General features: G+C 46.4%; 59 protein-coding genes and 2 pseudogenes (1 of these 61 running past the window's edge). 10 read left to right on the top strand and 51 right to left on the bottom strand.

Annotated elements, in window-relative coordinates:
* The 35 genes from J7E85_RS25670 to J7E85_RS25505 form a co-directional block, all read right to left on the bottom strand.
* On the bottom strand, positions 1–471 hold the beginning of the coding sequence (locus J7E85_RS25670) for a DUF4855 domain-containing protein (protein ID WP_215162838.1). 2,430 nt of this gene lie to the left of the window's left edge; 471 of the gene's 2,901 nt are visible here — the first part of the coding sequence; its start codon is at positions 469–471; the stop codon falls past the left edge of the window.
* Positions 472–661: 190 nt separating this feature from the next.
* On the bottom strand, positions 662–2,212 hold the full coding sequence (locus tag J7E85_RS25665; RefSeq protein WP_215162837.1) for an extracellular solute-binding protein: 1,551 nt from the start codon (positions 2,210–2,212) through the stop codon (positions 662–664).
* 108 nt (positions 2,213–2,320) lie between these two features.
* Complete coding sequence (locus J7E85_RS25660; protein WP_215162836.1) at positions 2,321–3,187, bottom strand: carbohydrate ABC transporter permease; 867 nt, start codon at positions 3,185–3,187, stop codon at positions 2,321–2,323.
* Between the two features lie 73 nt (positions 3,188–3,260).
* A complete protein-coding gene (locus J7E85_RS25655; protein ID WP_215162835.1) occupies positions 3,261–4,196 on the bottom strand; it encodes an ABC transporter permease in 936 nt (311 codons plus the stop codon).
* Positions 4,156–4,281 carry a hypothetical protein gene (locus J7E85_RS34675; RefSeq protein ID WP_285228851.1) on the bottom strand — a complete coding sequence of 42 codons (126 nt, stop codon included), beginning with the start codon at positions 4,279–4,281 and terminating at the stop codon, positions 4,156–4,158. Before J7E85_RS34675 ends, J7E85_RS25655 begins: the two co-directional genes overlap by 41 nt.
* A gap of 111 nt (positions 4,282–4,392) precedes the next feature.
* Entirely contained in the window at positions 4,393–6,600 is a 2,208-nt protein-coding gene (locus tag J7E85_RS25650; RefSeq protein WP_251036045.1) for an AraC family transcriptional regulator, read from the bottom strand.
* Between the two features lie 386 nt (positions 6,601–6,986).
* Positions 6,987–8,018, bottom strand: coding sequence for an SPFH domain-containing protein (locus tag J7E85_RS25645; protein ID WP_215162834.1), 1,032 nt, complete (start codon positions 8,016–8,018; stop codon positions 6,987–6,989).
* A 21-nt stretch (positions 8,019–8,039) separates the two neighbouring features.
* Positions 8,040–8,828 (bottom strand): TPM domain-containing protein, encoded by a 789-nt coding sequence (locus J7E85_RS25640; RefSeq protein WP_215162833.1) that lies wholly within the window; start codon positions 8,826–8,828, stop codon positions 8,040–8,042.
* Positions 8,825–9,856, bottom strand: coding sequence for a TFIIB-type zinc ribbon-containing protein (locus tag J7E85_RS25635; protein WP_215162832.1), 1,032 nt, complete (start codon positions 9,854–9,856; stop codon positions 8,825–8,827). Before J7E85_RS25635 ends, J7E85_RS25640 begins: the two co-directional genes overlap by 4 nt.
* A 27-nt stretch (positions 9,857–9,883) precedes the next feature.
* Positions 9,884–10,588 (bottom strand): PspA/IM30 family protein, encoded by a 705-nt coding sequence (locus J7E85_RS25630; RefSeq protein WP_215162845.1) that lies wholly within the window; start codon positions 10,586–10,588, stop codon positions 9,884–9,886.
* 157 nt (positions 10,589–10,745) lie between these two features.
* Positions 10,746–11,204 (bottom strand): Hsp20/alpha crystallin family protein, encoded by a 459-nt coding sequence (locus J7E85_RS25625; RefSeq protein WP_215162831.1) that lies wholly within the window; start codon positions 11,202–11,204, stop codon positions 10,746–10,748.
* A gap of 265 nt (positions 11,205–11,469) precedes the next feature.
* Positions 11,470–11,718 (bottom strand): helix-turn-helix domain-containing protein, encoded by a 249-nt coding sequence (locus J7E85_RS25620; RefSeq protein WP_076322547.1) that lies wholly within the window; start codon positions 11,716–11,718, stop codon positions 11,470–11,472.
* A gap of 66 nt (positions 11,719–11,784) precedes the next feature.
* Positions 11,785–12,027, bottom strand: a complete 243-nt coding sequence (locus tag J7E85_RS25615; protein WP_215162830.1) for a cold-shock protein — start codon at positions 12,025–12,027, stop codon at positions 11,785–11,787.
* 100 nt (positions 12,028–12,127) lie between these two features.
* On the bottom strand, positions 12,128–12,328 hold the full coding sequence (locus tag J7E85_RS25610; RefSeq protein ID WP_006207692.1) for a cold-shock protein: 201 nt from the start codon (positions 12,326–12,328) through the stop codon (positions 12,128–12,130).
* Between the two features lie 403 nt (positions 12,329–12,731).
* Entirely contained in the window at positions 12,732–14,537 is a 1,806-nt protein-coding gene (locus tag J7E85_RS25605; protein WP_215162829.1) for an ABC transporter ATP-binding protein, read from the bottom strand.
* Complete coding sequence (locus J7E85_RS25600) at positions 14,534–15,037, bottom strand: lasso peptide biosynthesis B2 protein (RefSeq protein ID WP_215162828.1); 504 nt, start codon at positions 15,035–15,037, stop codon at positions 14,534–14,536. The genes J7E85_RS25605 and J7E85_RS25600 overlap by 4 nt, the downstream gene beginning before the upstream one ends.
* Positions 15,038–15,039: 2 nt before the next feature.
* Positions 15,040–15,330 (bottom strand): lasso peptide biosynthesis PqqD family chaperone, encoded by a 291-nt coding sequence (locus tag J7E85_RS25595; RefSeq protein WP_071219237.1) that lies wholly within the window; start codon positions 15,328–15,330, stop codon positions 15,040–15,042.
* Between the two features lie 113 nt (positions 15,331–15,443).
* The gene (locus J7E85_RS25590; RefSeq protein ID WP_215162827.1) at positions 15,444–16,643 is read right to left on the bottom strand and encodes a nucleotidyltransferase domain-containing protein; all 1,200 of its coding nucleotides are present in this window, start codon (positions 16,641–16,643) and stop codon (positions 15,444–15,446) included.
* Positions 16,640–17,977 (bottom strand): UDP-glucose dehydrogenase family protein, encoded by a 1,338-nt coding sequence (locus tag J7E85_RS25585; RefSeq protein ID WP_215162826.1) that lies wholly within the window; start codon positions 17,975–17,977, stop codon positions 16,640–16,642. Before J7E85_RS25585 ends, J7E85_RS25590 begins: the two co-directional genes overlap by 4 nt.
* A 37-nt stretch (positions 17,978–18,014) precedes the next feature.
* A complete protein-coding gene (locus J7E85_RS25580; protein WP_215162825.1) occupies positions 18,015–19,394 on the bottom strand; it encodes a sugar phosphate nucleotidyltransferase in 1,380 nt (459 codons plus the stop codon).
* 2 nt (positions 19,395–19,396) lie between these two features.
* On the bottom strand, positions 19,397–20,536 hold the full coding sequence (locus J7E85_RS25575; RefSeq protein ID WP_215162824.1) for a glycosyltransferase: 1,140 nt from the start codon (positions 20,534–20,536) through the stop codon (positions 19,397–19,399).
* Entirely contained in the window at positions 20,536–21,732 is a 1,197-nt protein-coding gene (locus J7E85_RS25570) for a glycosyltransferase family 4 protein (RefSeq protein ID WP_215162823.1), read from the bottom strand. Before J7E85_RS25570 ends, J7E85_RS25575 begins: the two co-directional genes overlap by 1 nt.
* Positions 21,729–22,916, bottom strand: a complete 1,188-nt coding sequence (locus J7E85_RS25565; protein WP_215162822.1) for a glycosyltransferase family 4 protein — start codon at positions 22,914–22,916, stop codon at positions 21,729–21,731. The genes J7E85_RS25570 and J7E85_RS25565 overlap by 4 nt, the downstream gene beginning before the upstream one ends.
* A gap of 77 nt (positions 22,917–22,993) precedes the next feature.
* Positions 22,994–24,115: a glycosyltransferase family 4 protein gene (locus J7E85_RS34945; protein ID WP_215162821.1), complete on the bottom strand. Its 1,122-nt coding sequence runs from the start codon at positions 24,113–24,115 to the stop codon at positions 22,994–22,996.
* 28 nt (positions 24,116–24,143) lie between these two features.
* Positions 24,144–25,241 carry a glycosyltransferase family 4 protein gene (locus J7E85_RS25555; protein WP_215162820.1) on the bottom strand — a complete coding sequence of 366 codons (1,098 nt, stop codon included), beginning with the start codon at positions 25,239–25,241 and terminating at the stop codon, positions 24,144–24,146.
* Between the two features lie 30 nt (positions 25,242–25,271).
* Positions 25,272–26,597: a lipopolysaccharide biosynthesis protein gene (locus J7E85_RS25550; protein WP_215162819.1), complete on the bottom strand. Its 1,326-nt coding sequence runs from the start codon at positions 26,595–26,597 to the stop codon at positions 25,272–25,274.
* Positions 26,598–26,629: 32 nt separating this feature from the next.
* Positions 26,630–27,781, bottom strand: coding sequence for a glycosyltransferase family 4 protein (locus J7E85_RS25545; protein ID WP_215162818.1), 1,152 nt, complete (start codon positions 27,779–27,781; stop codon positions 26,630–26,632).
* Entirely contained in the window at positions 27,778–28,563 is a 786-nt protein-coding gene (locus J7E85_RS25540; RefSeq protein ID WP_215162817.1) for an SGNH/GDSL hydrolase family protein, read from the bottom strand. Before J7E85_RS25540 ends, J7E85_RS25545 begins: the two co-directional genes overlap by 4 nt.
* Position 28,564: 1 nt before the next feature.
* Positions 28,565–29,989: an O-antigen ligase family protein gene (locus J7E85_RS25535; RefSeq protein ID WP_215162816.1), complete on the bottom strand. Its 1,425-nt coding sequence runs from the start codon at positions 29,987–29,989 to the stop codon at positions 28,565–28,567.
* Complete coding sequence (locus J7E85_RS25530) at positions 29,968–30,894, bottom strand: glycosyltransferase family 2 protein (RefSeq protein WP_251036043.1); 927 nt, start codon at positions 30,892–30,894, stop codon at positions 29,968–29,970. Before J7E85_RS25530 ends, J7E85_RS25535 begins: the two co-directional genes overlap by 22 nt.
* Positions 30,895–30,914: 20 nt before the next feature.
* Positions 30,915–31,613 (bottom strand): sugar transferase, encoded by a 699-nt coding sequence (locus tag J7E85_RS25525; RefSeq protein WP_215162815.1) that lies wholly within the window; start codon positions 31,611–31,613, stop codon positions 30,915–30,917.
* 7 nt (positions 31,614–31,620) lie between these two features.
* Entirely contained in the window at positions 31,621–32,520 is a 900-nt protein-coding gene (gene galU / locus J7E85_RS25520) for a UTP--glucose-1-phosphate uridylyltransferase GalU (RefSeq protein ID WP_430204366.1), read from the bottom strand.
* A 292-nt stretch (positions 32,521–32,812) separates the two neighbouring features.
* Positions 32,813–33,454: a CpsD/CapB family tyrosine-protein kinase gene (locus J7E85_RS25515; RefSeq protein ID WP_215162814.1), complete on the bottom strand. Its 642-nt coding sequence runs from the start codon at positions 33,452–33,454 to the stop codon at positions 32,813–32,815.
* Positions 33,435–34,187, bottom strand: coding sequence for a YveK family protein (locus J7E85_RS25510; RefSeq protein ID WP_215162813.1), 753 nt, complete (start codon positions 34,185–34,187; stop codon positions 33,435–33,437). Before J7E85_RS25510 ends, J7E85_RS25515 begins: the two co-directional genes overlap by 20 nt.
* A gap of 357 nt (positions 34,188–34,544) precedes the next feature.
* The gene (locus J7E85_RS25505) at positions 34,545–36,512 is read right to left on the bottom strand and encodes a glycoside hydrolase family 55 protein (protein WP_215162812.1); all 1,968 of its coding nucleotides are present in this window, start codon (positions 36,510–36,512) and stop codon (positions 34,545–34,547) included.
* Positions 36,513–36,754: 242 nt separating this feature from the next.
* Between J7E85_RS25505 and J7E85_RS25500 the strand changes: the two genes are divergently transcribed.
* The 7 genes from J7E85_RS25500 (at position 36,755) to J7E85_RS25470 (ending at position 42,041) form a co-directional block, all read left to right on the top strand.
* Positions 36,755–37,225 (top strand): VanZ family protein, encoded by a 471-nt coding sequence (locus tag J7E85_RS25500; RefSeq protein ID WP_215162811.1) that lies wholly within the window; start codon positions 36,755–36,757, stop codon positions 37,223–37,225.
* 84 nt (positions 37,226–37,309) lie between these two features.
* Positions 37,310–39,259, top strand: coding sequence for an asparagine synthase-related protein (locus J7E85_RS25495; RefSeq protein ID WP_215162810.1), 1,950 nt, complete (start codon positions 37,310–37,312; stop codon positions 39,257–39,259).
* A gap of 16 nt (positions 39,260–39,275) precedes the next feature.
* Positions 39,276–39,401 carry a paeninodin family lasso peptide gene (locus tag J7E85_RS25490; RefSeq protein ID WP_114149298.1) on the top strand — a complete coding sequence of 42 codons (126 nt, stop codon included), beginning with the start codon at positions 39,276–39,278 and terminating at the stop codon, positions 39,399–39,401.
* 102 nt (positions 39,402–39,503) lie between these two features.
* Positions 39,504–40,427: an aldolase gene (locus J7E85_RS25485; protein ID WP_215162809.1), complete on the top strand. Its 924-nt coding sequence runs from the start codon at positions 39,504–39,506 to the stop codon at positions 40,425–40,427.
* A gap of 269 nt (positions 40,428–40,696) precedes the next feature.
* Positions 40,697–41,371 (top strand): Crp/Fnr family transcriptional regulator, encoded by a 675-nt coding sequence (locus J7E85_RS25480; protein ID WP_215162808.1) that lies wholly within the window; start codon positions 40,697–40,699, stop codon positions 41,369–41,371.
* A gap of 68 nt (positions 41,372–41,439) precedes the next feature.
* Complete coding sequence (locus J7E85_RS25475) at positions 41,440–41,655, top strand: YgaP family membrane protein (protein WP_215162807.1); 216 nt, start codon at positions 41,440–41,442, stop codon at positions 41,653–41,655.
* Positions 41,652–42,041 (top strand): carboxymuconolactone decarboxylase family protein, encoded by a 390-nt coding sequence (locus tag J7E85_RS25470; protein ID WP_215162806.1) that lies wholly within the window; start codon positions 41,652–41,654, stop codon positions 42,039–42,041. Before J7E85_RS25475 ends, J7E85_RS25470 begins: the two co-directional genes overlap by 4 nt.
* Positions 42,042–42,149: 108 nt before the next feature.
* On the opposite strand, the gene J7E85_RS25465 is transcribed toward J7E85_RS25470, so the two are convergent.
* The 4 genes from J7E85_RS25465 to J7E85_RS25450 form a co-directional block, all read right to left on the bottom strand.
* A complete protein-coding gene (locus tag J7E85_RS25465) occupies positions 42,150–42,371 on the bottom strand; it encodes a dephospho-CoA kinase (protein WP_251036042.1) in 222 nt (73 codons plus the stop codon).
* Positions 42,364–42,561, bottom strand: a complete 198-nt coding sequence (locus J7E85_RS25460) for a hypothetical protein (protein ID WP_215162805.1) — start codon at positions 42,559–42,561, stop codon at positions 42,364–42,366. Before J7E85_RS25460 ends, J7E85_RS25465 begins: the two co-directional genes overlap by 8 nt.
* 259 nt (positions 42,562–42,820) lie before the next feature.
* Complete coding sequence (locus J7E85_RS25455) at positions 42,821–43,042, bottom strand: hypothetical protein (RefSeq protein ID WP_215162804.1); 222 nt, start codon at positions 43,040–43,042, stop codon at positions 42,821–42,823.
* Between the two features lie 87 nt (positions 43,043–43,129).
* The gene (locus tag J7E85_RS25450; RefSeq protein WP_215162803.1) at positions 43,130–45,916 is read right to left on the bottom strand and encodes a glycoside hydrolase family 3 C-terminal domain-containing protein; all 2,787 of its coding nucleotides are present in this window, start codon (positions 45,914–45,916) and stop codon (positions 43,130–43,132) included.
* Positions 45,917–46,680: 764 nt separating this feature from the next.
* On the opposite strand from J7E85_RS25450, the gene J7E85_RS25445 reads away from it, so the two are divergent.
* Positions 46,681–46,857: a hypothetical protein gene (locus tag J7E85_RS25445; RefSeq protein ID WP_215162802.1), complete on the top strand. Its 177-nt coding sequence runs from the start codon at positions 46,681–46,683 to the stop codon at positions 46,855–46,857.
* A gap of 186 nt (positions 46,858–47,043) precedes the next feature.
* On the opposite strand, the gene J7E85_RS25440 is transcribed toward J7E85_RS25445, so the two are convergent.
* Together J7E85_RS25440 and J7E85_RS25435 are read right to left on the bottom strand one after the other, a co-directional pair.
* Positions 47,044–47,466, bottom strand: coding sequence for a DUF1259 domain-containing protein (locus J7E85_RS25440; RefSeq protein WP_215162801.1), 423 nt, complete (start codon positions 47,464–47,466; stop codon positions 47,044–47,046).
* Between the two features lie 54 nt (positions 47,467–47,520).
* Positions 47,521–47,940: a DUF1259 domain-containing protein gene (locus J7E85_RS25435; RefSeq protein WP_215162800.1), complete on the bottom strand. Its 420-nt coding sequence runs from the start codon at positions 47,938–47,940 to the stop codon at positions 47,521–47,523.
* A 305-nt stretch (positions 47,941–48,245) separates the two neighbouring features.
* Between J7E85_RS25435 and J7E85_RS25430 the strand changes: the two genes are divergently transcribed.
* Entirely contained in the window at positions 48,246–48,476 is a 231-nt protein-coding gene (locus J7E85_RS25430) for a ribbon-helix-helix domain-containing protein (protein WP_215162799.1), read from the top strand.
* Between the two features lie 27 nt (positions 48,477–48,503).
* Positions 48,504–49,328 (top strand): alpha/beta fold hydrolase, encoded by an 825-nt coding sequence (locus J7E85_RS25425; RefSeq protein ID WP_215162798.1) that lies wholly within the window; start codon positions 48,504–48,506, stop codon positions 49,326–49,328.
* 597 nt (positions 49,329–49,925) lie between these two features.
* Here the strand turns inward: J7E85_RS25425 and J7E85_RS25420 are convergent.
* The 10 genes and pseudogenes from J7E85_RS25420 to J7E85_RS34935 all read right to left on the bottom strand — a co-directional run.
* Positions 49,926–50,236 (bottom strand): annotated as a pseudogene (locus tag J7E85_RS25420) (uracil-DNA glycosylase family protein); the annotation flags it as partial.
* 147 nt (positions 50,237–50,383) lie between these two features.
* The gene (locus tag J7E85_RS25415; protein ID WP_215162797.1) at positions 50,384–51,268 is read right to left on the bottom strand and encodes a glycoside hydrolase family 43 protein; all 885 of its coding nucleotides are present in this window, start codon (positions 51,266–51,268) and stop codon (positions 50,384–50,386) included.
* A gap of 87 nt (positions 51,269–51,355) precedes the next feature.
* Positions 51,356–51,400: a hypothetical protein gene (locus J7E85_RS34940; protein ID WP_353049560.1), complete on the bottom strand. Its 45-nt coding sequence runs from the start codon at positions 51,398–51,400 to the stop codon at positions 51,356–51,358.
* 15 nt (positions 51,401–51,415) lie between these two features.
* A complete protein-coding gene (locus tag J7E85_RS25410; RefSeq protein ID WP_215162796.1) occupies positions 51,416–51,583 on the bottom strand; it encodes a glycoside hydrolase family 127 protein in 168 nt (55 codons plus the stop codon).
* An 18-nt stretch (positions 51,584–51,601) separates the two neighbouring features.
* Positions 51,602–52,855 (bottom strand): mechanosensitive ion channel family protein, encoded by a 1,254-nt coding sequence (locus J7E85_RS25405; RefSeq protein ID WP_215162795.1) that lies wholly within the window; start codon positions 52,853–52,855, stop codon positions 51,602–51,604.
* A gap of 247 nt (positions 52,856–53,102) precedes the next feature.
* Positions 53,103–53,912: a hypothetical protein gene (locus J7E85_RS25400; RefSeq protein ID WP_215162794.1), complete on the bottom strand. Its 810-nt coding sequence runs from the start codon at positions 53,910–53,912 to the stop codon at positions 53,103–53,105.
* Between the two features lie 24 nt (positions 53,913–53,936).
* A complete protein-coding gene (locus tag J7E85_RS25395; protein ID WP_215162793.1) occupies positions 53,937–54,410 on the bottom strand; it encodes a DUF5381 family protein in 474 nt (157 codons plus the stop codon).
* A gap of 20 nt (positions 54,411–54,430) precedes the next feature.
* Positions 54,431–55,462: a WXG100 family type VII secretion target gene (locus tag J7E85_RS25390; protein WP_215162792.1), complete on the bottom strand. Its 1,032-nt coding sequence runs from the start codon at positions 55,460–55,462 to the stop codon at positions 54,431–54,433.
* Between the two features lie 418 nt (positions 55,463–55,880).
* Positions 55,881–57,137 carry a DUF438 domain-containing protein gene (locus J7E85_RS25385; protein ID WP_215162791.1) on the bottom strand — a complete coding sequence of 419 codons (1,257 nt, stop codon included), beginning with the start codon at positions 57,135–57,137 and terminating at the stop codon, positions 55,881–55,883.
* A gap of 410 nt (positions 57,138–57,547) precedes the next feature.
* A pseudogene (locus J7E85_RS34935) lies at positions 57,548–57,671 on the bottom strand (group II intron maturase-specific domain-containing protein); the annotation flags it as partial.

The following is a 57,671-nucleotide window of genomic DNA, read 5'->3' as shown; positions in this document are numbered from 1 at the left end:
GGTTATCTTCCCGACCGACTTTTCCTCCCCCAGATCAAATACGATTTCGCGCGTTTTTCCGCGCAGATGTCCTACCCATGCCGGGTCGTTCATATCCAATGCGCCGTATTTTCCGTCCGTAAGCTTGTATCCGTCATCGGGATGCGAAGCTTCCGGAGCTTCAGACCATTCATACGGGAGGCCGGCCGCAAGATTGCGGAATTGCGTCTCCTCTACTTCCGAAGATGCTGCCGCTTGATTCGCATCTATTGCTTTTGGTGCCTGTTCCGCTACCGGTTCACCAGCATCCGTCGGTTGATCTAGTTCGACCTGTGGAATACCTGTATTATTTCCTGCTTCCATCTGGTCTGCATCTACCGCTTGCAGGTCCGTCACATCCGGAACAAGCGATTTCGCCTGCACCGCAGAGACCGGAGCCATTAGTAATACGGCTGCCATTAATCCGGATATCCAGTTTTTATTCAAATTCATCAAGGCCAGCTCCTTTTCTTTATTCTCGAGTACAGAAATATCAAAAACCTTTAAACTCTTATTTCTGTTCCGGGTGAACGCTAAATGTTGATCCCCCCTTTCGCGAAATCTGGTATAAGTAAGCAGCAGAGCGTATAAGATCGGCTTCCTCCGAAAGAGGAAGCCGTCACCGCCGTGTCCTAATTCTGGTCTATTTCGCCTTCGCCGCCAGGAACTCGTCAATTTGCTTTTGCAGCTCCTGCTGAATCTTTTGGAGGGCGGGTCCGGCTTCCGCTTCGAATTTCTTCAATGTGTCCTCCGGATCGATGACCCCGTTAAACAGCGCCGTGTAGTATTGCCCATCGACTGTATTGTACTGGCTGATTTCGTTTTGCACCGGGGTACTGTCAAATTCGAAGCCAGCCAAAATATCGGTGGTGAACATGTCGGCATCGCGAAGCACGGCATCCATTTCATCATTCTGCGGATCGCCACCCACAACACTGCGCTCATCGACCGGATTCCATAGCCAGACATAGCCGAATGCAGAGTAGCCGGATGTATCCAGGTTTTTCATTTTGTCCTCTCCTACCGCTTCCCAATGCTTCCCTTCGATTCCGTAAGAGAGCAGGTCGTAGTTTTCCTTCTCATTCGCCCAGTTCAGGAACATAATCGCCCGCTCCTTGTTTTTGCTTACCTTCGGAACAGCCAGGAAATTCCACTGCTTAAAATTGGTGAAATTCGCGCCTTTTTCCGGGTTAAAGAAGGTGACCGTTTCCAGCTCGCCGTCCGGTACATTGTTCTTAAACGTGTTCTTGAGGGAATCGCCGATGCCGAACGCGCCGTTTGTCACGATTGCTACTTTGCCTGCCGAGATCGGCTGGTGAAAATCTTTCGTCGTCAAAATGTCCTTGAAAATCAGTCCGTCCTTAAACCATTGGTGCGTGTTCGCAAGCCACGTTCCGATCGGCTCCCGATCCTCCAGCAAATTGTATACTTTGCCGTCATTGTTCTTGTAGTAGAGCATCAAGCTGTTACCCAGTGCGTGGGTCGGCCTGACATGGGTTTCGTAATCGTTCAGCGCATGGTGGGCGACGAATGAATAAGTGGATGAGCCTGCGGTCATCGAGATGATGCCTTTTTCCTGCTCCTTCACCTTGTAGGCAAATGCGATCAGTTCATCATACGTCTTGATCGGCGGTACGCCGAGCTTCTCGCGAATGTCTTTGCGCACCATGTAGGAATTGCCAGACATGTAGCTGACGCCGAGCGGAACGGCCATAATTTTGCCGCCGTATTTGTTGTAGTCCCACATTTGCTGCGGCCGTTTCTCCAGCACCGTTTGGCCGTACTGGGCCAACAGGTCGTCCAGCGGCTCATAGAATCCGTTTGCGATCATCTGGTTGATGTGCAGCCATGGCGCATCGAAGATGAGATCGATGTTTTCGCCGGAAGCAAGCGTCACCTGCGTCTTTTGCGCCAGATCCGACCAGGGCACGAACACGATGTCGAGCTTGACATTGATCGTATCCTTCATCCGCTTTTCTGCTTCGGCAATGACCAAATCCATATCCGGCGGCCGGTCGCCGGGAATCATGATTTTCAGCGTCACCTCCTTAAGTTTGGTGTCACCGCTGGCGCTGTCGCCGGTATGGCCTGACGGTCCGGGCGTTTTCCCTTCCCCTTCGTTCTTGCCCGAACAACCTGCAATCGCGAAGAGCGCGATCAGTAATACGAGTGCGATGGGCAATAGTTTTTTCATTGAGCATTCCCCCTGTTTCAAATATAGAGAAAATAGGCGGATGGGCCGGTTCGAAGACCGCAGCGCTCGAAAGCTCGAACCGGCCAAACACGCTTCCCGCTTGCCGTTCTACCCTTTTACCGATCCAAGTGTCAAACCTTTAATAAAGAAGCGCTGTATGAAGGGATAGACGAACACGATCGGGCCGATGGTAATGCAGACGATCGCCAGCTGCATGCCATAGGTCGGCACGACAACGTTGTACTGCGTCTGGCTCCCGCTCACATAAGCCATAACATTCAAATTGGACATAAGCTGGCGTATCATCATCTGCAGCGGCAGCATCTTGTAATTGTCGATAAACAGCAATGACAAGTACCAGTCGTTCCAATATTGCAGCGCGTAGAACAGGCTCACTGTGGCGATAACAGGCAGCGAAATCGGCCAGATGATGCGAAAGAAAATATAGATATCATTGGCGCCGTCCACAGTCGCAGCTTCATTCAATTCATACGGTAGCGTCCGGTAGTAGGAGACAAGAATGAAGGCATAGAACGGGTTAAGCAGATAGGGCAAAATGAGCGCCCAAACCGAGTCTTTCAGATGCAGCCAGTTGGCAATCAGCATGTAGAAGCCGACCAGCCCTGCACCGAACAACATCGTCAGGAAGGTCAAAAACGATAAAATATTGCGGTACTTCACTTTCCGGTGGCTCAGCGTGTACGCATAGGCAGCTGTCAAGAGGACGCCCAGCGCCGTGCCGGCGAGCGTCACGATAATCGTAATGCCGTAGCTTAGAAACACCTGCTTGCCGGAGAGCAGAAATTTGTACGCATGGAGGCTGAATTTGCTCGGAAGCAACTGGTACCCCGCCGTCTGCAGAAGCGATTCATCAGCGAACGAGTTGATGAACACAATCCAGAACGGAATGAAGCAAAACAGCGCAAACGCGCCCAGCACCGCGTACATCAGAATAAGAAACAACCGTTCTCTCATGTCGATCACACCTTAAATTGTCCGGCGAAAATGGCTCATGGTGCCGGGCCATTGCCCGTTTCGCCGTACCTTTTTAGAATAGTTTTGAATCTGCGTCCACCTTGCGCGCGATCGCATTGAAAATCAGAATCGTGACGAGCCCCATACAGGACTGGTACATGATGACGGCAGAGGACATGCTGAAATTACCCAGCTGCCTCAGCGCACGAAACGCATACGTATCGATGACATCTGTCGTCGGAAAGAGTACGCCGTTATCTCCGATAATTGCGTAAATCATGCCGAAATCGCCGTAGAAAATACGGCCAATGCCAAGCAGCGCCAATACCATCACGGTCGGCCGCATCAACGGCAGCGTTATGTAGAGCATCTGTTGCATCCGGCCCGCACCTTCAATTCGGGCGCTCTCGTAATATTCCGCGGAGATGCCCGTAATGACGGCCAAAAAAATAATGGAATTATATCCGGCAATCTTCCAGGCGCTAATCACGGTTAAGATATACGGCCATACGCCCGGCGTCAAATACCAGTCCACTCCTTCGTAGCCAAGGACGGCAAGCGCGCGGTTAATCAGCCCCTCCGATGTGCTGAATAGCGTCAACGCCATCATGCTGACGACAAGCCATGAAATAAAATACGGTAAAAAAATAAACGATTGCGTGATTCGCTTGAACAGCCTGTTTCGGACTTCGTTCAAAAAGATCGCCAGCACGACCGCGCTACCGAGGCCGGATACGAGAAATAGCGCATTCAGGAAAACGGTATTCAGTGTCACCCGCATCCAGTCCTTCCCATTGAAGAAAAACTCGAAGTTTTTAAATCCGACCCATTCGCTCCCCCATAAACCATCCGATAGCCGGTAATTCTGGAAGGCGAGCAGATGCCCCAGCATGGGCATATACGCGAATACGACCAGAAACGCAATGCCGGGCAGCGCAAGCAAGTACAAATACCGGTTCCGCGACAGCTCACGCACAAACGGCCAGCCGAACCTTCTCCGTCGCTCCAAAAAACGTTCCTCCTTTCTTGTGCAGCTTGCAGGATTCGAACGGAGCCATCGTAGCATTCACGGCTGCGGCTTGCCTAGTTCTCATTGGCCGGATTCGGTTCTCGTGTGACTAATCGCGAGCGTTCAGCCGGTTGTTATTGGTCTGGCGAGTTCTCAATCGCCGCCCGCCCCGCCTGCTAATTGGCAGAGTTCCCGGCTATCTGCCGGTCGTCCGCTCCAGCTGCTCGCTCGCCTTGCTGTCGCGGTATTGGCTTGGCGTCATGCCGGTTGCTTTTTTGAATGCGGTGAAAAAGTGGCTTTTCGTCTGAAAACCGGACTGCTCTGCAATCTCGGTGATCTGCATGCTGGTCTGCTCCAGCAGCTCCTTAACCTTCCCGAGCCGCTCGTTCAAGATGAAATTCGATAGAGGCATGCCATATTGTTCGTGAAACAGCTGCCGGACGTATTTGGCCGACAAAGCGATATGGTCAGCGATATCGTCTACCGACAGCATCGGGTCATGGGTATGATAGCGGACATACTCGATGATTTCCCCAATCAGCTTTTCCTTGCGATTGAATCCCTTTTGGTCGCTAAGCTGCCGGATAATCCGCCCAGTCTCTTCCTTCAGCCATTCGCGGACCTCGGTAAGCGTGGCGAACTGCCTCAAGTGGCGCTCAATCCCTTCAACACTCTGAATAGACATCATTTTGCTGAACGACTTGACGATCGCAAACAGAAGCAGCTTCAGTTGGAATTGGCACTCGGTATACTTCATCGTCTGCAGGCGCGTGAACACCTCCTCCAGCATGGCCAGCACCTTCTCCTCTTTGCCGCTGCGAATCGTCTGGATCAAGCTTTCATGCACGGCGGAGTCGATCGGCGCTTGTAAATCGGCATACCGCTCAAAGTCTTGTTCAACGTAGATTTTGTCATCACCACTGACAAACTTGAATAATGTCAGCTCGTTCATATCGTCGTATACTTTGCGTAAATCATCATGCACGCGCCGCGCTGAGCTTTCGGCGATCGTCACGTCCAGCTTTACGTGACGGGTGACTTGACGACTAAGCTCCTTCAACTCTTTGGTCAACCCGGGATCAGGGAGGGAGCTGGCTGTGCCAACCAGCACGACCAGATGGTCGGTCCCAAAATCGACCACCTCGATCGGCCGTTCAGGTGTACCCAGCAGCTCCTCTGCGATATTGCCGATTGCATACTTGAGCAGCTTGCGAGAGACGAAATCGTACCGCTCGGATATCTCATAATAGGAGTCGATCTTGATAACAGCCAATCGAAGCCACTCATAGTCAAGCAGGCACGACTCGCGGACAATCGCCGCTCTGGCGCCGTCAGTCAGCCTGCCCTGCAGCAGCCATTGCCGCAAATATTCGGTCTTGATCAGCGGATAATGATCGCGAAGCATAACGACGCCCTGCTCGATGACGCCGTAATCGTTCTCCCCCTTCACGCCCAGCTTCCGCTGCAGTTGATCCGCCAGCCGGCGGAATGGCCCGACGAAACGGCGCGAATTCCAATAGGCGACCAGAAGCAGCGCGATGAGCAGCAGCAGCGAGCAGGCGATGATGACGGTTTTGAACGCCCCTGCCTTTTCGCGAAATTGCTTCATTTCAGTAACAGATATAATGGTCCACTCCGACGATTCCATTCGGGCATAGTTGACGAACGCTGCCCCTCCCGCTCTGTTCAACTCGAATGAACCTTCCTTCAGTCCCGGTTGGATGTTATCGATGGTCTCCTCGAGCGGCTCATCCTGTTCTCCCAGAATTAATCTTCCCCGATCATCCACGATAGAAAGCAGCGTATCCGCTCTTCCATCGCTTGAGATCAAATGCTTCTGAAGCTCCTTCTTGTCGAACAGGACAACAAGATACCCATCGCGGTTTTTCTGGACAGGAGTCGAAGGAAGCTGAAGCGCCAAATACGAGTTGTTTCCTATCTGGTGATCAAAATAGCGGAGGAAGGTCCCGGGAGTGCGCTCAATTCGCTGCAGCATCGGCTGATCGGCAAATTCCTCGAACGGAAGCAACCCAACTTTGGAGTCGATCACCTCACGTTTGCGAAAGCTGAATAAGTAAGCGGTTTCAATATAAGGTTCGTTAGATAAATATTTAGTCAATACCCCCATCGCGTTGGCATTCTGCAGCAGATCGTCGGCGGAAGCATACATCCAGTTTTGCAAGGTACGGTCTTCGTACATGGTCAGACTGTACCATTTCAGCTTGGCTAGGATGTACTCGACACGCTCCGCCATTTCGTCGATGCGGTCCTGATTAAACGTCCCCATCTGGGAATAAGCGTAGTGCGAAAATCGGTTGGCCAGAAACAACGAGAGCGGTATGATGGTGATTGCAAAAAAGATGCCGCTTATCACAAATATGCGCCAGGATGTCGATCTGAACATAGTATTCCCCTGTCTCCCTTCTTCTTTATGAGTTCTCTTTTGACCGATATGCCCTATCATAATGCACCCCTTTCCCATTTGCCTAGTTCTCATTTGTCCGTCAAGTTCTATTTCTGCGGCATGCTGCAAAGTGGAATATATTCATACGGCTGTTCTTCATCCCAGCCGGAGCCAATTTCCTCTGCAGAAAGGTAGATACATATCTAGATAACGGATACAGCGTACATAGCAGAACAGCACCCTCCGCTTTATGAGCGAGGGGTGCTGTCTTGATGGTCAATTCACATTCATATAGAAGAAACCGACCATTTGCATCATTTTAACCGTGACATCTAACTTTATGTTCATCCCAATATTGCGCATTTATAAATGCTGCTCGCCGCAACTCAACCCAGCTTCTGCCCACAATTCGGACAGAAGTTCGCCCCTTCATTCTTTGCGCCACAGTTCGGGCAGAAATTGGGCTTCTTGCTTCCTTCAGAAGGGGATGCAGCCGCCGGGGCAGATGGCTCCTTCGCAGCCGGAGGCTGTTGGCTTTGATTCGAATTGTTTTGGTTCTGGTTCTGATTCTGGTTCTGATTCATATTTTTCATCATTTCATTAGCCATGTTCATCCCCATCATCATGCCGGCCATATCCGAAGCCGCACCGCCGCCTTGCACCTTGCCGGATGCAATCCCATCCGTCATGCTGACCTGCTGGTATTTCTGCAGATTACCGATCATTTCATGGGAAGCCGTCTTGGTGATCATATCCTGAATTTCCTTCGGATAGTTGAAGCTCATCACCTGGAAGCCGGTGATCGTTATTCCGTTGTCCATCACTTCCATGTCCAGGTCTTCTCGAATCCCTCTCGCGATATCGGAGGCGTTCGCCTGCAGATTAAACATGTCCTTGCCTTCGCGACTGATCCATTTCATCAACAATTGATCGAGCACCGAAGTGATCCGGATCTTGACGTCGTCCACAAGATAGCTCTCTTTCATCCCGGCGATTCTGTCGATCAGCGTCACATAATCATTCACTTTAAAATTGAACGTGCCGTTGGCACGGATCGGCATACCGCCCGGAAGCTGCGGCGTCGGAATGAGGACTGGATTCTGCGTCCCCCATCTGACTGTGAATTCCTTCGTGTTTACGAACAGTACTTCCACGCGCATGCCACTGTTAAAGCCAAATTTAAATCCCTTTAAAGTAGAAAGGAACGGAATGATATCCGAATCGATGTTATATACGCCTTCATCCTCAAAAATCCCCTCGATCTTGCCGTTATTGACAAAAATCGCGTCCTGACCGGAGCGGATGACCAGCTTACTTCCTTTTTTAATCTCCCGGTTGCTCCATTTCCAGAAAATCATATCGTCCCTAAACTCTTCCCATTCCACGACATTAGAGAATTGGTTCTTGAAAAATCCCATCGATGTTATTCATCCCTTCCCTTAAAATTTCCCGCTGCTGCTGCTATGCGAATGGCCGCCACTGCTGACGCCGCCACCGCCTCCGCCGCCTGAGCCGCTGCTCGTGTTGCGCTCGATCTTCTGCTTCGTTACCGTTGTTCTGACATAACGGTCCTGCTGGTTCAATATCCCCGATGTGCTGGTATCCTCATAGGTGTGAGAATTGACCGTCACCCGTCCGCCAGAACGGTAAGCCATGACACCCACGGCGATAGCGCCGATGGCAGCGGCAGATCCCAGTTGAAACCAAAGATTAAACAGAATATTATCCGGGTTCATGTCGGGCTCAAAGCCCATATACCGATGAGCGGTTTTGATATATTTTTCAAAAGCCTGCTTATAATTGCCTCTGGACAAGTCCGGAGTAATCTTGTTTTGTATCTTTAACAGCCTTCCGGAATCGAGATACTTCTCGGCCTTATAATAACCTTCCAAATGAACATCGTGGGTATCCAATACTATGGTCAAAATGACGGTATTACCGTGCCGCCTGTCATACCCGGGTGCATACTCATCGTAAAAATTTTCCGTCCATGTCTCATAATCGTCATTCTCGACACGGCCAACCGTAAGGATCATAAAGTCCGTCTCACGTTCAGCACCATACTCATTAGCCATGGCATTCAATTCATCGCGTTCTTCCGGACTGAGCAGATTGGCTTCATCAAAGATCAATGGCTTATCATCTGCAGCTTTGACCATCAAGGCCGGAACCATCAGGTATGCAACCAAGAGGAACAGAACAGCACCTAATACATATCGTCTTCTCACAGGAAACCTCCCCCCATCGCCCAGGAGATCATCTTCAATGACAGTAAGGAGACGCCCGAAATGCCTGCAAACCACGCAGCCACTTTCGCTTTGCTGATTGGCGGCTTGCCGACCACTTTCCCCGTCTGGCCGTTCATCGCAAAGGTATGCTCCGATTTATTGTAATCATAGTGCACCATCCATACCGGAAGGAGGACATAATCCGCCTGTTTTAAGGTAGTATCGATCTGCTTGTTGGTATAATTTACGGTTGTGTATCCTGACACCGCTGACGAAATATACGAATCAATGTAGGAGCTGATCTTATCTTTGGCACGCGGAAGAAGCTGCTTCTCATTATGGCTGTATTTTTCGGCAATGTACCCGGCGAGATAAGGCGTCTTGAATTCCTTCAGCTGCTGATAGGGGAAAGGCTCCAGCTTATCCATCAGCTCATCGTTCATTTTCTCCGAAGCATCGATCGGCACCTTCACATAGTTCAAGCGAATCTTCCGGTAGATATCGAAATGCTGGGTCTCCGTGTACTGGTAATCTCCTTGCGTGTAGGTTCTCACCTTGGTGCCGTGGCCATGAACTTCAACCCGATTATGTAACTCATATAGCCAAAAGGGTACATATATCCCGGTAATTTCCTTGATCCGGTTCGCTGTCATAAAACCGCTTGGTGTCAGGAGGCCATTTCTGCACCATTTCTTGAAAGCCTTCATCGCTTCTTCCTTGGTAATCGAAAAAGGGATGACCATAACCGGAGCCAGATCGCCGCTCAGTCGGTCGCTGAGTACAACGGCGGATCCGCAGAAGCTGCAGGTCGTGGCGCTGGTCTCCGGCTCGGTCACGATGACGGCCCCGCAGCTGTTGCAGTGATACTCCTTCACTTCGTTCTCGACGAAAACCTGCTTTTTCAGCGGGTCGGGAATTTCCTCGATATTATCTTTTCTTCCGCAGCTCAGGCAAGACAACATTCCTGTATCGCCGTCAAAAACCATGCTGCTGCCACAGTTCGGACATTTGTATTCGATAACCGGCATTTCCTCACCTCGATAACAATGAAATAGTTATTCCTTCTTTTTCAGCTTTTCTTTGATTGCTTCCAGTTCATCCTGGGCAGGGGGAGTCTCCAATGGAGCAGCTCCGTCCTTCCCCATATTCTTCTCCAATTCAGCCATCAGATCGTCCAGATCGTCTTCCTTCGCTCCGGCGCGAAGCTCGGCCAGGGCCAGCGCTTCATCCAAGGCACGGTTTGCCTTCTCTTCCATCGTGTTGAATGCCGCATTCGCACCGCCCGAGGATGCGTGGCCGGCGTTTACATCCTGCTGGGCTTTGGCAGCTGCCATTTTCCCTTTCAACTCGGCATAGCGACCTTCCAGTTGGCTCATGTCCGACACCAGCTTATCCTGCATTTGTTTCATCCTGACGGCGTTTGCCGAAGCCGACTCGTATCCTGCCTGCAGTTCGTTCAGCTTATGGGCTAGCGCTGCTTTTCTCTCCAGGAACTTGAGAGCATCGTCCTCATTTCCGGCCTCCACGGCCTTCTCTGCATATCGATGCAGCTTCTTGATCTCAGCACAACACTCATCAAGGGCCCGCTTCGCTCTTCGCTCATCCGAGAGCACGGAAGCCGTCTCCGCTTTCACCTGACCCAAGTCCGTATTCAAGCTACGCATATAAGTGTCAACTGTTTTCTCCGGATCTTCCGTCCGATCCAACAGTGCGTTCACATTCACCTTCATAACATCCTTAAACCTCGATAAGATTCCCACCATGAGTTCCCCCCTCAAAAAGTTTACATTTAACCTATAATACCCTATAGACCGTTAAAAGGTTTCAAATGCCAAAATTCGATGGAATATATGTAAAAATATGACTAATACTACACAAAAAAATCCCCCCGACCATATAGATCGGAGGGTACGTTTATTAGATATCATCCCGAATCTGGATGCGTTTCTTACCAGAGTCCGGCTGTTTCGGTATTTCAAGCTTGAGGACCCCATCCTTCAGGGAAGCGGCAATTTGGTCCTCCGCTATATTCTGAACGTAGAATCTGCGCACATACTCGCCATAACGACGTTTCTTCCGGACGATTTGCTGCTTCGTATCCTCCACGCTGTTATCTTCCTTGCGAACGGCTTTGATCGTTAAGTAAGGGTCAGCGTAGCTGATTTCGATGTCGTCTTTTTGAAAACCTGGAAGCTCCGCCTCAACTAGATAAGCGCGCTCCGTCTCTTTAACGTCTGTTTTGAAAGACATCATCGAACCTTTGAACGGTGCAAACACCTCATCTTGAAACGCATCGTTAAAGATATCGTGAAATGACTTCACCAATTGCCCGAAGGCATCCTCTCTGCGCTTTCCAAATGGCATCAAATCAAACATCATAGATTTCCCCTTTCTTATTTGACCTTGTTTGACCTTACGCCTTTATTATATGCCTTGCACGCATAAATGCCAAAACCGATTATAAAGAAAACAGGACTAAAATAACGTATTTTCAGCCGATTTTTCGCATGAATTGGTTTCGATCTTTCGATTTGACCTTTTTTGACCTTCAGACTGTTTCGTTTCCGTGCTTCCCAATAAAACTATGTTCACGCGAAATTTAGCACGATAAAAAAGACACCCGAATGGGTGCCCGTTTCAGTTATATATTGGGGTGAGTAGACCTACCGTTTTTCACAATATGATCGATTTCACTCTTCAACAAAAGGTATCGATGCACGCTTCTCATGATCGGAACTTTGGTCAGCTTATTCTGATCGACATATCTTTTCATTTGATCTTTGGACAGACCTAACAATTGACCTGCCTCAGAAACGGTTAATACTTCTTCATTACTGGTTGCATTAAACGTTTTTTTCACCTTTAAATTCCAATCTTCGAATACCTGCATGAGATCTCAACCTTTCTTTAACGCAACGACTAAACAAAATGGTTAAGGAGCCGTAAGAGCAGCCCCTTACGATTTGGTGTCCTTGCGCTGATTCTTACGGTAAAGCTTGATTTGCTGATCCGACGAAACAAGGATCGGCAGGACTTTATTGCTGCTGATCATGGACGACGCGCACTGTGAACAAACGGGAACTTCCTTGAACGAAAAGCTATCTCGAATCCAACCGTTACACCCTTCCTTCGTACAAGACCAGATCGCAGTCATCTCTTCCGGCAGATTTTCCAGTGGTTTATTCCAAGAATAAGACAATGAACTTCCCCCTTAGCTACATTTTTAACGCCTTCATGCTGTTTTGAGCTCTATTATAAAAAAAACCCCAAACGGTACGTTTGGGGATCTTTTCACGAATCTACAGTTTTACAACGTTCTCAGCTTGTTGACCGCGGTTGCCTTGGACTACGTTAAATTCAACACGTTGTCCTTCATCAAGCGACTTGAAGCCGTCACCTGTGATTGCACTAAAGTGTACGAATACATCTTCGCCACCTTCAACCTCGATGAAACCAAAGCCTTTTTCTGCGTTAAACCATTTCACTGTTCCTGTTTGCATAGAAACACCTCCTAAATTTATATGATTTTCTCATTTTTGGTTAAAAAACAAAAAATTCACATATTGCACAAGGTTCCTGATCAAAATAATAACCCTCTGCAATATGTGAATCTCAGGTCAAAATCCCAATGAACTTATTATACCCCAACCGTTCCAAAATAGCAAACGTATTATTTCTTGGATACGATTCATAAAAAGACATGGGTAACCGGAATGTAAACAAATGGCCGCTAAAGGGGATGGTGATAAGGAGGCCGGTTATAAGCATAACCTGCGCTAGCTAAAGAAATGCTTCCGCAAAAAAACGGCCATTTCCCGGCAGAATACCGGGAAATGGCCGAAGGTTGCAGCTTTAAACAACACGTCTTACGTATACACCAGTGTTATGCGATCCAATCAGGGGTTACATCTGAGCACCTGTCTGATAACTCAGCAGCTGCCGGAAAGTTCCTTTGTGATCCTGGGACAGCTGCTGATAACCCCCCTGCTGGATAACCCGTCCTTGCTCCATCACTATGACCTGATCCGCATGGCGAATGGTGGACAGTCGGTGGGCGATCACGATGATCGTCATGCTCCCTTTCAGCTGTTCCAACGCTTCCTGTATCCGCTGCTCGTTCTCACTGTCGAGCGCGCTTGTCGCTTCGTCCAACACCAGAATCGAAGGCTTTTTCAAGATAGCTCTGGCCAGCACAATCCGCTGACGTTCTCCCCCGGACAGGCGGATACCGCGGTCACCAATGACGGTGTCGAGGCCTAACGGAAGCCCGTGTACGAATTCGTCGGAGGCTGAAAACCTCAGCGCTTCCCACAGCTCGTTATCCGAGGCATCGGGAGCAACCAGCTTCAGGTTATCCCGGATACTCTCGTTGAAGAGAAAAGGATCCTGCGCCACATATCCGATACCCCCTCGGAGCGACATCAGCTGACGTTCGTCCTCCATGGACACGCCGTCCACAAGAACTTGCCCGCTCTCCGGTTGGATCAGTCCCATAAGAAGATCGATAAGAGTGCTCTTGCCCGCGCCTGATTTGCCGACGATGGCCGTCATGCGATTGGCAGGAATATGTAGGTTGATATCTCGCAAAGCATAGACGGGGGAAGAGGTATCGTACCGATAGTCCACATGAGTACAATCGATTCCATGCTGCAGCTGAAGTCGCTCGCCGCCTGTCATCGGAATCGATCCGGCGATCTCCCTGTCTGCCTCGTATTCCACTTGCAGCTCACGTATCGCCCGGAAGGCCGGGAAATTCGACACGAGCTGCTCGGAGCTCGATTGAATGCTGATAAATCTTGGCCATAAGCGCGAGAAAATAAGAACGATCATCAGCAGCTGCTCCGCAGGCGTACGCAGCACTTCCAGCGCCAAATACACAAATCCGGCAACCAGCAATACAGACGAGAGCCGATAAATCAGCTGGGATAAGGAATTGATTTTGCCAAATTGGATGAAGTTATGCTCCATTTTTCGCGACAGCCTGTCAAACCAGTTCATATGAAATGGCTCCAACCGGTTGCTCTTGATATCCTTGATGCCGTTGAAATGTTCGCTGATGCCCGCAAAATAATATTTTGACAGCTCTGTCGTCTGCTCGCCGATCCGCTTCGATCGCCGGATGAATCGGCGTCCAAACAAGGCAAGGAGCCCTCCGCTCAACAGGACGATGAGGGTCAGCATCGGGGCCAGCCATAGGGCAAGGCCAATCTGAATGATCGTGAACACGAAAGACGAAACCATCTGCAAGAACAGAAACGTACCTTGATTCACGCGCCCGAGTTCATTGGTCATGACATGGTTGAAATCCGACTTGCGGTGGCGCAGGAAGAACTCCCACTTGGCATGCAGCAACCCCTGATACGTATCCATGCGCAGTTTGCGAATGAATCGCTGCAATATTTTTGCATTCAACAAGTTCTGGCTGCGCTGCAGCAAGGCTTGCCCGCCCACAATCACAACATAGAGGGCCAGCACCATCGGCAAATTGAGCTGCAATGACCATGAACCAGCCAGGTCCATCAAGGTTGATACCAGCGGCACCCCGCTCAAATCGGTCTGGAATATGCCGATGACACCGAGAAGTGGGACGATCAAATAGATGCCAATGCCGTCCAGGACACTGATGACCAGTATCATGCACATATTGAGGTAGAGCTTAAACCCGGCCATCCCATGCATTTTACGGATAAAATAAAAGAGATCCTTCAATGTAAAAACTCCTTATCGGATGACCGCTTCAAGTTCAAGTCACCGGCCCCCATATCCTTACCAAATATCCCGACGACGGCATACCTTTCATACCCTTCTCTCCCCGTTACAATATAAGAGCCGCAGCGGAGCCAGGCATGGGCAACCATCATTCCTTTGTCGTCCCGACCGCTTCCCAGATAAAGCGTACTCGGAATTCCTCTTCGCTCCAGCATCTTCATCGCGGCAACGGCTTTAACCAGGCATTGGCTTTCCCACCATGTGACACGGCTCATGGTATGAACGGCTCTGGAGATTTGGCGGACAAGCGAAAACTCCTCCTCCGTATAGCCCACATACGGTGTCTCCTTCATAGGTTCTCCCAGAGACGGAGATACCTTTTGAAAAGGGAACAGCTTGAACACTCTTCCCCAAGCCAGATACAAGTAAGCTTCTGCCAACATAAGCTTCATGCTTACAGGAAAAGACATAAATCGGCGTGCTTTCCGGTACAGACTCATTGCTATTTATCCACCTGAACAAGGCCTTCTGTGGCTAACTGCTTGAGGAATAATCGTACCTGCTGCTCACAGAGCTCCGGCTCAATCTCATACTCCATTACCAATTGATCCACCATATTGGAGATCGTGACGGGAGACGAAATAAGTTCCCATATCCGCCCGCCAATCCGTCCCAGATTATAATACTTGCCGTTTTCGATGCTCAGCATTACCTTCTCGCCATCCATATCACTGACCAGAAAACCTTCGGATTGTACAACGAGAGCGTCTGTCGTGATTAATTCCGTACTCATGGATAGAACCCCCTTTTTTTTAGCTATATAAAGCTGGCTTGAGAAATATTCTGAAGATACCGCTTCTACAAAATGGATTCCGATCCAATGATCATAAAAGCGATGATGCACCCTTAAATCGACGGTTGTTTCATACGCCGCCAGAACCATAGAAACGGCCGAAGCGGATAATACAAGAAATGCAGTGATTTTGGTAATGGCAGCATCGAAGCGTCTCGCGAATTGGGCAGAAACTTATTCAATATATACAAAACTTTCTGTTTTCCCGTCATTAACGAAAAAAGGTAACGGTTATAGCGCCATGCCACGCTTTTCTCTGGTACCGGGTTCAATTTGACGATCCTTTTAATATAGTAGAGTGCGCTTTGTGCAAGACGATGGGCTTTGGAGTTTATAGTTAATACAGTCATATCGTGCGGAATGTCGACTGAGAACAGTCGCGATAAAAGAATAAAGGCCTGCCCTACATATTGCTGTCCCCCATATCGCTCAAAGTGGGCCTTCATATCGTTGCTGTTTATCATGGGAAGCAGCCTTGCAATATCCATCAGCCAACGAAGCCTGAACCAACCATGCCTGGCGCCATGGTCTGCCAAATAGTTTAGCAAATCCTCATTGCCCAGATAATGATAAATCTGATGGGACAGCATTACATCATTCCTGCGCTCCCACAATAAATCAAAGGAAAATGACTTGTCATAATGAGGATTTAATCGCCAGTGAACTTCGATCTGCGTCGAATGTTTCTTATGCTCGTAGGAGAAATGATGGCTTGTTTTCTTCCAATTTTCCAATATACGTTCATCCTGCAACTCGTACCCCAACTGTCCCAGCACCCGTTCAACTCTTTCCACGTCATCTGCATCCACCAAGATATCCAAATCCTTCGAAGTCCTGTGTGCCAGATTCCCATAGAGCTGCGTAGCTAGTATTGGGCCTTTAAGCAAAAGCGTACGCACCCCATTATCCTTGAGCGCCTCACATAGTTGACTCATTTCTCTGCTTAAATGCAGCATTTTCATCACGTTGTTATGATAATGCTGCTGGAGGGACGCCATAACCTGAGATGGAATGAGGGATCCATCCACCCCTTTAAGTCGCAGATATACAAGCGGATAAACTCGGTGGTGCAGCGCGAGTTTCATGAACATATCCCAATCGATATCCGATGCATATTGCTTTATGAGAATTTCTTCATGCGTGTTATTGCGGAGAAGATAGAATAAAAAAGACAGCTCTTTGGAGATATCACTCAGGTCCAGCTTAACGGCATCTTCAATAATCAAGGTATCCACCCCAAAAAAATTGATCATAGCAAGAGTGCAGGCACTTGCTCTCTTACGCCTTTATTCATTCCTGGCCGGCCGATCGAGTAATAGACAAGCTTCGTCTTTGCCAATTGTTCCTCATCGTATATATTACGACCATCGATCAGGTACGGCGATTTCAACCAGCTCTCGATATCGGATAATGGAACCTGCTGGAATTCATTCCATTCCGTTAAAATACAAAGTGCATCCGCTTGCCAAACTGCTTCCCGGGCATTTCGGCAGTAAGTAATTCCAGCAATATCATAATTTCTCTTGAAATTATCCGTCGCAACTGGATCGTAAGCCTTCACCTTTGCCCCTCGTTCCATTAATTCCGATATAATCTCATATGCCGGCGAATCACGGACATCGTCGGTTTCAGGCTTAAACGCTAATCCCCAAACCCCAATCGTTCTACCCGTTAGATCACCCATCAAGGCTCCCAACTTGCGAATAATGTTGAGGCGTTGGTCTCGATTGACCTCAACGACGGATTTTAGAAGCTTGAAATCGTAATCCATCTGTCCGGCTATTTGAATAAGAGCTTGTGTGTCTTTAGGGAAGCAGGAACCACCGTATCCGATACCCGCTTTCAGAAAAGAAGAGCCAATGCGCTTGTCATAACCCATACCATAGGCTACTTTCGTCACATCGGCTCCAACTCGCTCACATATATTTGCAATTTCATTGATAAAGGAAATCTTTGTAGCAAGAAAAGCATTAGAAGCATATTTAATCATTTCAGCACTGCGAACATCCGTTATGATCATATTTTCCGTCAAAGGTTTGTGCAACTCAACAAGCTGCTCCTCTGCCCTCTTGCTGTCCGTTCCAATAATAATCCGGTCTGGATTCATGGTGTCTTGAACCGCCGTGCCTTCCCGCAAGAATTCAGGCACCGAAGCGATATCAAAGGATTCATGTGTATTCTGTGCAATGATTTCTTTGACTTTTTCGTTCGTTCCTACCGGAACGGTACTCTTCGTTACGATAATCTTATAACTGTTCATCGCCTGCCCGATCTCTTGGGCTGCCATCTCGATATAACTCAAATTGGCTTGCCCATTCGGCATGGACGGTGTTCCCACCGCGATGATGATGATGTCCGATTGTTTGACTGAAGCGATCAAATCGGTGGTAAAACGAAGATTCCCTGCTTCCTTATTAACGGTGATCAACGATTGAAGACCAGGCTCGTAAATGGGAATCTCTCCACGTTGAAGCTGTTCAATCTTAGCCTCTATTTTATCTACGCAGATGACCTCGTTTCCAAGCTCGGAGAAGCATACGCCTGAGACCAGGCCAACGTAGCCGGTACCAATGACCGTGATTTTCATCCTTTTTCACTCCTCTGATAGCGGATTTCGCCATCCTTTATGAAGTTAAAACACTTATCTTGATTTCATCCCAATTCATCGCCAATCTTACAATATCTTCCTCAATCAATTCGCTGCCGGTTTGCACCTCAATGATTTCGATATCGGTGATAGCGCGTAGACTATGCCTTGCTTCAGCCGAGATGACAACAACATCCCCCTTACCAATCATTCGAACGTTGCCGTCCAATATCATTTCGCCTTGACCGGATATCACCGTCCATACTTCGCTGCGCAGCAAATGATATTGGTAACTTAAATTCTTCCCTTCTAAAATGCATATCCGTTTTGTCAATACTTCATTGCCGTTTGGATACTTGGTATAGTCGAGCACGCGATATCGTCCCCAGCGACGCTCTTCATACATAGGCCGCTGGTCTCCGAATTGGAGGACTTCCTTTATCCGCATACTGGCGCTCTTCTCAGAGACCAGGATACCGTCGGGACTAGCAGCAACAATCAAATTAGGCGCTCCGATGACCGTTATGGGAATATCCAACTCATTGATGACATGTGTATTGGAGGAATCGTCGGTTAAGGTTCCTTTTCCAATCAAAGGGGTATGAATTTCTTCGGTCAATGCATCCCAAGTTCCTAAATCCTTCCACATTCCTTTATAAGGCATAACAACGATGTTTTGCGCTTTCTCAACCACGGCATAATCAAAGCTTGTTTTGTTTATACGGCGATATTGCTGAAGCAATTCATCATATTGAATAGGAAGCGATTTCTCTATCAGATAATGAATGAGATACTCAAGCCGAAAAGCGAACACGCCGCAGTTCCAAAACGCTGTTTGTTCTATCAGCCGAAGCGCATGCTCTTCTTCAGGTTTTTCTACAAAGTGGCTCACCTTGAAGAATTCCGTCCCATTCTCTAAATTCGATGCCGACTGAGGGACGATGTAACCAAACTTCGAGGATGGATGATCAGGCGATACCCCCATCAACCCGAGATCAGCGCCGCTTTCCAGCATTAACGCCTCTAATTCCTTTACCTTCTCGAAGAAATGATCCTCGACAAACGGATCAACCGGAAGTACGATCACAACCTCATTGAGACTGATACCTTTAATGGAATATAAATATCCCGCTGATAAAGCAATCGCCGGAAAAGTATCTCTCCGTTCCGGTTCTACGATAATTTCTACCTCATAACCAAGCTGATTTTGGAGTAGTTCTACCTGGGATTTCCCGGTTGCCACAATCGTGGATTGCTGAAGGTCCATTTGTCCTAACTGATCCCATACTCTCTGAACCATCGACTGGCGTCGTCCTGACTCCCCGTCTAATATCTTCAGAAATTGCTTGGAACGTGTCTCATTGGACAATGGCCATAATCGGTTGCCGCTGCCCCCAGACAATAGAACAATATGCATGATTAATAGCTCCCTTCCACTTCCATAAGCTTAGCGTTGATCTCTCTTGCCCTGATCAGGCCATCAATGCTAGACTGCAGTCGTTTTACAAATACATCCTCGCTAAATTTCTCAGCATGCTCCCGAATACATTCCGAATCCCAATCATATTGGTCAAAGCGCCTAATCGTTTCGGAAAGCGAGTCTATCGATTGTTTGTCAAAAAACAGTCCGGTCCTCTCCGCTACGACCGTGTCCAAAGCTCCGCCTTCACGGTACGCAATGATCGGGCGACCGCATGCATTCACTTCAAGCGGTGTAATCCCAAAATCCTCAATCCCCGGAAAGATAAGCGCTTGGCAATGCTGCATATAGCGGACAACCTCTTCATCACTTTTTCTGCCGAGAAAAGTAATGGTATCACCTGCTAACTGCTCAAGCCTCTGTCGATCCGGTCCATCTCCAACGACGAGCAGCCGCCGGCCCAGACGAGTGCAGGCCTCTACGGCGAGGTCAATTTTTTTGTAAGATACTAGTCTGGAGACAACGAGGAAATAATCCTCCGGCTTCTCTTCATCGATGCTAAACCGACTAATTTCTACGGGGGGAAATATAACAGAGGCATTTATTCCATACCATTGCCTGATTCTCTGTTTTACGATGGTGGAGTTGGCAATAAGGTAATCCACCTGCTTGGAGTTGTCCTTATCCCATGCTTGAAGGGGTAAGGTGAACCATTTAGCAATCCGCTTCACGAGATTCGGCACTTGCACGCTATCCATATAGGCTTCAAAATTCCACGCAAAGCGCATGGGAGCATGGCAATAACATACGTGCACACTCTGATTTCCCTTCCTCACACCTTTCGCATAAGCACTGCTGGAGCTTAGAATAAGATCGTAGCCTTTTACGTTCATGGATCGAACAGCAAAAGGATACAGCCAGAAAAACAGTTTGAATTTGCTCAATATCCCAGGTATGCGCTGCATCCATGTGGTATAAATGACTGCATCCTTCAATTCGGGAAGCAGTTTATTCTCATCGACGATCGTCGTATAAATTGGAGCATCGGGAAACATCTTGTGGAATACAGCCACAACCCGTTCGGCTCCTCCCATCTGATTGAGGTAATCATGTACGATAGCCACTTTCAAATTCCGCATTATACAATCTCCTTTGCCCGCTGACGCTCTATCGATTCGACGCCGGGTCTCGCCAATAGCTCCTTATAGATCTGTTGAACATTATGAGATGTCTGCTTAATGGAGAACATGTCCCTTACTCTTTCCTGCCCATTTTGACTAAGTAAAGACCATACAGCCTTATCATCGAGCACCTGACGGATATACTGTACGAGTTCATCTGTATTTCCGATTTCATACATGAACCCGTTCACCCCATGATCAATAATCTCAGGTACACCACCGCCTCTGGTTCCCACAACCGGAGTGCCTTGTGACATGGCTTCAATGATGACTCTGCCGAAAGGTTCATGGTCCGAACATAATAAAAGGAGATCTGCAGCACAGCAGATCTCCAATACATCTTCCCGGAATCCGGTGAATATGACTTTGTCTTCAAGGCCAAAAGCTTTAACCATCTCTTGCAATCTGACCAGATAACGTTCGTTCTCTTGCCTGAACTTGGCTTCCCCAACGATCCATAAAACCGCATTCCGTTCTTCACGAATAAGACTGACGAATGCTTCTATGGCATCTTCTTGTCTCTTCCAGGGAGCAATTTGACCGATGATGGCCAGCACCTGTGCTTCCTGTGGTGTTTGTAATTCCGAACGGATATGCTCTTTAATCCTCTGTTTCTCTTCGTCATGAAAGCTCTTTAGCTCCACACCGTTATGTACAAGGTGGCACCGCTTAGCTACGGAAGGATACTCCATACTTTGCAAGACAGATTCTGAAATACAGATCAGCGCTTTAGCTGTACTCCCTGCGAGTCTTTTGATTAAATTGCCTATATAACCGTGGGGAGGCATGTCTCGAATATGCCACACAACGGGTAGACGATGGTACCATCTGAATAGTCCAGCCATAATACCTGCTCGGATGGAATTCGCATGGATGAGATCCACTTGGCTTTTTTTCATGAGAAGAGCAAGCTTCCATCCTGCCCACAGCATCCCCATCACATAGACAACAAGCAGAAATGGATTTCTGGTCATTCGCGCCCGATAACTGGGTAGAGCAACAACCTCGATTCCTTGATTGCGTGCCTTCTGCAGCAGTTCCCCTTCGGGGGCAAATATAATCGGATGTGCCTCCGTTACATATTTTGCAGTTAACAACAGACTGATCTCCGCACCACTTACCGTGCTTGTATGGTTATAAAAGGCGATTTTCATGTTCTGAATACCTTTCTTTTCTCAACTTCCTCCGTGAATACAGCGGTCACCGCTTCTGCCACTCGACTCCATGTGTACCGATTCAATACATGTTCCCTGCACGCTTCCCGTGAAGGAAGGAATGAATCTTTATTCAGCACATCAATGATTTTCTTGCTTATCGATTCAGCAGTACCGTCTTCAAACATTAAATCATCCGATACTTGATGCAAAATTTCCTTCGTTCCCCCATAAGGGGTTCCCAGTACCGGCGTGCCACAGGCAAGAGACTCAACGGTAATAAGACCGAACCCCTCTAACGTGAGTGTCGGCACTAAACTGATATCCGCAGCCTGATAGTATTCAACAAGCTCCTCATTTGAAATTCTGCCAAGCAGTTTCACATTAGGAGAAAGCCCAAGCCGAAGGATTAGCGCTTCATACTCCGCCCGCATCGGTCCGTCTCCACCGATGAACAATCGGACCTCAGGGAATACTCGAACCACATCTACCATGGCATAAATCAGTCGGTCGATCCCCATCCTGCGAACCAATCTCCTGATACAGAAGAGTATAGGTTGGTAGGGGGCGATGCCTAATCGCAGTCTTAATTCATTACGATCTGGATGCGGCCGAAAGCGATTATGATCCACTGCACCGGGTATGATATGTATTTTCCGCTCATCTACGCCGTAGGTTTCGGTCAATACATCACGAAAATATTCACTAAGTACGATGAAACTATCGGAACGGCGGTAGGTCAATTGCTCCACTTGCTTTTTGATCCAATACTTTGTATTTTTTATTGCACCCGCAGTTGACTTTTCCTCTACTCTGGATTCCATGGCCCATGGTCCATGGAAGTGTGTGACAATGGGAATATGCGCAGGGATATGGTTTCTTGTAACCATGGTTGTGTAAAACGCAAAGTGTGGATTAAATACATCCGGACGAAAGCTTCGGACCGCTTGAACCGCATGCTTCTGCACCGATTTCATACGTGGAAGGAAGTGGTTGAGGCGAAGCTCGTGGGTTGCGTTATTGATGTTCCGGTCTGAAGGCAGCTCCACTCCTTTAGGAGCGACGACAAAGCCCAGTTCAGAATGTCCAAATTCTTTCATGGCTTTGGTGTAATCTGCAAAATAACGGTTTAAACCTCCGTGCTGGATATCGATCCATCCCATTCCGGTTGAAAGCACATTCATGGTATCTCTCTTTTCTTAAAATGAATTAATAAAACGTTGCGCTAAAGATATGGTAACAACTACACCACAGCTAAGCCTTATTTCTTTAAATGTTGAATTGCTTTCTGATAACATTCCAGCCGGTTTCTCGCTGCATTATCCCAAGTAAATACCTGTGCCGTACGGTATGCATTGTGGCTAAGGTGCCGCAATAATACCGGATCCTGAATCAACTTCTCTAGAGCAAGAATCATTTCGTCAACGTTTCGCTTCGGTATGACAAGAGCATCCATGCCATCCGTCACAATATCGGCCGGACCTGCCGTGTCCGTCGTGATTGGAGCAAGGCCGCACGCCATGCATTCGATCAACGTTTTCCCAAATCCTTCCGATAGCGTTGGAAATAGCTTAATATGATATCCTTTTAACATGCTGGGTAACTCACTGTGTTTGTATGAAGGGATTACCTTAACCCTTTCCCTTACTCCCTCGTCGAAATCGGATAGCACGACTTCCTTCTCGCACCCTGTTCCCATAAAGGCCACCTCAACTTGAGGAAACTTGCCAAGAATAGCATTTAGGGCCTTGGTACTGTAAGAAATACCCTTCCTATGAATGTAACTGCCTACCTGGGCAATTCGGATCACCGGCATGTTCTCTATCTCCATATCATCGAGCGGCAGATTTAACAAATAACTTGGTATCCCGTTAAAAATAGCGCTGATTTTGAACGTTTCTTTCCCTAGTTGATTCTGTACGAAAATTTTATCTTCGGAATTAAGAACAATCGAAAAGTCCGATCTTCTAAATGATTTCGATACCTCCCAAATCCGGTACCCGCCCCAGTAAATAAAATATTTTTTGCTAAGCGACAAATTGCCCAGCCGATTCTCTTCCAGTATTTCTTTATGAGCCAAGTGTTCAAGTCCATGACTGCTTGAGACGATAACAGGGCGTTTTTTGAAATATGATAGTACCCAGCTGTCTCCGGAGGCAATATCCAGAAGGTCGTAATCTTTCCAGCTCGATAATTTCGACGCCAGCTTCCATGGAAAGATGATTTTATCCAGGATTCCGCCGTTAAACACTTTAAAGTCGTCCATGAAATAAGTATCTACGTGCACGCCTAGATTCCTTAAGGATTCCGCAATCGCCAATCTGGTTCCTGATACACCCGAGTTCATATTATGATTAGAATTTGCAATCATGGCTACTTTCACGGGATTCACTCCAATTATTCAATCGATTTTATTCCATTCCATTCATTTCTTCTCTCCGACTGCTCATTCGGTATTTGTCACTCAGAAGATCCTCATAGATCTCTATCGTCTCTTTCGCTACACGCTCCACTTTATAAAAATCCAGCCCCTGCCTGGCAGATCTTTTGTATTTTTCACGGAGTTCCTCTTCGTTCAACATGTTTAAGATAGCCTCTGCCAGCTTATCCGGAGTTTTTGGTGGTACCAGCATCCCCGAATTGCCGAAATCCAGCGCCTCTGGTATACCATCTACATCAGTTGCGATGATGGCGCAGCCCGATTCCCTAGCCTCGAGTAACACTAACGGAAACGGATCTTTATGGGAGGCCAAGACGAATACCTCAGACGAACTCATGTATTTTTTGGGGTCTGTCTGAAACCCCTCAAAGTGAATTCTGTTCCGGCTCGATGATTGCGTAGCCATTGTCTTGAATCGTTCTTTCTCCGGTCCGTCCCCCACAATATACAATTCCGATTCCGGACATTGCCCGGAGACAATATTAAACGCTTCGATAAGATCGGCTATGCCTTTGCGTTCATTCAACCCGGCAACCGTAACAATGGCACGCCCCTTGAGCGAGATCCCTTCCATTCGTTGATTTCTCTTGCTTCCGATCGTACCGTTAAGAACAACTCGAAGTTTTCTTTCGTTGACCCCCCGATTGGCCATCGATTTGGCTACCGCCTGACTTACTGCGATAACCGTATCACCTACTTTCATGTAATCGGCGCTCTTCTGAAATTCATTATGAACATGCGTAACGATCTTGTATTTACGGAACCCTTTGGAATACCGTGAGAGCAAAGCCCCAGTCATCATGTGCGCGTGAATAATATCCGGCTGGAACCGTCTGACGATGTTCTGAAAATGAAAAAAAGCCTGCAGCATTTGCATCGGCTTTCTTGTCTGATCCAGGTTATAATGCTCTATGTTATGTTGCCGCAACAAAGCTAAATATTCGCCGCCCTCAGATGCCACAGCTACCTTATGTCCCAGCATGGACTGCTCGCATGCTACGTCGATCATAACATTCACAATTCCGTTCCCCGATTGTTTGATATGATTGGCAATATGCAAGATATTCAAATGATCACCTCTCCTTATGGTCTGCCGCTATTACGTAGATTCCCTGCTGCGTGCTTTTTGTTTACGTATACGATCAAGCAGCCAAAGGAAATCGTTTTTCGAAATGATCCAATGTTGAAAAGTAACTTTATGCTTTAAGGTATAGATCAGAAAAATAACCGTCATTTCTATCAATGATGTTGCAAGTAAGGATATCGCCGCGCCTTGAATTCCTAAACGTGGGATGAATAGATTCATTAATATAATATTCATTCCAAGCGTAGTGATACGAATGATGGTTACCGATCCAGGTTTACCAATGGACATAAAGCCTTGAGCAAGAATCCACGATATGCTGGTTACGGCCGTTTGAAAGATCAGAATTCGGAAAACCGTAACAGCCTCCAAAAACGATTTCCCGTACAAAAGAATCAGAAGATAAGGGGCGACCACGTAAACGACTGCACCTACTACAAAGGTTACGACCGTACTGATTCGAGTGACCTTAAAAGTCAAACTCAGAGCCTCTGCCTGCTGAAGCCCCGAGGCCTTAGGGAACAAGACCGAGGTAATGGCACCCTGAATCGTATTCAACATCTTCGCTAGGTTAAGGGACACGACATATAAGCCCAAACTGCTAGGAGACAATAAGCCGACGACTAAAATCTGATCGATGTATCCAGAAAAGGTTCCTGCCACATCCGTCCCATACGATCTGATCCCATACCCAAGCAGTTTTTTTCCAGATTCAATCTTGTTCTTCTGCTTCATCTTGTAATGAGAGATCAGTTTATACGTTGTCCATACGGCAATCGGAATGACTGGAAAGAGGTACGCAACCGATGTGAAGAAAGGCGTAACATGACCCGTTACAACAAGAACGCAGAGCAAGATTAATGTGCCAAGTACCGGAATGTATCGCATGAAATTATAGAGATGGTACTCTTCTCTAGATTGCAGGGCCGCCGTATTGACCGTTCCAATCATGGCAATGGGCGACATGACCAGTGCCCAAACTGCAAATTCAATCACTTCGTCGGAATACCCTTTCATCCAGTACGGAATGATCACGGCACCGATTCCCATAGCAGCACAACCGAGCAGTACACACATGTACAACGCCGTTACATAAAGAGAACCCTGATTCCCTTCCTTTTTTTTCATGTAATACACAAGTGCAGCCGGAATCCCCAGCGTTAAGGAGTAAGCTAAGAATCTGGGCCACATAATCATGGCAGCTTGTTCCCCTCGTCCCTCTGGGCCTAAGAAACGTGCGATTATTATCCCTGTCAACACGTTTAATCCAAGGATAAATACGTTGGACGCAAATATTTGGACAACGTTTCCTAAACTGCCCCAATTCCTTCTTTGTTTCATTAAATTAGTGATAGCCATTCATTCTTATCCCTTCAGGCCTGGTTACCGGTCTTGAATTTTAAATTCGAAGTTTTATAAAACAGCTGCATGTATTTGCTGGACATAAGCTCCCAGGAGTTACTTTGCGCGTCCTCCCTTGCCTTCCGTGCCATCAATTCCAGCAGCTCTCGGTCAGAACTTAGGTCCCTAAGCGCCTGTATTAATGCAGAGGTATCGTCAGGGTCCTCGATGATGACGGCAGATTGATTGGACAGAAGTTCAACAGCTCCGCAGCGATTGCTTGTGATTACCGGCAATCCCGAGGCCATAGCCTCCAATATAACGAGCGAAAACGGCTCGTACCTCGAAGGAAAAATAAATAAATCTGCTAGGGACATCATATCTGCTACGTCCTGCCGGTATCCCAGGAAATGAACACGGTCGCTAATTCCCAATTCTTGTGCTAGCTGGGGATATGGACTTTTCTCGACGTATCCAAGCACGATGAGCTCGATATCCTCAACATTGGCCAGGGCTGCCAACACCGTATCCAAATTTTTTCGTTTGGACTTCAAATCCCCAGCAAACAGCGCGTAGGTTCGCTCAACTGCCAAGTTAAAATCGGCTCGATTCACTGTTCGCGGGTAGAATTCGTTCAGGTCAACACCGTTGGAAACCACGGAGATACGGTGTGCTTGTATATGGGCATCCTGCACCAGCTCCTCCTTGACCTGTTCCGATACCGCTACAATTTGCCTTGTTTGCTGTAGGGCAAGACGTTCCAATAAGGCATTTAGACCGTTATAAATGAACTGGTACAAGCTTTTTGCATTTTTTTGCTCCCGGAAAGGATGATACGTAGACCTTATCCATGCACTATGAACAAAATGAATGCAGTTAATGTCGGAGCGGGCGTAAGTAATAAAACCATTCACAACAACGAGATCTATTCCTCTCTGATGCGTCCATATCCAGATCGCGGAGTACAATGCGAACCACTGATACTTGAGCAGGATAGTTGGAATCCAGCTTGTTCCTATCTTTACCCATGTGATTTGCGGATGAGCTCTGAGCTCCTCTGATAACTCTGAGGATATTATGATAACGTCATGTCTTTCCTTCACGGCTTCGGTAATGACCTCATAATTGACTCTTCCCTGTCCGTCTCCTTTCTTCACCTTGTGTGTAACGAAACAGATCTTCATCGGCTTACCTCTCTCAAAACTTGGTTATATTCCAATAGCGAATATTGGACGACAGTCTCCATGAGTGCCTCGGCAATTTTTTCATGGCCTTTCTCGTTCGGATGAAAGCGATCTTTGAAATAATCGCTCCATCGATGGAGATGTCTCGAGGAGTCACACATAAAAACTCGTTTCGTCGACCTGCTGTCTTCGTAAATATCTTCTAATACCAATCGATATTCCCGCATCGAAGCGGAAGACCCCGGAAAGTATTTCTCTTCAATATCTCCAGGAGCGAGAAATATGATTTTGGTATGTTTGTTGCGATTAAGCATGTTTAGAATAAACCCCGTTGTGTGCAGTTTAAAATCGTCTATACGCATCCATGGCTTGCCGCCAAAAGCTTTAATAAGAGCAACCTTTAATCTCCACCTTAATCCAGACTCCAACATTTCCAGCCATCTTCTGGACCTCCGTGTCGAATAGTATGGTCTCGGATCCATCCATCCGGGCTTTCTCCACCTCTTCGGCATGAACCTGAGATAATGTTTGTGCTCTCTCACGATAGATTCTGTAATTCCGTGGGCAAACACGATAATATCAGGTTGTAATTCCAACAATTTATCTTCGTACTTCATTCTGGTTTCGTGAACCTGCATGGCACTAGCTCCAAAATTCATGATTTCTATCGGTTGTGAACTCAAGGACTGCAGTTTCTTCTGTAATAGGTTTGCATAAGTCTTCCCAGACCTACTGACACCGAGTCCCTGTGTAATGGAATCGCCTAAAAATACGATTAACATTTCATATTCCCTCCCGATTTGAGGACGTTGGCACATATGCAAGCGAAATGATCAGCAACAAAATATACCCGCTAAATCCACTCAAAATATTGCTTGCCATTAATAGAAATAGAACTGCGCTGATGGCTGCAAAGGAAAGCGGGGAATAGACCTTTTCGGTCCTGCTCGACTTATAGAGATACACAAAGAGATAAACCAATAAAATAACCACCGCTAACCCCAATGGCAAACCAAAAGTATAAAATATGTTCAAGTACCCGTTATCAAACGCCACCAGCGTGTCTGAATTTTGGGTTAATTTCGCTCCAAGTCCCGAGCTCCCAAGCCCCATTCCAACGGGATTAGCCATAACTGCCGAGAATATATGGGTGGAAAATTGGAGTCGCTCATTAAATGAGTGATCATCTTCCAGGGAACCAAATGTATCGATCCGGGAAGTCACTTGACTTGAACCCGGCAGAACAGGAAGTACAATCTGATAAGCAAGCACAATGACGATCCCCAGCATAAGCAGTTTCATTTTGCTCTTTAGATGGGAACGGATAAAGTAGGCAACAATCATAACTGCATAAGCAATCCAACCTACACGAACCAGCGTCAGGAGGAGGGCGAAAGCCACGATCAAGATTCCAACTACTCCGAACGCTCTCCATCTCTTTTGAACCGTCATGACGGCAAGCGCCAGAGAAAGAAACACACCCGCTGGCCCAGGCGAATTCAACAACGAAAACACGCGAAATTTTTGAGGTTCTGGAAGGCCTATTGATTTCATCTCGGAGCTGATCATCCAAAATTTATCCCAGGGAGGAAGAGCCAGGTATTGATAAATCCCATATGCGGCAACGATAACGGCAAGATACCCCAAGCTTCTAAGCCATTTATCTCGGACATCCTGATCGAAGCGGCATACATTGACGTAAGCCAGAACCAAGAATGGAACAACATAATTCAATAAATCAAAAACGGATGAAAATCCATATTTTAGGAACCCAACACCAAATCCATAGATCAGGGCAACACCCATGATTTTCAGGAGTAGCCCAATTCTTCTTTCCAATTGCTTGATATTCTTGATAATCGGGATTAACATAATCAGGCTTATGCAATAGGGAATTAGCGAGATAATGGAGGTGTTGGTGTAGGACTGAAATGACCAATCGAGCAGTCGCCTCATTTCCGGGCTCATGACCCACATCAAGAGCGAGTATGGCACCAATGCATGGTGGCGTTTAAAGTAAATGTGCAGCGCCATCATCACACTAAGAAAAAGCAGCGTAAATTCTAGGAGCCTTATATGGAGCGATCCGATTGAGCCAACAATTCCAACCATGGCTCCAAGAACAATGACACACGCCAGCACTAAGAGGCGATAAAACAATCGTCCCATAGCGGTTCGCGTACCACTTATTCCAAAGATTCTCTCCATGTTCTCCAACCATCCCATCTGCCTTTAAAGGCCAACCTTACTTTTTTCAACGCTATGTTTTTTTGAAGGGGTAATAGTCGTATACATTGGAAGACACCAGGTGTAGCTTTGCTCCCTACGGTAACCACCCAAAATAAATATAGCGCCCGGTTGATCATGCCCACATGCTTTAACACCGAATAAGTTTCATTATGTACCGCATTTATAAAGGCGGTCTCATTGAAGTCGTTCCGCTGATCCTCGTCAAATCGTTCAGCCGGAAAATGATCCACACATACCTGAGGATCATATATCAATTTCCAGCCCTTCTTCTTAACGGCCAAACTAAACTCTAGTTCGTTATGGACTTGAGCACCTGTTCCCTTCAATTTCTCGTCAAACCTCAAGCCTTGAATAGCCTCTCTTCGAAAACTCATATTAGCGCCTTTCAGAATATCAACTTCCCGCACCTCTCCTATGCCTACGTGATGATTCCCGATGATTCGCCCGTAGGGTTTGATAATGCCAACCTGTCTTTTCCCGGCCGGAATAGGGGTCCCCCGGAAATGCACGACGTCCCTACCCCCAACACCTCCAATATCAGGTTTCGACAGATAATGATGTTCCAGCTTTTCAAGCCAATCGGCATGGGGAACCGTGTCGTCATCAGTTAATACCACTATCGTGCCAGTGCTTTGCTGAGTTCCGGCATTCAATGCAGCGATCACACCGGTTTGTTCAATGAGCACCATTTTGACGTTCTTAATATTCATCAAGGAAAGATGCTGCAATGTCTGATGATCCGTATTTCTTATAATAAGAATGATTTCGTCAGGATACCTTGTCTGCCGCTGAATTCCTTCCAGGCATTTATGAAGAGCTTCTACCCGTTTATAAGTCGGAATGATGATGCTAATCATGTTCATTCTCAAGACACTCCATCATTTTAATAGGCCGAATTCGGAAATATCATAACTTTTACTGTTCGGAACATGACCTTCATATCCAGCCAAATTCCTCGGCGTTCGATATATTCCAAATCCAAAGCCAGCATTTCATGAAAACTTAAGTTATTTCGTCCACTCACCTGCCACAAGCCCGTACAACCCGGGCTTACCTTCAATCGCAGCTTATCATAACTGCTGTACTGCATTACTTCTCTAGGCAATGCCGGCCTTGGACCTACCAATGACATCTCTCCGCGAACGACATTCCATAGCTGCGGCAACTCGTCGATACTCGTCTTGCGAATAAACTTCCCGATTTTCGTAATCCGAGGATCTTCCCTCATCTTAAACATGGCACCATTAATTTCATTCTGTTCAAGCAGTTTATCAAGCAACTCCTCTGCGTTGGACACCATGGAGCGAAACTTGTACATTCGAAACGGTCTTTCGTTTTTTCCGATACGAGTTTGATAAAAAAAAATAGACCCCTTTGGGTCTTCAAGCTTTATAAGTATAGATATGACTAGAAAGAGTGGCGATAGCAAAACAAGTCCAAAAAGCGCGAAAACAAAGTCCATCCCTCTCTTAACCGTCAAATACAGGATTTTGGATTTTTGATCTTCCACAGCATATTGTGCATATTTCGAAGACCCTTCTAAAACAGCGTCTGCTTCGTTCCGTTGCGGACTGGGGTACATCTTTCGTTCACCTCATTAGTGATTTATTTTGCTCAAGTGCTCTCTCAAGAATCGTCTCCATACCTTGAAGCAGCGGTTTGCGAAGCTCATCATTTTGCAACGCAAAGTCAAGGGTAGTCATTATAAAACCAAGTTTTTCGCCAACATCATACCGTGTCCCTTCAAAATCGTAAGCATATACGCCTTGGGTCTCGTTCAGTCTTTGTATCGCATCTGTCAGCTGAATTTCTCCACCGGCTCCCTCCTCTTGATTCTCCAGAAACCCAAAAATTTCAGGGGTTAATATGTATCTGCCCATAATTGCCAGACGAGATGGCGCTTGGCCAGTTGGTGGTTTCTCGACAAAATAATCCACTTGATATAATCGGTCCATTCTCTCCAGAGGTGCGACGATGCCGTAACGATGCGTCTGTTCGTGAGGAACGATTTGCACCCCGATCACAGATTTCTGCATCTGTTCAAACTGCTGTGCCAACTGTTGAATGCAAGGTGTTTGGGATTGCACAATATCATCCCCAAGTAGCACGGCGAACGGCTCATTGCCAATGAAATTGCGGGCGCACCATACAGCATGCCCAAGTCCTCGAGCTTCTTTCTGGCGTATGTAGTGAATATCAACATTAGAGGATCGACGCACTTCGTCAAGTAAATTGAATTTACCCTTACTGAACAAGTTATGCTCAAGCTCGAAGGCGTGGTCAAAATGGTCTTCAATGGCTCGTTTGCCTTTGCCCGTCACAATGATAATGTCCTCGATCCCTGATGCTACCGCTTCCTCCACGATGTATTGAATGGTGGGCTTATCTACTATCGGGAGCATTTCTTTCGGCATTGCCTTCGTTGCAGGCAAGAACCGCGTACCCAACCCTGCTGCAGGGATAATTGCTTTTTTCACTTTCTTCATCATCCATTCACTCTCCAACTCTATTTATAATATGGTTACAAATCCCCGAAACAGTGACTTTTTAGCAGAAGGACTTAGCTATGCCCTCTTCGGTTTGAAAAGGACATAACTAATACTTCTAATAAGGGCATTCAACCCGTCCTCACGTCACACCCTCGACAATGATGTCTAAGGTCTCCTGGGAGACCCACAGCGTGACCGAGTGTCTACAGTGATATAGGTGCAGTAGACATTACCTTCTGATTCTGGTTTGACAGCCTTTCTATGATGAAGTGAGCAGCCCATTATTCAAAGCCTAGATGACCCGATTTAGAACAATACCGAGCATCCGAGCGTTTACATGATCCAGCTGTTCCTTCGCCTTTTTGAGATGGTCTTTTTTCACCTTTCCAGCAGCAGCTACCATAATGACACCATCACACAAAGAACCTACAATCACGCTGTCGGACACCGAAAGCACGGAGGGCGTATCAACGAGAATGACATCATATTGATCCTTCAATTGACTCAATAACTCCCGCATACCCGAAGAATCAATTAATTCTGATGGATTAGCAGGGACTGGGCCCGAAGGGAGAAGAGATAAATGATCAATCGTTGTCTCCTGTATGGCATCCTGAATACTAACGTGACCCGTCAGTAGTGTACTCAAACCTTGATGATTCAATTGGGAGAAAACACGGTGTAATGAGGGTTTACGCATATCCGCATCAATCAGGAGCACCTTCTTGCCTTCCTGCGCGTATGTAACAGCCAGATTGCTTATTGTTGTGGTTTTACCTTCTCCGGGCTGGGAAGATGTAACCATAACCGTCTTTAATTCCTGATCTTTGGAGAAAAACGGAATTTTCGTTCGAAGGAGGCGATATACTTCCGAAACCTGCGATTTGGGGTTATGGGACACAACAAGACTTATGTCATTGATTGAGCGTCGCATATTGATTCTCACCTACCTTTTGTTTTTGAGCGGCTTTCACTCTCGCGGATTTCCGCAGATCACCTTTGCTAACCTTACCTACCACTGCAAGTACCGGAACATTCATAATTTCCACAATTTCGGCTTCGGTCTCGAGCGTATCGTCAAGATAATCCAAAAGAAATACAAATCCGATCGCCAGTATGAGCGAAACGACAAAACTGATCAGCATGTTCATGAATGGGTTAAAATTGATCGGGGCGGGAGTAACCGTTACATCTGCCTCGCTTAATATCGTGATATTATCCACATTCATGATGTTCGGAATTTGCTCCTTGAACACGGTTGAGACACCATTAACAACCTTCGCTGCCTTGGTATAGGAAGTATCCTGATATACCAGGTTCATGACTTGCGAATTGTTGGCGGAGGTAACGGAAATCTTCGCTGCCAGTTGGGCAGGACTCTCTCCCAGTTCCGGATATTTCTCAACCACCTTGTTCATAACGGCGGATGACTTGATAATCTCCTTATAAGAATTAATTAGGAATATACTGGTCTGGATGGTACTTGCATTCAGGGTAGCTGCTCCATCTCCTGACGATTGGTTAACAATAAGCTTAGCGTTTGCTGCATAGATGGGTGTCGTGAAATAGAAACTTTTAACACCTGCAACTGCCATTGCGATAATGACAATAACCGCGATTAACCACCATTTCTTCTGAACAATTCGAAAATACTGTTTAAGTTCCATGCCGTCGCTGCCCCCTGTTAATTCGGAATTTATTTATTGGTTGTATTGGAATCCTTTCGGGTGAGATGACATCCTTGTCTTCAAGCTTGGTTGATACAATTCGTATACAATTTATATTCCATAATTTACGATACACTTTGTATCATGTCAAGGTTAATTTTCATGTATTTTCAGGAATAAAGACACATATTGTATCAACGAAAAGACGAACATTTCATTGTTAGCGCTTACTATTTATTAAGATTCCTTGGTTTCAACCTTGAAGGCAGCTGTCATCTCATCCAATAAAAACAGCTCGTTGATAAGACTATCAACGAGCTGTTCCCTGGGGGCATTGCTATATAGTAGGGCCTGACATCATGCTTGCGTAATTTGCAAACTGCCATTGGCAATCGAGAGACGATACCTGGCATTGGTTACGGAATCTGTTAAAATGATGCCTTTTCCGGATCCGCCGATTTCAAGTGAATCGGTTATATAGCTATGAGGATACGGAGAATAGGAACCGATATGATCCCAAGTTACCATAACTCCTGCAATATAAGTCTCGCCTGATTTCGGAATAAACCCTATGCTGAAATCATGCAGCAATCCCGTTTTACTTGCCATTTCCCTCCCCCGATGATGTTTCCAACTCTTCGTCCTCCATGTCACGGCATCGTTAAAAATATACTCTGCGTTCTGAGCTGAAATGCGTCCGATCGACTTATATTGGGAACCACTTTCATATTCCGTTTCCATTATGAAATATTGCATTGCAAGGTTTCTGTTCGCGTCCCCCTGGTAGGGTAAGGCCGAAGCATTGAATTTAATTTTTACGCTTGGAGAATGCACTCCATCAGGCGTTACCCTCAAAATGACAGGCTGGTTACCAATCACCTGCTTCATCTCATTCGAAATGGGAACCGGTATCTGATCTGCCGTGACAAGACTGAGAGAGCCGCCGTTTGACACCGTCCAATTGGAGAGCATCTCCGGATTCAAAAGCAAATTCGGCGCTGAAACCGGCATAAGCGCTCGATGCTCTCTTTCTTCCATACGTGCTCGTAAGTCAACTGTTTTATAAAGAGGAGTTACTTTCCTTCGGATAACCATATCCGTGATGACCAAACCACACAGATCAGACTCCTTGTCACCCGTCAATGTATCGATATACGCCGAGCCGATAGCTCCGGAAGCAGAGGATTTTCTTAACGCTCCAAGATCATCATTGAATGTGACAGGAGCCGTAATCGTCCCGAACCAAGCCGCATACTGCTGCTTCTCGCCGGGCACTTTCAGTTCATCCGGTAACGGAAACTCCCAGTTTCCCAAGTTCCCGGAATACGTTGGCACCGACCAGGAGAACCCAAAGCCAAACATCCGCAAATTAGAGGTTGCGGATTTCGTCAGCAATTTGATAGCGGCTTCTCCACATTGTTCAAACTGAGCGCTGGTGTAGATCCCGCTTAATCCTCGGACAGAGGAGGCCTGATTGTACTCATCAAGTCCGCTGTCAATGCATTGATAGATGGCATAAGGCGAGAAGCCAAGGTGCGTCCGGTGAAAGTGGGCATCAAAACCACCGCGATGACCTGCATTTAACAAGGTGCCTAGCATGATTCCACAGAACGCACCAGATACTCCTCCACCCTGATAAAAATAATCTCCGGAATTTATTCGACAGTACACACCTATTAATCCGTTCCAGGTGCAATCGTACGAATAAACATGGCCATTTGTGCTGTTAAGCAGCTGACCAACTTTTACTCCCGAGGTTCTGACATTTCTGAAAATAGGTGTTGCTTTGCCCGCTACTTCTATTGCAGCGGTTCCCACAGCAAACATGCTATAGCTGCTTTGGTCAAATCGGTCTTTATTCACCCAGGCCGCAAGGTTTCTGGAGTTGTAATCGGCAGTACCGGTAACCGCAAAATCCTCAAAAACGGCCTTGTCGCCGGAACTGCGTATTCTAATGCAAGGAAGCAGATCAGTTGACATGTCTATCGGATCCCAAATGATTCTAGTTCCCATTTCCCCACTATCCACATAAGGAGCGATGCCGAATATCCCTCGACTGTTATTCTCTATGGTTTGCCTGATTCGATAGGTACCAGCCGGCACAAACATCTTATAACGCTTTTCGCACACACTCATAGCTGCCTGAAAAGCCGCGGTATCATCAGCTTCCCCGTCTCCGACTGCCCCAAACCACTTAACGTTGATTCCATGACTCTTCATTTCCTCATCCAACATAATAAAATTGGAACTTAACTCTTCAGGAAGTATCGGATCTGTAGATGACCATGCATTCATCTTCATATAATTCGTTTGCTGTTTCGCCATACTGATCTCCTCCTTGCTAACTAGTGGAAAAACTATTCCGTAAACGCTTAGCAAAGATGCCACTTAAGACAGTAACCTTACTCCTTTATCAAAACGGGCCATTATTAATCTTGAAATAAATCTACAGCTGCTATAATATACAACCTTAGTTAGATACATTATGTATCAACGGCCACTTCTGTTCCTGCAATTTATAAGAATGTACCCAATATTGAAGCGCTTTTATGAAAAGAGGCTCTCCTATGCGCATCGTTCTTACGATTATCTGGGCTCTTGCCCTGTTTATCTTCACTTGCTCCGTTAACTTCAATCTGCTGATCCAATATCATATTATTGATTTTCAGCTTAATCCCAATCCTGATTGGTCGGAGTTGTTAAGGCTTGATTTCCAATGGGCTAGCCACGACTGGATTTTGCGGAAAATAGGTCATTTCATCGGTTTCTTTATACTCGCTCTGCTCGCTTCAAATTTCGGTAAATATAAGTCGGCTTTTTATTTATGTATCATCTACGCCGCCTTAACGGAGATCCTCCAGCTCTTCTTCTTCCGGGGTGGCCGGATTTATGATGTGATTAACGACGCCTTCGGTGTTCTCTTGGCTTATTTTTGCTGCCTCATCCTGTTCCGTAAAAGCTCCAGGCAGAAACGAAACGTTAATCTTGTTATTTCAACCAATTCCAATCATCCAAAACACGAAGAAAAAAAACATTGATACGTATTGTATCATGTTATATAATGACTACGATACAATAGGTATCAAGTAGTGATTGTTCTGGTCCAATTGGAGGAAATTCAAATGAGTGCTATTGCCGGTATTTATCGTTTTAATGGGGAAGCGGTCCAGTCGGAACACGGCGGACTTATCATGGAGGCTTTGAGGCAATACCCGGCCAACCAAAGCAGGTTATGGGACATGAATCACGTCATGTTGGGTTGTCATGCACAGTGGATTACGGAGCAATCCGTCCATGAACGTTTACCTTCCTACGATTTGAACCGGGGGCTTGCCATAACGGCTGATGTCATTATCGACAATCGCGATGAATTAATGGATCAATTGCAAGTACCGCATCATTCAAGGCAACATATGACAGACAGTGAAGTTCTGCTCCTTGCTTATGAGAAATGGTCCGAACGAATGCCGGAACGGTTGGTCGGGGACTTTGCTTTCATCATTTGGGATGAGAGAAAGCAGCTCCTCTTCGGAGCCAGGGACTTCTCAGGCGCGAGGACGCTCTATTACCATCATAATGAGCAGCAGATCTGCTTCTGTACGGCCATCAATCCTTTATTTTCATTACCTTTCATACATAAAGAGATCAATGAAACATGGTTGGCTGAGTTTCTGGCGATCCATGGCGTTTTTGAACCGCCGGACGTATCCACTACGATTTACAACAACATCCTTCAGCTACCGCCATCTCATAAAATCATCATTAAGAATGATAACGTATCGGTTACCCGATACCATAGCCTCTCGGATGTCATTCCTTTGCAATTGGCATCATCAGAAGAGTATGAAGAGGCTTTCCGGGAAGTATTCAACAAAGCCGTTACCGCACGACTTCGGCGAACGAATCGAAATGTCGGAGCTCACCTTAGCGGAGGATTGGATTCAGGTTCGGTGGTTAGTTTTGCGGCCAGAGCGTTAGAGCATGAAAACCGTTCGCTACATACCTTCAGTTACGTGCCAGAAACCGGATTTGTGGATTGGACGCCGAAGCACAGGCTTGCAGACGAGAGACCTCTCATTAAGCAAACGGTACAATTCGTGGGGAACATTAACGACCACTATTTGGACTTCTCCGGAAGAAGTGCTTTCACGGAAATCGATGATTGGCTTGACATCCTGGAGTCTCCATATAAGTTTTTTGATAATTCGTTTTGGCTTAGGGGCATTTTCGAGCATGCAGAACAACGAGATATCGGGATTCTGCTTAACGGAGCCAGAGGAAATTACAGCATCTCTTGGGGACCTGCGATCGAATATTACACCAAACTCCTGAAGAACCTCAAGTGGCTTCAGCTAACGCAGGAAATTAAACGATATAGCAGGAACGTCGGTGTGGGTCGCAGACGGCTATATTCCATTGTCGGTCGTAAAGCTATCCCGGTATTGAAACAGCGAAGCTCTTCTATCGCTTCCGGCGATTTCCCACAATTAATCAATTCCGACTACGCCAAACGAGTGGGTATTTATGAGAAACTCCATGACCTTACGTTTACGGGAATCGGCTCCACAGACGATCTGCCTGACGACCCTTTGGAAGCGAGAAGAGTGCATTTCGAAAGGGTCAACATGTGGAGCGCAACCGGTACAAGTAATTGTAAACTTTCTCTTCGTTACTCTTTATGGAGCCATGATCCCTCGAATGATCTAAGGGTTATCCGTTTCTGTTTATCAACTCCCATAGAGCAATTCGTTCAGAAAGGGATGGACCGTGCTTTAATTCGTCGTTCTACGAAAGGCTGGCTCCCTGACTCCATCCGTCTCAACCATCGAACAAGAGGGATTCAAGCAGCAGATTCAATCCACCGAATGCTAAGTGACTGGCCTGTGTTTTTAGCAGAACTGGACCGTGTATCCCACGATTCCCGAATGCAGCAGATCATCAACATGCCTGTCATACACGATGCCTTAGCAGAAGCCCGCCAAGGGATCAGCCCGAATCAAGCCTACAATCCCTCCATTAAACTGCTTATGCGCAGCGTAATTTTGTATCGATTCCTACAAAAAAATTTCTGAAAGGAGGTGAATCTATATGAAAAAGGAATGGAGCGTACCTGCTTTGGAGGTTCTTGACATCAAAATGACCATGGCTGGTCCTGGTAGTGCGATTCCGGATGCAGTGCAACCGGATCCGGATGAAATGGTTCACACCAGCTAACATATAAAGTCATCATGTTCTGATAAAAAGAGCCCCTATACGCCTGATCGGGTATATGGGCTATCTTTTTTTATTCGCATATTAATCATTGGAGTGAGGACCATGCTTCAAACGTTTAAGCCAACCGCATATAAGGCCTTCGGGTTTTCCATCCATAGTGACATTCCCCTGCATGAGTTACAGCCCGTTGTCCTCCCGGATGCTTTCGCCGATATTGTCATCCGTTATGCTGATCTGACCGAAAGATGGATTGGAAGACCTGATAAGTCAAATAAAACATTCATATGTACCGAAGATATGGTCATGTTCAGAGTACCTGAACTCGCTGTTTTTGCAATAGAGGGCGGGACGACCATTTCTGTCTCCCCAGAGAAGGGCGCTGCAGAGGATAAAATCCGGCTGTACGTGCTCGGATCTTGCATGGGTGCCCTTTTATTGCAGCATAAAATACTCCCCCTGCACGGCAGCGCGGTAGTCATCGACGACAAGGCCTATGCTTTCATCGGCCACTCCGGACACGGGAAGTCGACGCTGGCCTCTGCCTTTCTGCAGAAAGGATACCAATTGGTAACGGATGACGTCATCGCTGTAACGCTGGATCAGCAAAATACTCCTTATGTAACGCCAGCTTACCCTCAACAAAAGCTTTGGCAAGAAAGCCTCGAAGTTTTTGGAATGGACTCCCGTCATTTCCGACCTTTGTTCGATCGTGAAACCAAGTATGCCATCCCCGTCTCATCCCAGTTCTCCAACAAACACCTGCCGCTGGCTGGCATCTTTGAGCTCGTTAAGACAGATTGCCGTCAACTGCATATACGTGCGGTTGATAAACTAGAGAAGCTGCCACTGTTGCATCGTCATACCTATCGAAACCAACTTCTATCCGGCAGCGGATTAACGAAGTGGCATTTTGACATCACAGCGCGCATGTCCGGCAGTATGGCTATGTACCAGATTCAACGTCCATTAAACGAACATACCGTGCACCAGCTAACAGCCTTGGTCTTAGATACCATAAGTGAGTAATCGTGAACTTCATGGGTCGTTTATCGAATCATATCCTTCAGCCCTCAAACACCCTCCATTACATATGCCCCTCTATTAAGAATCCCCAAACGACAGGTTTGGGGATCATTTCACTATTCCACAGCTCAGCTCCGACAAGCCAAAGCCTTTGTCCGCGTTACACCCTTTAACTTTCCCTAAAATTACCATCTAATATTAATTTGGCCTATAATGAGAATTAACACTTCCAGGTTTACGACGCTACATTGAATTGTAAAAAGGAGCCCCTTATGAATCCCTCTGAAATTGAACGAATAACCAATATTCTCCCTTGCCTCTCCACGGTTTCACACCATGACTGGCATCACGCTGAGCTCGTGTCCGTAGACCCTTTTACTCCGCATAGGATACAGGAAGGTCATATGCTGCAGCATGCGATGTTCATGGTGAAGGGCAGCGTCCGAATTCATAAGATTAGTGAGCAAGGAAGGGAAATTACCTTATACCGAGTCCAAGGCGGGCAAAGCTGCGTGCTCATGATGGCAAGTATTCTGGGAGATTCGGAATACGAAGCCACGGCTTCAATTGAAGTGGAAAGCGAGGTTTTGCTTATTCCGGTAGGCCTATTTAAAGAATGGATGGATCATTACAAACCGCTCAGGCAATTTATTTATCAACAATTTGTCCAGAGAATAACGGCTGTTACGAACCTTCTCGAGGACATTGCATTTAAACCGATAAACTATCGACTGTCCCATTTTTTATATACGAATACGAAAGACGATCTAACAGTATTAAAGATCACGCATGAACAGTTATCCATAGAGCTAGGAACAGCCCGGGAAGTCATTAGCCGCATGCTAAAGGACTTTCAAAACCAAGGAATCCTGTCGCTATCCAGAGGGAGCATCCGTCTCATCGATCGATTGGCCTTGGAAAAGATCATTCAGCAATATCGATCGTGACTTAGTCACGGAGAAGGATTCGATATCCCGCTAAGATGGAATTAATTCCAATGATGCGGAGGTATGATATGAAAAATGTCGGTGGTATCGACCGGTTATTCCGGTTTATTCTGAGTTTCCCTCTCCTGTTTGTTCTTTTTTATCTAGATAGTAACTGGCGGTACATCGGTTTGATCGGACTTGTCTTTTTGTTTAATGCCCTGACTCGAATCTGCTTCATCAACCGTATATTCGGGATCAATTCCTGCCAGATTAAGAGAGGGGCAGGTGAGAGACCGCTATGACCCATTATTACGACTCTTCCAACTTAAAGAAAATTCCCGAACTCATGCAACTTGCCCCCGAGGCCTCCGCCTCTTTTCTAGCCTTTGAAAAAGACGTCTACCAGACACTCAATCACATCCCGTTAAAGACAAAAGAACTGATTGCCGTGGCCATAGCCCATGTTACAGGATGCCCCTATTGCATCGACGCTCATGTGAAGAAATTCAAGCAATTAGGCGGTACACGAGAAGAAATCCTTGAAGCTGTATTCGTAGCAACGACTACTCGCGCAGGTGCCATTCTTAGTCACGCCACCCATGCATTAGTTGCATACGACACCACAACAACCTCCCAAGACGACGCGCAGCAAAATGAACCTCCGGATCAACCAGAGTGTTTTTGCTAGCGCTGTTCCTAACGGCTGGATGCATTAAATTAATAAGTATGTTCCTGTTTCAGAACATGAAGAAGACACTGGCCTGCGGTCAGTGTCTTCTTCTATATTGGGGATCTTCTAAGCAGTATCATTTACACGTTCATATAAAAGCACCCGCTCTTTGAGCGGGTTTACTGCTGACAGGTCGGCACCCCTCGGATCATCGGGCTTTAATTCCCGTGCAATCTGGTCTGGATCAATCAGTTCACCTAACCATTCTCTCATTTGCAAACTGATCGTGCTTTTGCCAGCTCCATTGGTACCAGCAAAAACCGTCATGATTGGTTTGGTGTCACTCATGATATTCAAATTCCTGCCGTTTTCCGGTTGCATCAAAAACGATCTCGAACTTATTTCCTTCTGCGTCTTCACGAACACGTTTGTTATTCTTTATATAATAGATAGATGCACCTGACTCTCTGGCTTTCTTCCGTGCATGTTGATTCGCTTTTTTCAAAACTTCTTGGAGTTGTTCTCGATTTGCAAACATCCTCAATCCCCTCCAGTTTTAAAATTATGCTTATTATATCATAAATTGAAATGCCACCAACCAGAACACTGGTTGATGGTTTTAAGTACCTTAATGTAAGCGGGAGAACGAAACCTTATGCAAAAAGAGCACTACATAAGCTTTTAAGGGTTATGATGTTAATATCACACGAAACTCTCCAATCACCAATCTCAGATTGTCGAGCGGAGTCACTCCCCTGTCCGAAGACAGCTAAGGAAAACCATAAGATAATCACACTTTAAGCATCCAGCGGAAGGCTTTCAATAGCCGTGAAAAATACGTCCAGCAGCTCTTTGTCAAACGTTTGTTTTAAGTAATCCGATATTCGCGACAGCTCGTCCTCGCCGTTATATTCCAGGCATGCACGCCCTTCACACCATAATACCGTACAATGAAATCGTTGCTTCACATGCTCAATAACATAGTCTTGCTCCACACATTCACGGATCGTTGATGCCAAACGTCTCACACCCTCTCATCTCTTTAAGTTCTTGCATCATCCTTATTATTCAAATTTCAAATATGTTTTCGATGACATTCGTCACATTTACACCCGTTTAAATTCAATCCAGTCGATCTGCAAGCCGGGCTTGACAAAATCCAGCTTCATCTCATAATAACCCGCTTCCAACTCCACTTTGACAAGCTTCTGTTTGATCCATCTGCCATCGGTACCATTCGTTTGAATCGTGGTCACCGGTTGGTCGTTCAGTATTACGTTGCATGCGCTTTGGGCCAGTTCGGATTCCGGAGACATAATGCGTACAATGATCCGGTACTCGCCGGATTCTTCCACCTTCACATAGGTCGCTCCCGATTCAGCCGGCTTTACTTGCGTGCTCTCCGATAAGGTTTGTGCTTGCACCGGCACAAGAGAAGTGGCGGCTTTAAAAGCACCTACGGCTTCCTCAATCACCTGTTTTCTTGAAAATACCGGCGCATGCATCAAGAACCGGCAAATGTTCATGGCGCTGCGCTGCAGCTCTCCACGAGTGAGTGTACCATTGTCTAAGGATGCCAAGGTATTGTCTTCCCATGCATTGATTTCCGCGCCGTAATTCATAACCACCATGTACAGATCATTTTGCGCGCGGACCATCCAGTTGGTGTTTTTGCGATCGGCTGGGCCTCCGTTCACTACGTCGTTCATAATGGCCCACCAGTCGGTCATCACGATACCCTGGAATCCCCACTCGCCGCGTAGGATGGTGGTATTCAAATCATAATTGGATGCCGCCCAGTGTCCATTGATCGGGTTATACGAGGTCATGATGGCGTTCGCCCCGCCCTGCTTCACCGCGATTTCAAAGCCTTTCAGGTAAATCTCCCGAAGGGCGCGTTCGGACACAACAGCGTCGACTTTACTGCGATGCTTCTCCTGGTTGTTGCAGGCAAAATGCTTCAGGGTGGCATTGGAGCCGCCCTTCATAATCCCGCGCGTGCACGCCGCGGCAAATACCCCCGAGATCAGTGGATCTTCCGAAAAATACTCAAAATTGCGTCCATTCAGCGGGCTGCGCCGAATGTTCAGACCCGGTCCAAGTAAAGTATCAATGTTATAGCTGAGTAACTCCCGGCCTTCCATAACATAGAGCTCTTCGACAAGCTCAGTGTTCCAGGTTGCCGAAAGCAGGGTTCCAATAGCCACCTGCGTTGCTTGCTGTCCGCTGTCCATCCGAATCCCGGACGGCCCATCCGCCGTACAAGCCACGGGAATTCCGTAGTCAAGCAAGCTGTCACTCACGCCGCCAAAAGCCGAGGCTGTTCCCGCCGTAACCAGCGGACTGCTCATGCCTTCTCCTCTGACGATGACTGCCAGATCTTGATCGCTTAGTTGAGCGATAAAGGCTTCCAAACTGACTTTCCCCTCATAAACGTCCCTTAAGGTATAGCCTCGATTGCCCGTTTGCTCCAAGGTAAGCGGCAGGTTTTGGTGAATGCGTTCCTCCATGTTCATCTTGCGCTGCGGCACCTCTGCATATGTCAGCTCGTATGAGCCGTCTTCCTTGCGACTGCCAGGCTTCATTCGAGTGAAGCTTTCCATTGGCGCCATGGCTTCCTGCAAATGCTCCACAACTTGCAGCGTTTCTACAGCGTAACCATCTTGGCCATCCAAACCGATAGGCTTCACATTCTTCACGCTGGTTCCCACATACAAACGGTAGGTTCCGGCCTCCAAGACATAAGCGGAAGCCTGTCCCGTCACACCAGCATCATCGTAGGAAGCCATGGCATGAACCGGGAAGCTGATCGTGAGCGGCTGCGAATCGCCGGGCCCAAGCTCCTGCGTCTTTCCGAATGCCGCCAACACTTTGGCAGGCTTGCCCAGCACGCCTTGCGGCGCTTCGTAATAAACTTGCACAACCTCTTTACCTGTATAGGTGGTCCCGATATTTTTTACGTTTACTCCGATTTCAACGTATTGCGCTCCCTCTCTAACCACCAACCTGGCTTCCTGCGGCTCGATTTCAAACGACGTATACGACAAACCGAAGCCGAATTCATACTGGACGGCAGCGGGTCGAAACGTTTCGAAAAAACGGTAGCCGACATAAATATCTTCTTGATAAACATTCTTGAGCTCGTTGCCGTAATTACGGGTCGATGGATAATCCTCGATTGCATAAGCAATCGTGTCGGTTAATTTGCCGCTTGGCGTTACCCCGCCGACCAATACGTCCGCAATCGCGTTGCCGCCTTCCATGCCACCGTGCCAAGCATAGATCACAGAGGAAATCGGGTGCACATAACTATCATCGCGCATCCAGCTCATATCGATAATGTTGGATACATTCAGCACCACAATGGTTTGCTCGAAGTGCGTTGTCACCTGCTGCAGCATCGCTTTTTCTTCGGACGTTAACTGGTAACTGCCCGGCTCATTGGCATTATCCTGGTCTTCACCGGCTGTTCGCCCGATGACAACAATCGCCTTATCGGCTGCCTGTCTTGCTGCGTATACCAGCTCATCGGTCAGAGGCATTTCTTTCTGATGCCACGGTTCAGCCGCCCAACCGCCGCCGCCATTATCGAAAGGGTTTTGTTCAATCCACTGTTCATAGGCAGCTGCCAATTGTTCGTTGACGGTGATGTTCTTCTTATCCCGAAGACCGCCGAGCAGATTCGTTGTATGGGAAACATGAACGCTCCCGCCCGAACCCGTACCGCTGCGGTAATAATTAATTTGCGTTCTGCCAAAAACAGCAACGGTTTCGTTCGGTTGAAGGGGAAGCACCTGTCCTTCATTCTTTAACAGTACGGCACCTTCGGCAGCGACCTTTCGGCTGAATTCCGCAAAGCCTTCCAAAGGAGCTCCCAGTCTCTGTGTACTCAATATATTCCCTCCTGTTTGTTTTCTCCTGTATCCAATTGATATTGAAGAAAGATAGTAAATGCCTGACGCAATCCAACGTTAGGTATGAGGCATCTATGTACTATCATAGTAACAAATTCTGTATAGGAATATGTAAAAAAGTCTTGAAGTTGCTGAAAAGAGTGCAGTTTCGGTTGAGGGATCATACAGGTAATAATTTGCTATTGAATAAACACAATCGTTGAGGACTAAAAACGGGTATGATAAGATAAGAATAGAAATAAGGACGGTGTGCCAACCGTCCTCAGTACAACATCTTGAGTGGAAACCCCTCCAAGATCATGTGTGATCAGAAAGTAACCCACTTCGGCGACAACCTAAGAGTGGGTTACTTTCGTTTATCGATGTAAGTTAGCAACGCCAACAGGAATAACCCGAAGGTAAGCACTTCACCAAACGAAATGTTCATCGCATCACCTCCTTTCGGAGGTTGCGCCCACTCAAGGTGTGTTGTACATTCCAAATTATAGCATATAAGCCCTGAGATTTTCGGGGCTCTTTCTTTCACCCATAAACCATGACAATCCTCTCAAATACAACAAGGATAATAATACCATGCAATGAAATCGCTGCTCTATGTGCTCAATAACATAATCTTGTTCCATACATTCACGAATCGTTGCTATCAAACGTCCACTGTAGATCTACAACACGTATATCCGTACAACGGCCAGCACATAATAATCCTCATTAACCTATATAAGTATACAAGGAGGATTTTTCAATTGAGCACAAACCAACCGGACAAGAACCTAATCAACACGGTGGAACAGCTGGCAGAAACACCCGTGAACAGCCATGAGGCCCAGCAACAGCAACAGGCCCGCAACGATCGCCGGAAACAAGCGCTGCATGACAGCGATGACAAATACAAAGAAAATGAATCCAAGAACTATCATTAGGATCGTCAGTAACGTCTAAACTCAATTAACAGGCGTGGTTCGACTTCCTTTTCAAATGTGAAAACGTAAAAAAGCGACCGATCACGGTCGCTTTTCTAATGCTACAAATTGAATAATATCCACTATGACCTCAGATATTTACCGGCTAAATTGTCTATATCGAAGGCCTTGCTTCTTGCTCATATATTAACCCAAGAAAGCAATGGAACGTTTTACTTTCCTTGCAAATGCAATGGGATTGTCGATCGACTCCCAGTGAATATACATCAAGCGCGGGTTCTCAAACAGCCAGTGATTGTGGACCGCTGTTACTTTAATCCCATTTTTGCGAAGATTGGTCAGCAATTGATTTACTTGGCTTTGTAAGAGAGCGGTTTCCCCTAAACAAAGTGCGCGACCGGAACTGTCCAGGGATTCAAACGAGAATAATTGATAACGGATCAAAGGGGAAGTCGTCTTTCTTCCTAAAATAGATGCTCTTATTCTCCGATTTCTGGAGACAAAACAAACCGGGCCTTTTGTAATTTCATGCTCCGTTCCACCTAAAATGGCTGAGAATTGGTTACATAGCCTTTTAAAGCGAGGACTTACTGTCACTTGTGCCGCCATACGAAATCATCCTCTCATTAAATGATATGAATCAACTGTATAACTCAGGCTGCATTAACCCAAGAATGCAATGGATTCTTTCGTTTTTCTTGCAAACGCAACAGGATTGTCAATAGATTCCCAATGCATATACATCAAGCGAGGTTGTTCTTTTAGCCAGTGATTATGAACCGCTGTTACTTTTATCCCACGTTTGCGGAGATTCGACATCAATCGATTCACCTGATTTTGGTGAACGGCAGTCTCACCCAAACAAAGCGCGCGGCCCGATTTATCAAGAGATTCAAAGGAAAACATTTGCATCTGAACCAAAGGAGAGCGCGTTCTTCTTCCCAAGATGGATTCCCTTAGGTTCGTCATACGCGTGACAAAACAAACCGGACCTTCCTCGATTTCCGATTGGCCTCCCAGAATTCTTGCAAATTGGGTACAGAGCCTTTTGAATTGTGGGCTCACTCTAACTTGTTCAGCCATTATAAGTCCTCCTTTAATCGTATTCTATGTATCTTATGATCGAAGGAGAAAATAGTATTGGACCATCAACTCATTTATACGAAATTATGCGAATAAACTAGCGAATGTAGCATCCCGAGCCTATCGCGAGCAATCTGCAATGAATTAGAATCAAAAAGAGCAGGCAGCACATGCCTATTTTTGCAGCGTCTATGAAAAATACCGTTAAATTTAACATAAATATCCATATAACAGTATGAGTTTGATTAAGGTAGCATTAATTGACGATCAAGTCGCAATATGGAATTATAAGGATGGGTGATGTCATGATGGATTTCATAAATATTGATAATACCGGTAGCAGATCTGGTAAAAGAGGAGGCAACCGGAAAGGGGCTGGCCGCAAGCCGATAGGAGTAACTCGAAAAATATCTTTAACCTTGTCGCAGGAATGTTGGGAGGAAATCGATCGTTATTGCCATAAAGGCGATTATTCCGTTTCCGAAATACTAAGATCCATAATAGAAGATAACCTACATAATGCCGATCTCTTGTAAGTCGGTAGGTAAAGGAGGTTCGATTTTATGATCCAGGACTATGTAGAGGTAGATGATGGGCAGATTTTTTATTCTGTATGCGAAACGTGCCCTGATAAAGACTCTCCAATGGTCCTATTGCATGGAAATTTTAATGATCATCAGATTTGGAATGAACAGGTTGAATCTTTGTCCACGCAGTATAAAATCATTCGCTATGACTTGCGAGGTTACGGCCTTTCCAGTACGCCAAAATCTCCATTCTCAAACGTTCAGGATCTGAAGACAATCGTCGATTCCTTAAAGCTTCACCATATGACGCTCATTGGTTCCTCGTTGGGGGGCGGCGTTGCCATAGACTTTACACTAGCGTATCCCCATCTGGCTCAAGCTCTTATTCTTGTCTCCCCCTCCATTCAAGGAAATCATTATCCTATGAACATGATGTGGCAAGGAATCAAAAATCATTTCAATGTTCGAGTAAAAAGCCGTGAGCGGGCAATAAAGTCATTCATCACAAATCCGTACTGGCAATACTTTTTTCCTTCCATGGATAGACCAGAAGCCAGGGAAAAGGTCCTCTTGAATGTTAGAAACACCCATAACTTCTGCAGATTTTCCCCTAGTCTTGCGACAACGATAAAGCCTCATGCCATTCATCGACTTTCCGAGATTAATATCCCTACACTTATCATCATTTCGGATCGGGATCATCCATTTAATATAAAGACCGCCGAAACCCTACATAAGAACATAAGGCGATCATCTAAAATCATCATGAAGAACTGCGGGCACCTTCCATTTATTGAGGAATACCAGGAATTCAATCAAACCGTTCTCGATTTTCTGTCAAGGCTAAACTTTAAAGCCTAGAACATCATAGTTGCGTGACTAGAGCCTAGACTAAATCTGATGTAAAATTCATGGAGAAGTCCTCATTGCGAGAATTGTGTTGTGTTGACTCATTTTTTTCAACCTAGCGGATTTGAATCAAATAGCTAGAGGGTTAACGATCTTTGGTGCGGGCGTTACCATTCTAGTCATCATGGATAACTCCAAAATGAAAAAAAATACCGAGAACATTCAAAAACGAAACTCAGCTTCGATTAGAAAAAATAGAGAACAAGCTACATGCAATTCATCATTCTAACCAAATCACCGAAATACATCTTCATGAACTAAAAGAACTGCTGCATCAATCAAATCAGCAGAACCCTACAATAACCGAACTACCTCATATTGATTAGGGTCTCAATAAGAGAAATGCTAGCCTCTAAAGTCTCGCTTTAAAGGCTGGCGTTCTTGATCTTAAAAGAAAAAATCCACAACCTTTGAACTGCACCCCAAAAGTTAGATGGTGTCTAACTTTTGGGGTGCAGTTCACTCGCGTGGATGTGGTTGTTCATTGTCCAGATACAATTATCTTGCGGGATGAAGAGGTTTCACTATGGATGGCCCCTCTCCTTCCTCTTACAAGTTAGGAATTTGCCAATCAATTTCTTGAAGCCCCATATTGCGTAAACATTCGTTAGCACGTGAAAACGGCCTGCTGCCAAAAAAACCTCGGTGCGCAGACAACGGACTCGGATGCGGCGAACGAATCAGTGTATGCTGCCGGTTCGTAATGAGCTCCGCCTTCTTCTGGGCGTGGCTTCCCCATAACAGGAATACGACAGGCTCATTTTTCCGGTTGATCGTCTCAATGACTTTTCCGTAAAGCTTTCCCATCCCCTGTTTTTATGAGAATTCGCTTCATGCGCCCTTACGGTGAGCACCGTATTTTCGGGTTCTATCCTCCTGCCATGGTCAAAAGATATAACCAGATTATATCATACGGATTATTTCTGGTATTTTCCAACACCTAACCCTTACGAAGACGCAAAAAAGCGACCGATTACGGGCCGCTTTTTCACCATGGATTCCCTTAATTAAGTCATGATGACCGGCTCAATCTTGCCGTTGCCGATCCGCATCCGATCCATACATAGCTGGCGATGGCCCGGCTCGGTGTCTCCAATGATTCGGCGGTGGTATACGATAAGCCATTCATCTCTCTCTTGCAAATGCAAGTAGCCATGATGACCGGGTCCTTCGGCAATCGGCTCCTGTCGCTCTAGAATCGTGCCTTCATTTTTGAATGGACCGAGCGGGCTGTCGCTCACGCCATAGGCTACACGATAGGTTCCATTCGTCCATCCGCCCATGGACCACATCAGATAATAAAGTCCGTCCTTCTTAATCATGCAAGGACCTTCCACGTATCCCTCCGGCGTAATGGAACGGAAAATTTCATTGCCGTTGTCTGCCAATGGAACGAATCCCGTCATCTCTTCGTTCATCCGTGCAACGTTGCAGTGGCCCCATCCGCCATAATACAGATAGATCGTTCCGTCTGCGTCCTTGAATAGATGCGCATCGATCGGCTGTGCCTGATGAATGAACTTATCCACGAGCGGCTTCCCCAAGTAGCCTCTGTACGGCCCTTCCGGACGGTCCGCAACGGCGATTTCCAAGCCGCCGGTTTCCTCATTCGATTGGATATCGTTCGATGCAAACACGAGATAATATTTCCCTTGGTGCTCGATATGGGTCGGTGCCCAAACCGCCCTCCATATCCATGGAAAATCCGCCATTTCGATAATGCCTTCGTGTTTCTCCCAATGGATCAGATCGTCGGAACTGAATGCGTCCAGATTCATCTGCATCGTATATTCCGTGAAGGAACGCGTCGCATAAATCCAGTGCCTCCCCTCATACGTTCTGGCTTCGGGATCTGCATACCAGCCGGGTATGATCGGATTGTTAATGTTCAATGGTAGACACTCCTCTCCTGTGCTGCGCTAGGCTATTACATTGACCAAAACTACAACTGATTAGTGATATGACGTATAGAGGCATGATCACTGCTCGATGCAATATACAATGGGTCCACGTTGCAAAGCGATTCAGCCTTCATTCGCTTATACTTCCTGCCTAACGCGGATAATCTCAACAGGCATGTCGAGTTCGAGCAATATGGTATCACCCGCCGACCAATGACGCTCGATTGAGATATGGCCACGTTCTACCATTGCTTCTACACCGGAAAGCCATTCTCCTCCCGCGTGAAATCCTTGTAACTCGTTCAACTTACCTCCGATGCGTTCTCAATATCCTCGCGAATATTCCGGACTTTCTTTGAGTTGAACGATATCATGGCCGGTTGGGTTTTGGAAGGCACGCAGCCCAAATGTCGGCGCAACGGCAAAAATATGGTCAAAAATATCCGCTTGAATCGATTCATACACTCCCCAGGCGGTATCATTACTGAAAGCGTAGATTTCCAACGGCAGTCCGTTATCTCCCGGCGCTAACTGTCTGACAATCAGCGTCATATCCTTATGGATCTTCGGATGATTCCGCAGATACTGATGGATGTATTCCCTGAATACGCCCACATTCGTAAGCTGCCTACCGTTCACGTTGCTTTCTGTATTAATCTGGTGTTCGATGTTATACGTATGAATTTCATTTATTTTTGTCGTGACATAATCGGTAAGGTAGTGAATCTTCTGGAATTCCTCAATCATTTCTTTCGTACAAAAACTTATGCTGGTCGTATCGATATAGACGCTTCGCTTAATTCTTCGGCCGCCGGATACTTGCATGCCTCTCCAATTCTTGAACGAGTCGGAGATGAGAGCGTAGCTCGGAATCATGGTGATTGTCTTGTCGAAATTCATCACCTTTACCGTGTTTAACGTAATGTCGATCACGTCGCCGTTCGCATCGTATTTCGGCATTTCAATCCAGTCGCCGACACGCACCATGTCATTCGACGATAGTTGAACGCCTGCCACCAGGCCTAATATGGAATCCTTAAAGATTAGCATCAGCACGGCCGATAAAGCACCAAGCCCACTAAGAATGATCAAAGGATTCTGACCGATGAGGTTTGAGATCACCACAATGCCGCCGATGATGAAGAGAACGATCTTCACCACCTGAATGTATCCCTTGATCGGCCTGATCTTGGAGACCTCAAACGAACGATAGATGTCATCAAAGGCATTAAGCAGCGCATTGAGCACCGTGATGGTTACGATAATCATGTACGTCATTGCCGCCTTTTCAATCAGAATCTGATAGGGCGGAAAGATGGACGCCGAAAAATAAATAATGATCGCCGGCACGAGATGTGACAGCTTGTGGAATACTTTTTTCTCGACAATGATATTATCCCATGTATAACGATTGTTATTGACAATATGAATTATGATCTTCAATACGATTTTTTTGGTTAAAAAATTGGCTAATATAGAGACAACGGCTATAAAAACAACCATGATCATATTTGAGAGATATCCAATGATTGGTTCGCTCATGCCATATCCGTCTAGTTGGTTTTTGATAAAGTCCATTATTTCCTCCTGACGTAGTTTAAGATTAGCCTATTATTATAAATTGAATTCTATTACCACGCAAAGTCCAAGATAAGACATCGCTGGGTTGATTTGGGAGATGCTTGGTAAGGCTGTCAGTCCGAAAAACAAAAAAGAGCACCGAGAGGGTACTCTTTTAGTCTAATTCGATATGGCCGCAGGGTTCTAAGATGATTGATCGCATAGAAGACCTTTCAGATGAGCAGTGCTACACTTACCGTTTTACCTAAGCCAAAGTTGCAGCAAAAGAGCCGAGCGTCTTTCTGCATGCAGAGTAGGATTGCAGCTCAATGCAAATCTGTGGTTCCGCATTTCTGTCCGCTTCCTGATTACATACAATCCAGACCCCTTCATTGGCAGGAAGTACAAACAAAATATCCTCGATTGCCGTCTGATTTCCGCTTCCAATTCTTATCGTGCTTAGATTGTCCATGGTACGGGCATTGGTTTGAAAATCCTGCTGCCATTTTGCAATCAGCTGCTGCTGGTCTGATGAAAGCTCGTCATAGAGAGGGGAGGCAGGGGATTCACCAGCTGTCAGACGGTTCCACAGTTCTTCAGTGATCACAACCTTGGATTCGGATAAAGTCGTCCCTCCGGCTTTCGAAGGCTTCACTCCATAGAAACGTACAAGCTCCTCTTCCCAATCCGCCGGCTCTGTCCAGGATAGAAAATGAAGCGTGTTATTGTCAGACAAGTGGTACAAATACCGCTGCTGCAGCTCGTGGATGGTCAGTACTTTGCTAGAATTCCGATCGGTAATCCCTCTCAGCATATAATTGCTCTGCAGCAAGTGCTGAATCATTTGCGTAATTTCGGAAGTAAAACGAACCTCTCCGTTCTCTTCATCAATCGATTCTATAAAACCTTTGGACATCAAGCTATGTGTAGCTGCTTGAAATAGAAGCTCCCATCTGTCTTCAGACAGGTCTCCATAGTATGCCTTCATAAGTCCTGCAGCCATTTCCTCCCCTTGATGAACGGCCAAGGTGTATCCCAGCTCTTCTAATGAAAATATATAGGTATGCTCGCTCATGTAAGCAACTCCTCCAGTACAGGTCTATTTCGTTTCCTTTCCGTTACGGCTGATCAGCCCCCGCAGGCGCTTCATGACAGACTGAATTTCGGTATCGGTCAACAAATAATACGTATTCACAGTCCAGGTCTCTCTGTTTTTCAAATGAAAAATCAGCACAGGAAATTTCGGAAGCAGCCACTTCCGAATGGAAGGGCCGCTGTAGCTGATACTTGTAATCTCCGCCCAGACTATGGTCCGCGTTCCATCTGAAATGGAATTTTGATCGTAGGTGAGCAGGTGCGTGTCTGATTTCAACGCCTTTGGCAAGCTGACAACCAAATATCCTCCAAAAAACGGAATCCCTATTATGGCTGATGTGATACAAAAAAACTTACGAATAAAGGAAGTATCCATAAAAAAAGCCGCGTACAGCAGAAACAGACAGGCCAGCACAAACAGTAAACTGCCAAGTGCTTTGCCCCATGCCACGGATTTCCGATAAGATATTGCGTTCATAATTTAGCGCCTTCCTGAAATTATTTGAACAGTCCGCTAATCCAGCGAACTCCCTTTTCGACCACTTTAGCTGCGCCATCACCGACAAAGGCTCCAACCGTACCGCCCACATAGGAACCGATAGCCGCACCAACCGGGCCGCCAATCATCGCACCGACGGCTCCGCCTGCTACAGCACCGCCATAGGTCGCGGCTGTTTTTACAACAACGTTGGATGCGGCTACAGCTACTTCTTCCCCGTTGAGCTTGCCTTCACGATACTTACTGACAAGGCCGGAAGCCTCACCGATCACATTAAAGGTTGCGTTAATCGGGAATATCTTTTTGGCGATCATACCTGGAATTTTCTTGGTAGCGATCCCATACCTGCCCTTTTCTACACCGGCTATGACCTGTCTAGTCCACTGTGGAAAGTTCTTAGCTTGACTAAAGCCTAACCCAAAATTGAGACCGAGTTTGCTTGCTACTCTATCAAAGCCTTTGATTCCTTTCATCATGAAGCCTGGGTTCACAATCTGGCGATTGATGCCTCTTGCCAGATTCTTCAAGAACGTATTGTTACCTTTGCCTTTAACCCATGGCGCATTATGAATTTTAGTTCGGGTCGGATTTCTGGGATCTACTCTGAATTGTACCGTCTTAGATAAAACTAAGGAAGCGCCCACAGAGCTGTAAAGAAGAGTTCCCCACTTTTCCAGATTATCTCTCGCTTCAAGCGAGCTGTTTAACACGTTCTGGGTTTGATCAATCGGATCTGCGGCCGTCCTTGCCTGTAAAGAAGCTTGAGTGGAATCGGCCTCTTTAAAACGGTTGACAATCGTATGTAATTCCGTGCTGACTGAACCCACCGCTGCAGTGAAATTATCCATTTGCTGACGGGCCAGCTGGAAATCTTGATAGAATCGTTGCCTTGTCGTACCTTCCCATCCACTTTCAAGGATTTGAATCTGCTGGGTAAGGTGGCTGCAAATTTGCACCCCGATCTCCCTGGCCTGTGCAAATTGTTGGGATATCTCCATAAGTCTTTCCGGAGGAACTAATATTTTGCCCATGGCACTCACCTCAACAATATACAGATTAATGTAATTATTCTAGTAAAGGTCATCCATCTTCACAAAAGGAACAAGTAGCAGAATACTAAAAAAATCGTTAGGTCCTTGGAACCATTTCCCTTTTCCCATAGTCGGAGGACAGAGCCGATTACGAATTCAAACCCAAAGCGTCCAGTTAAAAGTAAAGTACCTTATGCCAAATGACCTAAATCATGACTAACCGTACAGTTCATCATTAGCAGGAAATTCGTTACGATTTAACAACAAAGGCTGTCCTTCAAGTAGATATTCTACTTGAAGGACAGCCCTCTTTTATGAAAAGGATGCATATCCGGCATCTGCTATGACGGTGCCGGGAAATCGGCCCAGCTCTGCCCTTTACTTTCTCTGGATGCGGTTTTAGGGTTCGCGTAACAACTTACGGAGAGAGTATGCGCTTTTGACCGGTGAGCTCCTGAATCGGCTTAATGTTTTGAGTGAATTCAAGCGTACCTAAATAGTTTCCTTCTTCATCCCTTACGGCAAAATAACGAATGTAGACAAATTTATCTTTAACCGGGATCCAGAAATCTTCTGCATCTTTGACACCTGCTTTGAAATCAGCAAGCAACTGATTGACGACATGAACGCTTTGCGGAGGATGGCAGTTCTGAACACTTCTGCCGATTACCGCTTTGGTACGAACGAAGATTCGTTCTTTTCCCTGTGAAAAATATCGAACGATATCATTTTCATCGATAAAGGTTAGGTCGACTGGTAAATGGTTTAAGATGGATTCCATCTGTCTGACCGATAAAATGCCTGTACTCATTCGGATATATCCCTCTTGCAGCGGAGAAGACCCCAATCCCTGATCTGCGCCAGGTTCAGCTGCTCTTTCGGGAATCCATTCTTGATCGGGCGCAATTAAGCAATAACCGACTTCTTCGCTTTGGGCAGCAATTTGAAGCCATTCGTCTTCCGTCAACTTTTCCAGAGCCATTGGTAATAAGATATGTTCCTCTTTATAGATCATTTCTGTTACTTCGGTTAAGACGCGTTTTGCCAGATCCACTACGGTCTCGGCATTGCCATCCAAGTGAGTGAGTTTGGATTTCACTTCTTTTATTCCCAATCGGATACCGTCATCTACTGCCCACATCACCTTGGTCGGTCCATAGATCCCATATTTCTCGAGAAAAGGAAACAGCACATTTTCTTTGCGGCTGTAGTGTTTATCTACATCATAGAGGAGACTGAAATCCTCCAGCAATTTGAGGCGATTGGCCTCTCCTTGATCCTCAAGAAATTGATCCAGATGCAGGGCGATTCTGAAATTTGCCAGTCGATCAATTTCTCGGTTCTCCATTTTAAAGGTAAACACTGGATGTCCAGGCTGCTCTTCCGGTTGATGAGCTCTGTGAATGTCTTGGATGGAACCTTTGAATACGGCAGCATGCACACTGCACAGTCGCTGTACTTCGGTTACCGGTATTCCTTCCTCCTGCATCAGCACTTGCTCCAGCTCCGAAATCTCATCAACGGAAATTTCCCCTACGGCTTGGTTAAACTTGGCCTTTACTTCTTCCACGCTTTTCCCATAGTGCAGCTCTTTAATGATATCCTTGAGCATATTTATACGGACGGTTCGATGAGCAGAAACTCCATTCTCACGGTTATTAATGAATTCACTCATGATCATCACCTCTGTTTTATTTCGATCTATAAAGATTAAGTTCTATTCTGTTTACTTCTCCAAACTAGCATCCTCATGCTCCATAGCTTGTGATTAAAAACACAAATGAAATGAAAATTCATTGAACAAAGAGAGGTGATCCGTTTCTTCGAAAAGTGACGAGTCGCTTTCTAAAAAGATGGGAAACCAGATAAAAATACAATATGATTACGGATGTCCATATTACGCCGGGCAATGTACATGACTTCGGTTCCTTATGTCCCGAATAGATCGGCAACAACAAACGATTAAGACATCGCCGGGTTGATTTGGATATTTGTAAGACTTTTAAATCGAGTAGGAGGGGGCGGCTAACCCCCGTCCTCTCACACCACCGTACATGCGGGTCCGCATACGGCGGTTCCAAAAGGTTAACAAAGCTCCAGATAACGAGAAAGTAAACTTTTCAGCCCTTTCGCTTCCCAATAAGAAGTTGGAAGGGCGTTATTTGTGTTCCGAGACATTTCCCAGGCACCTCGGCGGGAATTTGCCATC

Origin of the sequence: Paenibacillus sp. ISL-20, assembly GCF_018613005.1 — a bacterium.
Taxonomy (GTDB): Bacteria; Bacillota; Bacilli; order Paenibacillales; family Paenibacillaceae; genus Paenibacillus_AQ.
The sequence above is the reverse complement of the archived record's forward strand: the minus strand, read 5'-3'. Positions and strand labels throughout refer to the sequence as shown.

What these genes read in the sequence shown, in the direction of transcription:
- J7E85_RS25665 (WP_215162837.1), bottom strand. Translation starts at nt 2,212, where the DNA reads ATGAAAAAACTATTGCCCATCGCACTCGTATTACTGATCGCGCTCTTC.
- J7E85_RS25660 (WP_215162836.1), bottom strand. Translation starts at nt 3,187, where the DNA reads ATGAGAGAACGGTTGTTTCTTATTCTGATGTACGCGGTGCTGGGCGCG.
- J7E85_RS34675 (WP_285228851.1), bottom strand. Translation starts at nt 4,281, where the DNA reads ATGAGAACTAGGCAAGCCGCAGCCGTGAATGCTACGATGGCTCCGTTC.
- J7E85_RS25650 (WP_251036045.1), bottom strand. Translation starts at nt 6,600, where the DNA reads ATGTTCAGATCGACATCCTGGCGCATATTTGTGATAAGCGGCATCTTT.
- J7E85_RS25645 (WP_215162834.1), bottom strand. Translation starts at nt 8,018, where the DNA reads ATGGGATTTTTCAAGAACCAATTCTCTAATGTCGTGGAATGGGAAGAG.
- J7E85_RS25635 (WP_215162832.1), bottom strand. Translation starts at nt 9,856, where the DNA reads ATGCCGGTTATCGAATACAAATGTCCGAACTGTGGCAGCAGCATGGTT.
- J7E85_RS25625 (WP_215162831.1), bottom strand. Translation starts at nt 11,204, where the DNA reads ATGTTTGATTTGATGCCATTTGGAAAGCGCAGAGAGGATGCCTTCGGG.
- J7E85_RS25620 (WP_076322547.1), bottom strand. Translation starts at nt 11,718, where the DNA reads ATGCAGGTATTCGAAGATTGGAATTTAAAGGTGAAAAAAACGTTTAAT.
- J7E85_RS25610 (WP_006207692.1), bottom strand. Translation starts at nt 12,328, where the DNA reads ATGCAAACAGGAACAGTGAAATGGTTTAACGCAGAAAAAGGCTTTGGT.
- J7E85_RS25600 (WP_215162828.1), bottom strand. Translation starts at nt 15,037, where the DNA reads ATGAGTCTGTACCGGAAAGCACGCCGATTTATGTCTTTTCCTGTAAGC.
- J7E85_RS25595 (WP_071219237.1), bottom strand. Translation starts at nt 15,330, where the DNA reads ATGAGTACGGAATTAATCACGACAGACGCTCTCGTTGTACAATCCGAA.
- J7E85_RS25590 (WP_215162827.1), bottom strand. Translation starts at nt 16,643, where the DNA reads ATGATCAATTTTTTTGGGGTGGATACCTTGATTATTGAAGATGCCGTT.
- J7E85_RS25585 (WP_215162826.1), bottom strand. Translation starts at nt 17,977, where the DNA reads ATGAAAATCACGGTCATTGGTACCGGCTACGTTGGCCTGGTCTCAGGC.
- J7E85_RS25580 (WP_215162825.1), bottom strand. Translation starts at nt 19,394, where the DNA reads ATGCATATTGTTCTATTGTCTGGGGGCAGCGGCAACCGATTATGGCCA.
- J7E85_RS25575 (WP_215162824.1), bottom strand. Translation starts at nt 20,536, where the DNA reads ATGCGGAATTTGAAAGTGGCTATCGTACATGATTACCTCAATCAGATG.
- J7E85_RS25570 (WP_215162823.1), bottom strand. Translation starts at nt 21,732, where the DNA reads ATGAAAATCGCCTTTTATAACCATACAAGCACGGTAAGTGGTGCGGAG.
- J7E85_RS25565 (WP_215162822.1), bottom strand. Translation starts at nt 22,916, where the DNA reads ATGAATGTGCTTTCAACCGGAATGGGATGGATCGATATCCAGCACGGA.
- J7E85_RS25550 (WP_215162819.1), bottom strand. Translation starts at nt 26,597, where the DNA reads ATGAAACAAAGAAGGAATTGGGGCAGTTTAGGAAACGTTGTCCAAATA.
- J7E85_RS25545 (WP_215162818.1), bottom strand. Translation starts at nt 27,781, where the DNA reads ATGAAGATCTGTTTCGTTACACACAAGGTGAAGAAAGGAGACGGACAG.
- J7E85_RS25540 (WP_215162817.1), bottom strand. Translation starts at nt 28,563, where the DNA reads ATGTTAATCGTATTTTTAGGCGATTCCATTACACAGGGACTCGGTGTC.
- J7E85_RS25535 (WP_215162816.1), bottom strand. Translation starts at nt 29,989, where the DNA reads ATGGAGAGAATCTTTGGAATAAGTGGTACGCGAACCGCTATGGGACGA.
- J7E85_RS25530 (WP_251036043.1), bottom strand. Translation starts at nt 30,894, where the DNA reads ATGAACATGATTAGCATCATCATTCCGACTTATAAACGGGTAGAAGCT.
- J7E85_RS25525 (WP_215162815.1), bottom strand. Translation starts at nt 31,613, where the DNA reads ATGTACCCCAGTCCGCAACGGAACGAAGCAGACGCTGTTTTAGAAGGG.
- galU (WP_430204366.1), bottom strand. Translation starts at nt 32,520, where the DNA reads ATGATGAAGAAAGTGAAAAAAGCAATTATCCCTGCAGCAGGGTTGGGT.
- J7E85_RS25515 (WP_215162814.1), bottom strand. Translation starts at nt 33,454, where the DNA reads ATGCGACGCTCAATCAATGACATAAGTCTTGTTGTGTCCCATAACCCC.
- J7E85_RS25510 (WP_215162813.1), bottom strand. Translation starts at nt 34,187, where the DNA reads ATGGAACTTAAACAGTATTTTCGAATTGTTCAGAAGAAATGGTGGTTA.
- J7E85_RS25505 (WP_215162812.1), bottom strand. Translation starts at nt 36,512, where the DNA reads ATGGCGAAACAGCAAACGAATTATATGAAGATGAATGCATGGTCATCT.
- J7E85_RS25500 (WP_215162811.1), top strand. Translation starts at nt 36,755, where the DNA reads ATGCGCATCGTTCTTACGATTATCTGGGCTCTTGCCCTGTTTATCTTC.
- J7E85_RS25495 (WP_215162810.1), top strand. Translation starts at nt 37,310, where the DNA reads ATGAGTGCTATTGCCGGTATTTATCGTTTTAATGGGGAAGCGGTCCAG.
- J7E85_RS25490 (WP_114149298.1), top strand. Translation starts at nt 39,276, where the DNA reads ATGAAAAAGGAATGGAGCGTACCTGCTTTGGAGGTTCTTGACATCAAA.
- J7E85_RS25485 (WP_215162809.1), top strand. Translation starts at nt 39,504, where the DNA reads ATGCTTCAAACGTTTAAGCCAACCGCATATAAGGCCTTCGGGTTTTCC.
- J7E85_RS25480 (WP_215162808.1), top strand. Translation starts at nt 40,697, where the DNA reads ATGAATCCCTCTGAAATTGAACGAATAACCAATATTCTCCCTTGCCTC.
- J7E85_RS25475 (WP_215162807.1), top strand. Translation starts at nt 41,440, where the DNA reads ATGAAAAATGTCGGTGGTATCGACCGGTTATTCCGGTTTATTCTGAGT.
- J7E85_RS25470 (WP_215162806.1), top strand. Translation starts at nt 41,652, where the DNA reads ATGACCCATTATTACGACTCTTCCAACTTAAAGAAAATTCCCGAACTC.
- J7E85_RS25465 (WP_251036042.1), bottom strand. Translation starts at nt 42,371, where the DNA reads ATGAGTGACACCAAACCAATCATGACGGTTTTTGCTGGTACCAATGGA.
- J7E85_RS25460 (WP_215162805.1), bottom strand. Translation starts at nt 42,561, where the DNA reads ATGTTTGCAAATCGAGAACAACTCCAAGAAGTTTTGAAAAAAGCGAAT.
- J7E85_RS25440 (WP_215162801.1), bottom strand. Translation starts at nt 47,466, where the DNA reads ATGGCGGCACAAGTGACAGTAAGTCCTCGCTTTAAAAGGCTATGTAAC.
- J7E85_RS25435 (WP_215162800.1), bottom strand. Translation starts at nt 47,940, where the DNA reads ATGGCTGAACAAGTTAGAGTGAGCCCACAATTCAAAAGGCTCTGTACC.
- J7E85_RS25430 (WP_215162799.1), top strand. Translation starts at nt 48,246, where the DNA reads ATGATGGATTTCATAAATATTGATAATACCGGTAGCAGATCTGGTAAA.
- J7E85_RS25425 (WP_215162798.1), top strand. Translation starts at nt 48,504, where the DNA reads ATGATCCAGGACTATGTAGAGGTAGATGATGGGCAGATTTTTTATTCT.
- J7E85_RS25405 (WP_215162795.1), bottom strand. Translation starts at nt 52,855, where the DNA reads ATGGACTTTATCAAAAACCAACTAGACGGATATGGCATGAGCGAACCA.
- J7E85_RS25400 (WP_215162794.1), bottom strand. Translation starts at nt 53,912, where the DNA reads ATGAGCGAGCATACCTATATATTTTCATTAGAAGAGCTGGGATACACC.
- J7E85_RS25395 (WP_215162793.1), bottom strand. Translation starts at nt 54,410, where the DNA reads ATGAACGCAATATCTTATCGGAAATCCGTGGCATGGGGCAAAGCACTT.
- J7E85_RS25390 (WP_215162792.1), bottom strand. Translation starts at nt 55,462, where the DNA reads ATGGGCAAAATATTAGTTCCTCCGGAAAGACTTATGGAGATATCCCAA.
- J7E85_RS25385 (WP_215162791.1), bottom strand. Translation starts at nt 57,137, where the DNA reads ATGAGTGAATTCATTAATAACCGTGAGAATGGAGTTTCTGCTCATCGA.